50 protein-coding genes, 1 tRNA gene and 1 pseudogene (1 of these 52 running past the window's edge) are annotated in these 53227 nt (G+C 71.8%); 28 read left to right on the top strand and 24 right to left on the bottom strand.

The features are described from left to right. A pseudogene (locus tag ABGB05_RS16590) lies at positions 1–118 on the top strand (IS5/IS1182 family transposase); the annotation flags it as partial. A gap of 138 nt (positions 119–256) precedes the next feature. Here ABGB05_RS16590 and ABGB05_RS16585 read toward each other — a convergent pair. Both ABGB05_RS16585 and ABGB05_RS16580 read right to left on the bottom strand, forming a co-directional pair. After that, the gene (locus tag ABGB05_RS16585; protein WP_347654294.1) at positions 257–2332 is read right to left on the bottom strand and encodes a hypothetical protein; all 2076 of its coding nucleotides are present in this window, start codon (positions 2330–2332) and stop codon (positions 257–259) included. Continuing rightward, on the bottom strand, positions 2332–3450 hold the full coding sequence (locus ABGB05_RS16580) for a hypothetical protein (protein WP_347654293.1): 1119 nt from the start codon (positions 3448–3450) through the stop codon (positions 2332–2334). The genes ABGB05_RS16585 and ABGB05_RS16580 overlap by 1 nt, the downstream gene beginning before the upstream one ends. Positions 3451–3825: 375 nt before the next feature. Here ABGB05_RS16580 and ABGB05_RS16575 point away from each other — a divergent pair, with 375 nt between their 5' ends. Continuing rightward, the gene (locus tag ABGB05_RS16575) at positions 3826–4785 is read left to right on the top strand and encodes an FAD-dependent oxidoreductase (protein ID WP_347654292.1); all 960 of its coding nucleotides are present in this window, start codon (positions 3826–3828) and stop codon (positions 4783–4785) included. A 73-nt stretch (positions 4786–4858) separates the two neighbouring features. Here ABGB05_RS16575 and ABGB05_RS16570 read toward each other — a convergent pair whose 3' ends face one another. The 3 genes from ABGB05_RS16570 to ABGB05_RS16560 all read right to left on the bottom strand — a co-directional run bounded on the left by ABGB05_RS16570 (position 4859) and on the right by ABGB05_RS16560 (position 6441). Continuing rightward, positions 4859–5323, bottom strand: a complete 465-nt coding sequence (locus ABGB05_RS16570; RefSeq protein ID WP_347654291.1) for a SitI3 family protein — start codon at positions 5321–5323, stop codon at positions 4859–4861. A 3-nt stretch (positions 5324–5326) separates the two neighbouring features. Continuing rightward, complete coding sequence (locus ABGB05_RS16565; protein WP_331215302.1) at positions 5327–5749, bottom strand: hypothetical protein; 423 nt, start codon at positions 5747–5749, stop codon at positions 5327–5329. 164 nt (positions 5750–5913) lie between these two features. Continuing rightward, positions 5914–6441, bottom strand: coding sequence for a DUF6244 family protein (locus tag ABGB05_RS16560; RefSeq protein WP_347654290.1), 528 nt, complete (start codon positions 6439–6441; stop codon positions 5914–5916). Positions 6442–6957: 516 nt separating this feature from the next. Here ABGB05_RS16560 and ABGB05_RS16555 point away from each other — a divergent pair. Then, positions 6958–7030: transfer RNA gene (locus ABGB05_RS16555), tRNA-Arg, on the top strand. 325 nt (positions 7031–7355) lie between these two features. Here ABGB05_RS16555 and ABGB05_RS16550 read toward each other — a convergent pair. Both ABGB05_RS16550 and ABGB05_RS16545 read right to left on the bottom strand, forming a co-directional pair. Then, positions 7356–8009 carry a response regulator transcription factor gene (locus ABGB05_RS16550; protein ID WP_347654289.1) on the bottom strand — a complete coding sequence of 218 codons (654 nt, stop codon included), beginning with the start codon at positions 8007–8009 and terminating at the stop codon, positions 7356–7358. Continuing rightward, a complete protein-coding gene (locus ABGB05_RS16545; protein ID WP_347654288.1) occupies positions 8006–9250 on the bottom strand; it encodes a histidine kinase in 1245 nt (414 codons plus the stop codon). Before ABGB05_RS16545 ends, ABGB05_RS16550 begins: the two co-directional genes overlap by 4 nt. Positions 9251–9426: 176 nt before the next feature. Between ABGB05_RS16545 and ABGB05_RS16540 the strand changes: the two genes are divergently transcribed. Together ABGB05_RS16540 and ABGB05_RS16535 are read left to right on the top strand one after the other, a co-directional pair. Continuing rightward, the gene (locus tag ABGB05_RS16540; protein WP_347654287.1) at positions 9427–11403 is read left to right on the top strand and encodes a serine hydrolase domain-containing protein; all 1977 of its coding nucleotides are present in this window, start codon (positions 9427–9429) and stop codon (positions 11401–11403) included. 125 nt (positions 11404–11528) lie between these two features. Further along, positions 11529–14873, top strand: coding sequence for a S8 family serine peptidase (locus ABGB05_RS16535; protein ID WP_347654286.1), 3345 nt, complete (start codon positions 11529–11531; stop codon positions 14871–14873). Positions 14874–14967: 94 nt separating this feature from the next. Here ABGB05_RS16535 and ABGB05_RS16530 read toward each other — a convergent pair whose 3' ends face one another. Further along, the gene (locus ABGB05_RS16530; protein WP_347654285.1) at positions 14968–15576 is read right to left on the bottom strand and encodes a GNAT family N-acetyltransferase; all 609 of its coding nucleotides are present in this window, start codon (positions 15574–15576) and stop codon (positions 14968–14970) included. Between the two features lie 216 nt (positions 15577–15792). Beyond that, positions 15793–16575 carry a hypothetical protein gene (locus ABGB05_RS16525; RefSeq protein WP_347654284.1) on the bottom strand — a complete coding sequence of 261 codons (783 nt, stop codon included), beginning with the start codon at positions 16573–16575 and terminating at the stop codon, positions 15793–15795. Between the two features lie 208 nt (positions 16576–16783). On the opposite strand from ABGB05_RS16525, the gene ABGB05_RS16520 reads away from it, so the two are divergent. The 3 genes from ABGB05_RS16520 to ABGB05_RS16510 are packed head-to-tail and all read left to right on the top strand — an operon-like array spanning position 16784 to position 19535. Continuing rightward, positions 16784–17713, top strand: coding sequence for a type II CAAX endopeptidase family protein (locus ABGB05_RS16520; protein WP_347654283.1), 930 nt, complete (start codon positions 16784–16786; stop codon positions 17711–17713). Continuing rightward, positions 17710–18864 carry a histidine kinase gene (locus tag ABGB05_RS16515; protein WP_347654282.1) on the top strand — a complete coding sequence of 385 codons (1155 nt, stop codon included), beginning with the start codon at positions 17710–17712 and terminating at the stop codon, positions 18862–18864. Before ABGB05_RS16520 ends, ABGB05_RS16515 begins: the two co-directional genes overlap by 4 nt. Beyond that, the gene (locus ABGB05_RS16510) at positions 18861–19535 is read left to right on the top strand and encodes a response regulator transcription factor (RefSeq protein ID WP_347654281.1); all 675 of its coding nucleotides are present in this window, start codon (positions 18861–18863) and stop codon (positions 19533–19535) included. The genes ABGB05_RS16515 and ABGB05_RS16510 overlap by 4 nt, the downstream gene beginning before the upstream one ends. Here the strand turns inward: ABGB05_RS16510 and ABGB05_RS16505 are convergent. Beyond that, positions 19511–20080: a helix-turn-helix domain-containing protein gene (locus ABGB05_RS16505; RefSeq protein WP_347654280.1), complete on the bottom strand. Its 570-nt coding sequence runs from the start codon at positions 20078–20080 to the stop codon at positions 19511–19513. The two genes, ABGB05_RS16510 and ABGB05_RS16505, sit on opposite strands and share 25 nt — an antisense overlap. After that, positions 20077–21432 carry an MmgE/PrpD family protein gene (locus tag ABGB05_RS16500; protein ID WP_347654279.1) on the bottom strand — a complete coding sequence of 452 codons (1356 nt, stop codon included), beginning with the start codon at positions 21430–21432 and terminating at the stop codon, positions 20077–20079. The genes ABGB05_RS16505 and ABGB05_RS16500 overlap by 4 nt, the downstream gene beginning before the upstream one ends. Before the next feature lie 295 nt (positions 21433–21727). Between ABGB05_RS16500 and ABGB05_RS16495 the strand changes: the two genes are divergently transcribed. From ABGB05_RS16495 to ABGB05_RS16475, 5 genes are all read left to right on the top strand, one after another. Beyond that, positions 21728–22387, top strand: coding sequence for a response regulator transcription factor (locus ABGB05_RS16495; protein WP_347654303.1), 660 nt, complete (start codon positions 21728–21730; stop codon positions 22385–22387). Between the two features lie 3 nt (positions 22388–22390). Further along, on the top strand, positions 22391–23458 hold the full coding sequence (locus tag ABGB05_RS16490; RefSeq protein ID WP_347654278.1) for a HAMP domain-containing sensor histidine kinase: 1068 nt from the start codon (positions 22391–22393) through the stop codon (positions 23456–23458). 113 nt (positions 23459–23571) lie between these two features. Continuing rightward, positions 23572–25782 (top strand): pyridoxal-phosphate dependent enzyme, encoded by a 2211-nt coding sequence (locus ABGB05_RS16485; protein ID WP_347654277.1) that lies wholly within the window; start codon positions 23572–23574, stop codon positions 25780–25782. Further along, positions 25779–26438: a M15 family metallopeptidase gene (locus ABGB05_RS16480; RefSeq protein WP_347654276.1), complete on the top strand. Its 660-nt coding sequence runs from the start codon at positions 25779–25781 to the stop codon at positions 26436–26438. The genes ABGB05_RS16485 and ABGB05_RS16480 overlap by 4 nt, the downstream gene beginning before the upstream one ends. A gap of 52 nt (positions 26439–26490) precedes the next feature. Then, entirely contained in the window at positions 26491–27477 is a 987-nt protein-coding gene (locus ABGB05_RS16475; RefSeq protein WP_347654275.1) for an ADP-ribosylglycohydrolase family protein, read from the top strand. Positions 27478–27539: 62 nt separating this feature from the next. Here ABGB05_RS16475 and ABGB05_RS16470 read toward each other — a convergent pair whose 3' ends face one another. After that, positions 27540–28187: a LysE family translocator gene (locus ABGB05_RS16470; RefSeq protein ID WP_347654274.1), complete on the bottom strand. Its 648-nt coding sequence runs from the start codon at positions 28185–28187 to the stop codon at positions 27540–27542. Beyond that, positions 28187–28966: a metallophosphoesterase gene (locus ABGB05_RS16465; protein WP_347654273.1), complete on the bottom strand. Its 780-nt coding sequence runs from the start codon at positions 28964–28966 to the stop codon at positions 28187–28189. Before ABGB05_RS16465 ends, ABGB05_RS16470 begins: the two co-directional genes overlap by 1 nt. A gap of 64 nt (positions 28967–29030) precedes the next feature. Between ABGB05_RS16465 and ABGB05_RS16460 the strand changes: the two genes are divergently transcribed. Next, positions 29031–29672, top strand: a complete 642-nt coding sequence (locus tag ABGB05_RS16460; protein WP_347654272.1) for an ABATE domain-containing protein — start codon at positions 29031–29033, stop codon at positions 29670–29672. A 16-nt stretch (positions 29673–29688) separates the two neighbouring features. Here ABGB05_RS16460 and ABGB05_RS16455 read toward each other — a convergent pair whose 3' ends face one another. Further along, positions 29689–30414, bottom strand: coding sequence for a helix-turn-helix domain-containing protein (locus tag ABGB05_RS16455; RefSeq protein WP_347654271.1), 726 nt, complete (start codon positions 30412–30414; stop codon positions 29689–29691). A gap of 66 nt (positions 30415–30480) precedes the next feature. Between ABGB05_RS16455 and ABGB05_RS16450 the strand changes: the two genes are divergently transcribed. Continuing rightward, positions 30481–30711 carry a hypothetical protein gene (locus ABGB05_RS16450; RefSeq protein WP_347654305.1) on the top strand — a complete coding sequence of 77 codons (231 nt, stop codon included), beginning with the start codon at positions 30481–30483 and terminating at the stop codon, positions 30709–30711. Between the two features lie 330 nt (positions 30712–31041). On the opposite strand, the gene ABGB05_RS16445 is transcribed toward ABGB05_RS16450, so the two are convergent. Further along, on the bottom strand, positions 31042–31260 hold the full coding sequence (locus ABGB05_RS16445; protein ID WP_347654270.1) for a hypothetical protein: 219 nt from the start codon (positions 31258–31260) through the stop codon (positions 31042–31044). Continuing rightward, a complete protein-coding gene (locus tag ABGB05_RS16440) occupies positions 31257–31514 on the bottom strand; it encodes a DivIVA domain-containing protein (RefSeq protein ID WP_347654269.1) in 258 nt (85 codons plus the stop codon). The genes ABGB05_RS16445 and ABGB05_RS16440 overlap by 4 nt, the downstream gene beginning before the upstream one ends. A gap of 250 nt (positions 31515–31764) precedes the next feature. Between ABGB05_RS16440 and ABGB05_RS16435 the strand changes: the two genes are divergently transcribed. Then, a complete protein-coding gene (locus ABGB05_RS16435; RefSeq protein ID WP_347654268.1) occupies positions 31765–33048 on the top strand; it encodes a helix-turn-helix transcriptional regulator in 1284 nt (427 codons plus the stop codon). A 130-nt stretch (positions 33049–33178) separates the two neighbouring features. Here ABGB05_RS16435 and ABGB05_RS16430 read toward each other — a convergent pair whose 3' ends face one another. Beyond that, the gene (locus ABGB05_RS16430) at positions 33179–33550 is read right to left on the bottom strand and encodes a peptidase inhibitor family I36 protein (RefSeq protein WP_347654267.1); all 372 of its coding nucleotides are present in this window, start codon (positions 33548–33550) and stop codon (positions 33179–33181) included. A 278-nt stretch (positions 33551–33828) separates the two neighbouring features. Here ABGB05_RS16430 and ABGB05_RS16425 point away from each other — a divergent pair, with 278 nt between their 5' ends. Beyond that, complete coding sequence (locus ABGB05_RS16425) at positions 33829–34197, top strand: metalloregulator ArsR/SmtB family transcription factor (RefSeq protein ID WP_347654266.1); 369 nt, start codon at positions 33829–33831, stop codon at positions 34195–34197. 20 nt (positions 34198–34217) lie between these two features. Further along, a complete protein-coding gene (locus ABGB05_RS16420) occupies positions 34218–34871 on the top strand; it encodes an SRPBCC family protein (protein ID WP_347654265.1) in 654 nt (217 codons plus the stop codon). A 203-nt stretch (positions 34872–35074) separates the two neighbouring features. Here ABGB05_RS16420 and ABGB05_RS16415 read toward each other — a convergent pair whose 3' ends face one another. Continuing rightward, entirely contained in the window at positions 35075–35566 is a 492-nt protein-coding gene (locus ABGB05_RS16415; protein ID WP_347654264.1) for an Hsp20/alpha crystallin family protein, read from the bottom strand. A gap of 754 nt (positions 35567–36320) precedes the next feature. On the opposite strand from ABGB05_RS16415, the gene ABGB05_RS16410 reads away from it, so the two are divergent. From ABGB05_RS16410 to ABGB05_RS16385, 6 genes are read left to right on the top strand one after another with little or no spacing between them, the layout of a single operon-like run. After that, a complete protein-coding gene (locus ABGB05_RS16410; RefSeq protein WP_347654263.1) occupies positions 36321–37682 on the top strand; it encodes a cellulase family glycosylhydrolase in 1362 nt (453 codons plus the stop codon). 5 nt (positions 37683–37687) lie between these two features. Further along, positions 37688–40003, top strand: a complete 2316-nt coding sequence (locus ABGB05_RS16405; protein ID WP_347654262.1) for an ROK family protein — start codon at positions 37688–37690, stop codon at positions 40001–40003. Further along, complete coding sequence (locus tag ABGB05_RS16400) at positions 40000–41598, top strand: hypothetical protein (RefSeq protein WP_347654261.1); 1599 nt, start codon at positions 40000–40002, stop codon at positions 41596–41598. Before ABGB05_RS16405 ends, ABGB05_RS16400 begins: the two co-directional genes overlap by 4 nt. Continuing rightward, positions 41595–42605 carry a Gfo/Idh/MocA family oxidoreductase gene (locus ABGB05_RS16395; RefSeq protein ID WP_347654260.1) on the top strand — a complete coding sequence of 337 codons (1011 nt, stop codon included), beginning with the start codon at positions 41595–41597 and terminating at the stop codon, positions 42603–42605. The genes ABGB05_RS16400 and ABGB05_RS16395 overlap by 4 nt, the downstream gene beginning before the upstream one ends. Continuing rightward, complete coding sequence (locus ABGB05_RS16390) at positions 42602–43555, top strand: sugar phosphate isomerase/epimerase family protein (protein ID WP_347654259.1); 954 nt, start codon at positions 42602–42604, stop codon at positions 43553–43555. The genes ABGB05_RS16395 and ABGB05_RS16390 overlap by 4 nt, the downstream gene beginning before the upstream one ends. Further along, on the top strand, positions 43552–44571 hold the full coding sequence (locus tag ABGB05_RS16385; RefSeq protein ID WP_347654258.1) for a Gfo/Idh/MocA family oxidoreductase: 1020 nt from the start codon (positions 43552–43554) through the stop codon (positions 44569–44571). Before ABGB05_RS16390 ends, ABGB05_RS16385 begins: the two co-directional genes overlap by 4 nt. A gap of 58 nt (positions 44572–44629) precedes the next feature. Here ABGB05_RS16385 and ABGB05_RS16380 read toward each other — a convergent pair whose 3' ends face one another. The 5 genes from ABGB05_RS16380 to ABGB05_RS16360 form a co-directional block, all read right to left on the bottom strand. Then, entirely contained in the window at positions 44630–45616 is a 987-nt protein-coding gene (locus ABGB05_RS16380) for an amidohydrolase family protein (protein ID WP_347654257.1), read from the bottom strand. Between the two features lie 201 nt (positions 45617–45817). Continuing rightward, positions 45818–46864 (bottom strand): hypothetical protein, encoded by a 1047-nt coding sequence (locus ABGB05_RS16375; RefSeq protein ID WP_347654256.1) that lies wholly within the window; start codon positions 46862–46864, stop codon positions 45818–45820. 84 nt (positions 46865–46948) lie between these two features. Further along, positions 46949–47869 (bottom strand): glycosyltransferase family A protein, encoded by a 921-nt coding sequence (locus tag ABGB05_RS16370; protein ID WP_347654255.1) that lies wholly within the window; start codon positions 47867–47869, stop codon positions 46949–46951. Continuing rightward, positions 47866–48633: a DUF6071 family protein gene (locus tag ABGB05_RS16365; protein WP_347654254.1), complete on the bottom strand. Its 768-nt coding sequence runs from the start codon at positions 48631–48633 to the stop codon at positions 47866–47868. Before ABGB05_RS16365 ends, ABGB05_RS16370 begins: the two co-directional genes overlap by 4 nt. Before the next feature lie 144 nt (positions 48634–48777). Next, complete coding sequence (locus tag ABGB05_RS16360; RefSeq protein WP_347654253.1) at positions 48778–49572, bottom strand: TetR/AcrR family transcriptional regulator; 795 nt, start codon at positions 49570–49572, stop codon at positions 48778–48780. A gap of 97 nt (positions 49573–49669) precedes the next feature. Here ABGB05_RS16360 and ABGB05_RS16355 point away from each other — a divergent pair, with 97 nt between their 5' ends. The 3 genes from ABGB05_RS16355 to ABGB05_RS16345 all read left to right on the top strand — a co-directional run bounded on the left by ABGB05_RS16355 (position 49670) and on the right by ABGB05_RS16345 (position 52571). Then, complete coding sequence (locus tag ABGB05_RS16355; protein WP_347654252.1) at positions 49670–50776, top strand: ATP-binding cassette domain-containing protein; 1107 nt, start codon at positions 49670–49672, stop codon at positions 50774–50776. Then, positions 50773–51600, top strand: a complete 828-nt coding sequence (locus ABGB05_RS16350) for an ABC transporter permease (protein ID WP_347654251.1) — start codon at positions 50773–50775, stop codon at positions 51598–51600. The genes ABGB05_RS16355 and ABGB05_RS16350 overlap by 4 nt, the downstream gene beginning before the upstream one ends. A 125-nt stretch (positions 51601–51725) precedes the next feature. Then, on the top strand, positions 51726–52571 hold the full coding sequence (locus tag ABGB05_RS16345) for an alpha/beta hydrolase (protein ID WP_347654250.1): 846 nt from the start codon (positions 51726–51728) through the stop codon (positions 52569–52571). A gap of 16 nt (positions 52572–52587) precedes the next feature. Here ABGB05_RS16345 and ABGB05_RS16340 read toward each other — a convergent pair whose 3' ends face one another. Next, positions 52588–52866, bottom strand: a complete 279-nt coding sequence (locus ABGB05_RS16340; protein WP_347654249.1) for a YciI family protein — start codon at positions 52864–52866, stop codon at positions 52588–52590. 121 nt (positions 52867–52987) lie between these two features. On the opposite strand from ABGB05_RS16340, the gene ABGB05_RS16335 reads away from it, so the two are divergent. Beyond that, positions 52988–53227 carry the 5' end (the start) of a Crp/Fnr family transcriptional regulator gene (locus tag ABGB05_RS16335; RefSeq protein ID WP_347654248.1) on the top strand. 438 nt of this gene lie beyond the right edge of the window, so only the first 240 of its 678 coding nucleotides appear in the window; it begins with the start codon at positions 52988–52990; its stop codon lies beyond the right edge, outside the window.

Genomic DNA, 53227 nt, shown 5'->3' with positions numbered 1-53227 from the left:
CACCCTCAAGACCTGGAAGGTCCTGGCCAAGCTGCGCTGCTGCCCGCGCCGCGCCACCGCGATCGTGCAGGCCATCCTCGTCCTGCACCACGTCGAAGCGAACCGCTACGCAGGATGAAAATCGCTCCTTGGAGTTCAGGTCCGGTCGAGGGCCAGGTCAACCGCATCAAGACGATCAAGCGACAGATGTATGGCCGGGCGAACCTCGACCTCCTCCGCAAGCGCGTCCTGACCAACACGTGAGCCGCCGCCAAGATCAATCACAGAATTTGTGCCAGAGCCAATTTTCGTCCGCCGTTGACAGTAGGCGTTCCGCCGCCGCGGATAGTCCGGCCACGTCCATTCCGGCGGTCTCCGCCAGTTGGCGCTGGGACATTGGCCCAGCCGGTTCACACCACCCAATCACCGTCACCGGTCGGCGCAGCCGGCCCTCGATCAGACCCCAAACTGCCGCACGGTGGCCGAGCGTTGCGATGACAAGTGGCGCGGTAGCACCGAAGTAGTGCCGAATCTCGGCAGCCGACAGCCCGGACGGCCAGATTGCCGGGTCTCCGAGGGTGGTCAAGTCCTGTACGCCGACGACCCGGACCCTGAGGCCCCGGCGTTGCCTGAGGGCGAGTGCCGCGGGGCGGGCGATCGTTGCGGGCAGGTCACCAGCGGCGAGAATAACAAGGTCCGGCTCGCCATCGTCGCTTGTGTGCGGCCAGACCGCCAGGCCACGGGCGCACTCCTGCTCGGCGGTTTCCAGCGGTTGCTCGTCGGTGGGGTGCTTGCCCGCGAGAATGACGTTCACCTGACCGACCGAGTTGAGCGCGCGGTCGAGCACCACTGCGAGCCGACTCGGATCTGCGGGGGTCAGCACCCGGACTGCCGGGTCTTGTGTCGCCAGCAGGGCCGTCGTCAACGACGGGTCGCCGTGGGTGTAGGTGTTGTGCCACCCGTACGAGGTGAGCAACAGGTTCAGGCTCGGCCTCTTCTCCGACGCCGCCGTGACCCGGTACTGCTTGAGCAGTTGGACGAGCCCGGTCAGCAGCAGTGGAGCGAAAGCTTCGTACGAGACGAGCAGGCCGCGGCGGCCTGTGGCAGTCCAGCCAGCGAGCCAGCTCAGCAGGACTTCCTCCGCGAGCACCTCGGTAGCCCAGGGCTCCTGGGCAAGGTCGCCCAGTCGGTTCGATGCCAGTTCGTCGGGACTGAACAGATGGAAGTCTCCGTCGCCGGCGTGCTTCCGGAGTACAGCGGTCACCGCGCTGGCGAAGCTGCCGTATCGGACAGGTGGCGGAGGCTCACCGGCTGAGGCGTGTCGCGCCGTACGGCGTGGTCGCACACGACCCTGCACGACCCGGACGGCCTCGGCCAGTGCGCCCGTCGCGGTCCCGTTGGCGGTGAAGAGCTCCGCCGGGCGGTACGAGGCAAGCCACTGCCGAAGCGTGGCCAGCTGATCCGGGTGTCGCCGGGGGTCCGTGAGAGGCGTCTTGTGGGTGAGTGGGGTGCCCAGGAGCGGGCGCGCCGCCAGTTCCGCCGGGCCGCTCCACCCCTTGGTGCACCGGAGGAATATCGCTGTCGGAAGCTGCTCCCGGATCGCGGTTACCGCTGCGACGAGCGCCGCGCGAAAGCTCTGGTGTTCCCCGAGACCCGCTGCGTCGAGGTGGACGACGCTCGACCGCCAACCCAGCCCGGTGGCGTATCCCCGCAGCGCGTCATCGTCCATCGCTCCGAGGAGCGACCGGCTCCCCATGCGGAAGCCGTTGACCTGGATGATGGGCAACACCCGGGTACGGTCGGCCAGCGCGCGGCCGGTCAGCCATGCTGCCGCCGTTGCCGGCGTCTCGCACTCGCCGTCGCCGAGCACCGGCACCAGAATCCGATCGGGGGCGTCGAGCGCCGCGCCCTGAGCGAAGGCGAGCGCGCCGCCGATTTGCCCGCCGAGGTACCAGCCGCCTGGTAACGACGGTGACACCTCGGCACCGAGTCCGTCGAGATCGGGAAATGCGGCGACGAGCCGGGAAAGACCCTCGGCGTCCGCGCCGAAGCGGGGCCGTACCCTGGCAAGATCGCCGGTGAGCCAGGCCATCGCGACCTGGGCGACGCCAGCGTGGCCAGCACCGATTATTGGCACGAGTTCGTCATCGATGCTCGCTCCTGCCAACATCACGTGGCTCAGGACGAACGCGACGCCCGGCACCGTTCCCCAGTGCCCCGACGGACGGTTCTTGACCTGTTCGGGGACCAGCGGTTCGGTCAGCAACGGGTTCGACTCCAGGTGGAGTTGCGCCACGCTTACATATGTGACAGCGCGCCAGAGAGCGTCGGCCAGCTGCGCGAAATCCGTCATCACGCCGCTCCCGGAGCCGAGGAGTCGGGTAGCGCCTCGCCGTCGAAGGTGAAGTACCACAGCGGCCGGTAGCACTCCCACGCCGCCGGTCGGAGACCTGTCGGCCCGATGACTGCCTCTATGGCACGCCGCGCCTCCAGATAAAACTCCAGGTCGGTCGCTCCCGGCGACCGCAAACCGGCCATGATCGAGTTATGTGCCTGGTACACCTGGAAGTTCGGAAAGTCCGTGATGTGCCGGCCGAGTTCGGTGATCCCAGCGACCAGGTCGGTCAGCGGATCGAGCCCGACGATATAGGTGTACGACGCATCCAAGCCGGCCTGGCGCGCGCGGACGAGCACGCCAGGCATCTCGGCCCTGGACACTTCGGCCTTGCTCGCCTTGAGCAGCAGATCCCGTCGGGTGAAGCACTCCGCCGTCAGCCGAAGCACGAATGGCGCCACGCCAGCGGCCAACTCCTGGAAGGCATCAAGGCTGCGGATGACCGACGTCAAGAACCCGATCCGAGCCGAGATTCCGTGTCGGGCAAGCGCAGCCCGCAGTCCGAGCAGATGGTGCACTGCGGATGATTCACGTTCGAAGCAGCCGGTCGAAACCGTCACCTCCCGTAGCTCCGTGAGGTCTCGACGGGGGTGCTGCTCGACCAGTGCAGCGAGTAGTTCGTCCAACCCTCGGTCCTCGGTCAGTCGGGGATCGGCGGCCGCCTCCAAGGTGTTGGGGCAGAACGCGCACCCGGTGCAGCGACTACGGGCGTTCGGGTTCAGGGTCGCGGCGCGCCCACCCCGGCGGAAGTAACCGCCCACCGCCTCGTCGGCGTCAATCCGCTCGACCTGGGCAACGAGCTTTCCCTGGAGCGTGAGGTGCCCGTCGTGCAGCTTGAACGGCGAAACGTCGGCGTTGAGCGGCACGATCACCTGCCACGACACCTGCGGTTGCCTCGTGAGCCGGACGGTGAGCCGAGCGCGACGCCGGTCCTGGTCGGACGAGATCCCGTACAGGTTGACGGCTATCAGGAGTGCGTCCTCGACGGGTACGGAGTGTCGTATCGCGCATCGTTCGAGCTGTCCAACAGTGATGGGTGCGCTATTGGCCAGTGTGGCGTTGGGGGTGACCGACACGATCGCTCCTTTGTCCGCACGTTGAGCCCGGAGGTCCCTGCGGCTGTCTTGGAGCAGCACAGGTCCATCAATTCACTCGGACCACGGCACCACGCACAACGCTTCGCATGCGGACAGCTACCTTGTCCGCATGCCATGAACGGCGCGGACTCGATTGCAGGCAGCTCCGCTCGGCGACGCCGACGACGGACTCTGCCTCGGCGAGGCCGCCCGCCGGCTTGCGGAACGCTCACCCGCGAGCGTCCACGCCTCCGTGCTGTCCCGCCTCGCGTACGCCTACGCCGCCGCCGTAAGCGCCCCCCGGCCGTCGCCGACCTGCTGCCCGAGCTGGAGAACGCGCTCGCGCGGCAGCGGGCCTGACACTACGGTCGATCGATGAGCCGCAGCGACGTCGACGTCTTGGTGATCGGCGCTGGTGTGTCTGGCCTGACCAGTGCCGTCTGCCTCGCCGAAGCCGGGCTCCGGGTCACGGTCTGGGCAGCCGAGCCACCCGAGCGAACCACGTCGTACGCCGCCGGGGCGATGTGGGGTCCGTACCACGTCGAACCCGTCGACCGGGTACGTCTCTGGAGTGCCCAGACCCTTGAGGTTCTGCGGAAACTCGCCACCGACGCGAGGACTGGGGTGCGCCTTGTCCCCGGTGTTGAGGCTTCCCGCAAGCCGGTTGATCCGCCGGAGTGGGGGAATCAGCTCGACGGATTCCGGATGTGTGAGGCCAGCGAACTACCGGACGGCTTCGGCATCGGGTGGCGGTACGCGGCGCCGATCGTCGCCATGCCGGTCTACCTCGGCTACCTGCGAGGGCGGCTGGAGGCAGTCGGCGGCAACGTCGAGATTCGCCGGATCGACTCGCTCGACCAGGCCCTTGGGGTTGCGCCTGTCGTTGTGAACTGCGCCGGCATGGGGGCGCGGGACCTCGTGCCCGACCCTGACCTGACACCGATCCGCGGACAGCTCGTCGTGGTCGAGAACCCCGGGATCAGCGAGTTCTTTTCCGAGGACACCGGCCTTTCGCCCGATCTGCTGCACTTCTATCCACAGGGCGAGACCGTCGTCCTCGGCGGTACCGCCCAGCCCGGCGAGTGGAGCCGGGAACCAGATCCGGACACCGCCGCCGCGATCGTCACCCGCTGCGCCGAGGTCGACCCACGCCTCCGAGGCGCCCAGGTCATCGAGCACCGAGTCGGTCTACGTCCGACAGGGCCCTACGTCCGGCTCGAGGAGCAGGAGTTCGATGGCGCACGGATGATCCATAACTATGGCCACGGCGGTGCGGGAGTATCCCTTTCCTTCGGGTGCGCGGCAGAGGTCCACCGAAGAATTCTCCAAGGTTAGCGGGTATCGATTGATCGCTTATGATTAAGCAGGATCGCGGCCAGCGGCTCTGCGGTGGCGGCAACAGATTAGTTCATTCGCCTGGGACGAGGACGTTGTCGGTGAAGCCGTAGTGGTCCCACCACAACGCCCGACGGTGCTTCCGGAGAACCCCGTCAAACCGGGTCAACAGCAGCACGTCGCCGTTGAGGATTAGCGCGGCGTCCTCTCGTCGACAGGTGAGTACGCGGGATACCACGGCCAGCATGTTGGAAATGCCCTTCTCGACAGGGCTCTCCTTGGCCATTCGGAATGTGACGTTGACGTAGCTGTCCGGCTCCCATGCCCAAGTCGTCGCGTCGTCGTCCTCGGCCTCGTAGTACCCGTTCTGGCCGGGCCGCACGATGAGGGTGAACCCCTGCTGATCGTGCAGGTCGGCGGTGAGTAGCCCTGGCGTCTCGGTCGGCGTCGGCCGCTCGGCCGGGTCTGGCACTGCACACTCGACCAACTGATCGAGAGGGATCTTCCCGGCAAGCGTCAACCGGTATTCGATAGCCATCTGTCAGCCTTTCGCGTCGGGGTGCGCCACGATTTTCACGAGCTTACCGGTTGGCGTTAGCGCCACCAGTTCCTTGAGGTTGTCCACGGGCCAGTCGTCGAACTGCTTCCGCAAGGCATCGAGGTCGCCCCGCCAGTCACCGAGATTGAGTACGACACGCTCGGTCTGCCCGTCCTCGACCTTGTCCCGCACGCCGCTCCAGACACCTCGTACCGACTTCGTCTCTCCCGGCGCGTAGCAGTCGAAAACGTGTCCCTCGACCAGATAGTCTGGGTCCTTTCCCGGATTTCCGCGATCGCCGGTCTGTGCCCGTGCCTCGGCCACCTCGCGACGGCTCGGATTTTGGTGGACGTGGTAGCCACGGTCGGCCAGCACGTCCGCGCACTCATTCTCCCGTTCCAACGAACGGCGCCCACTGGCGTCCAAGCGTTCACCGATCCTGGTCCGTGAGCCCGTCGGTGATCCGCCGGGTCGGCCGGTGGGCTGCCTGTTCCAGGCGAGATCGGCGCTGTTCGCCGCCCTGGTCGGCCCGGCGGAGGCATCAGGTGAGACCGGCGTCGGGCTGGTCGGCGAGTTGCCGCCAGCCCGGCCTAGTTTCCCGAGTTGCCCGTCCGGCGCGCGTCGGTGACGGCCGAGGCGAGTGACTGCTTGACGGCGCTGCCTTGTTGAGCCACCAGCGACAGGATCTCCTTGATGGTTCCGAGCATGGAGAGCAGCGGCCCGGGATCACCACCCTGCAGCACCCGGACGACGAGTGTCCGGGCCTCCTCAACGTCGCCGATAGAGGAACCAACTCCGTCGTGCGCTGTACCCACCCTGTCCGCCGCGCGGTTCAGCGCCTCGACCACCTCGGCAGGTGAGGCTTCTCTGGGTACCGCCACGACAGAGGTGGAAGCCTGATCGATGGCCCCGTCGATGTTGCCCAAGCCAGCTTGGATGTTTCCGATCGCCACCCGTACCTGGGACATGCCGGCGGCGATCCCGTTGAATCCTGCGGCTGCGGCCCTCGTCGCCACCTGCTCTGCCTCTTGGGCGGTGGCGGAAGCGGTCGACCTGGCTCGGTCCACACCCGCGCGCATCGACCGCAGTTCGCCGCTGATGGCGTCGGTTCGCGACATGTTCGCAGAGTCCTCCGTCGAAGGGCAGGAGATCAGCAAGCCGGTCTGCTCCCGGCAACGTGGTCGGGGGGACGACCGCCGTAGAGCGAAGTCCGCTGTCAATCGTACGAATCCCCGCAGACCTCCAAGCCGTCTCCGCCGGTCTGTCGGGCGTCCGATGGTCACCACCACCACTGTCACCACTGCGGGTGCCGGCAACTGGCGTTGGCGCCGGCGGCGCTCAGGTCGGGTGGCCTGCACGCTGCCGACACCGCTCCGCTCCAAGATCCACGTCGCCTAAGGGTGCCGTTCCGGCCGCCATCGATGATCTTCGTGCGTGTGTGCGATGTGTGCTCCGGTGCGATGATCGACGCTGAGTGGCGATGCGCGATCGTGCTCGCCGCTGGTGGTCGGTCGGGCGAAAGCCTGATCGCGTGCGGTCGGTGTGCGGTCCGCTGGTGGCGGTGCCAGCGTTGACCGCCGCCGGGGCTCCCTGCGGTACGCTGACAGCCGCCGCTAGGTAGTGTGGATCACCAGGCCCTCGTAGCTCAGGGGATAGAGCATCGGTTTCCTAAACCGTGTGTCGCAGGTTCGAATCCTGCCGGGGGCACCCAGTTCGAGAGGTCGCGGTAGATGGTCTCTGTGCCTCTGGACGGCCGCGCGCACAGAGCCGGGCCTTCCATCGGTGCCGTAGATGGTTGCCGGCGGAGTGGAACGGGTGCCGCTACCCCGCCAGTGGCCAGGAACTCCGGACAGTTCCCGGCAGCCGGATACGAATTTCCAACCTGACGGCGGCCCCGATCAGGCCCGCGTTGGCCCGGCCGGCGGTGCTTCCGGATTACCAGACTTCGGCGACCATTGTCACGATTCCTGGGGCCGTACAGGGGCTGCGGATGTGGTCCGATCGCCACCGGCAGGGCTGAGGCGCCGCGGTGCTACTCGACCAGACCTGCCCGGAATGCGGCGATCGCCAGCTGTACGCGGTTCGTGGCGCCCAGTTTCTCGAACAAATGGGTCACGTGGCTTTTCACGGTTGCCTCGCTCATGTGCAGGATCCGGGCGATCTCTGCGTTCGCGTGGCCCAAACCGATTTCGACGAGTACCGCACGTTCCCGTTCGGTGAGGCGGTGGAGCCGCTGTTGCGCCTCGGCGCGGCGCCGGGACCGGTCTTCGAGGGTGAAACGGTGGATGACCCGACGGGTTACGCCGGGGGAGAGCATCGCGTCGCCGGCCGCGGCGAGGCGGACCGCGCGTAGCAGGTCCGCGGGTGGCGTGTCCTTGAGCAGGAATCCGGTCGCGCCCGCGTCGAGCGCCTGAAAGACGTCGTCGTCGGCGTCGAACGTGGTGAGCACGATGACAGCCGGTGGCCGTGGGCGGAGCCGGATCGCGGCGGTCGCCGCCAGGCCGTCGAGGTGTGGCATCCGGAGGTCCATCAGTACGACGTCCGGCCGGTGCCGGTCCACCGCGGCAATTGCTGCCCGGCCGTTCTCCGCCTCTCCGATGACGGTCAGGTCGTCGGCGGTCTCCAGGATCAGCCGCAGGCCGGCCCGCACCAGCGCCTCGTCGTCGGCCAGCAGAACCGAGATCATGACGTCCCCGCGTCTGCCGACCGTAGGCTGGTGGCCGCCGCCCCGGTATCGACCGCCGGCATGCCTCCGGGACTGGACTCGAGCCAGGGTACGACGGCGCGCAACTGCCAGCCCTCCTCGTTCGCGATCGGCCCGGCGTGCAGCGATCCGCCGACCAGCCGGATCCGCTCGGCCAGGCCGACCAGGCCGAGTCCCGAGCCGGGTAGCTCCAGTGGGGTGGCGCCGGGCTCGTTGTGCACGGTCACGGTCACGTTTCCATTGTCGGTGCGGCCGACCGTCACGGTGGTCAGCGCGTCGGGTGCGTGTTTGTGGGCATTGGTCAGCCCTTCCTGCACGACGCGGTACACGACCCGCGCGGTCGCGGCGGGCAGTGGTCCCGCTGATTCGTGCAGTTCGACCGGGTGGCCGGCATGCACGGACGCGTCGACGAGTGCGGTCAGATCGGCGAACCCGTGGTCCACCGGCTCGGCGCTCGCCGGGCTGTCCGGACCGGACGACCGATCTGCCGTGTTACGCAACACTCCCAGCACGTCGCGTAGTTCCGCCAGTGCCTTGCGGGCCGTCACCCGGATCAGCGCGGTGCCCTCCTGGAGGCGGCTGTCGGTGCCGGCGTGCAGTTCCAGCGCGCCGGCGTACAGAGCGATCAGCGACACCTTGTGCGCCAGCACGTCATGCATCTCTCGCGCGATCCGGGTGCGTTCGGCCGCCCGGGCCTGCTCTTCCCGCATCAGCCGTTCGGCCTCACCCCGGCGGGCCTGTTCCCGCAGCGCGTCGAAGAGCGCGTCGCGGGTCGCCAGGTAGATCCCGACCAGGACCACCAGGCCCACGCCCAACGGTGCGAAGACGAAGTCGTCCCACAGCAACCCGCTACGGTCCAGCCACGACCACCCGACGTACCCGGCACAGGCCGCGAGGCCGCACACCCACACCTGGCGACGCGGCGCGTACCGCGCCCCGGTGTACAGGCCGACAAGTATGGTGCCGGGGTTGCCGCCCAGCGCGAACCCGATCGAGCCCGCGACGGCGGCGACCACCGGAATGCGCCGGCGGGGCCACATCGCGGCGCTGGCGAGTACGCCGACGGCCGCGATGACCGGTCCCGGCAGGGGTGACCAGGGCGTCTTCACGGCGAAGCCGGTGAGCGCAAGGCAGACCACGACCACCGCGACGTCGACGACGCGGTTACTGGCAGGTCGGGTACCGGCGGTCAGGCGGCGCGACCAGATGGCTCGCTCCTGCATACCAGCAGCGTAGACATCCTGACCGCAGCGCTGATCCGACTTTTGTCGACCGTGTGCACCGGCCGGCTCCGACTTTGGGCGGGGACGGCCGCCGACCGCGCGGCGATGTGCCCGTCGGGTGGCCGCCGGCACGCTGATCGCCGGGGCAGTTCGGAGAGTCACCGTCTGGAGGAGCCATGACCGTTTCCGCCGCTCGACGCGTCGGACGTACGCTGCTGGTTTTCCTGGTCGGCTGCGCGGCCATACCGGGGGTCGTCACCGCTGGGGCGACGCAGGCCCGCGCGGCGCCGGGCGCCTGTGGCGGTGCCACCCCGGCGGCGCTGGGCGCGTTCTTCGACAGCCGCTTGCCGGAGCGGCTGCGGGAGAGCAAGGTGCCTGGCGCCGCGGTGTCGGTGGCGGCGGGTGGCACCACAGCCTTTGCCAGGGGGTACGGCGTCGCCGACCTCGAACGTGGCGTGCCGTTCGACGCGTCGCGTTCGCTGACCCGCATCGCCTCGATCTCGAAGCTGTTCACCTGGACCGCGGTGATGCAGCAGGTCGAGGCGGGCCGGCTCGACCTCGACGCCGACGTCAACCGGTACCTGACCGGGTTCAAGGTTCCCGCGACGTACCGGCAGCCGGTCACCCTGCGGCATCTGATGAGCCACACGGCGGGTTTCGAGGATGTGGGCGTCGGCATCGCGGCCCGCGACGTCGTCGACGTGGCACCCCTCGACCGCTACCTGGCAGCGCACATGCCCGCCCGGGTCCGGCTGCCCGGTGTGGTGTCCGCCTACTCGAACTACGGCGCCGCCCTCGCCGGTCACCTCGTCGCCCAGGTCAGCGGCGAACCCTACGACCGGTACGTCCAGCGGCACCTTTTCGACCCGCTCGGCATGACCCACAGCACGGCGGCGGAGCCGGTACCGCCGGGGCTCGCCGGAGATCTGGCCCGCAGCTACGACACGGAGAACGACCCTCCGCGAAGGTACCCGTTCATTTTCGATCGGATGCCGCCGGACGGGTCGGTGACCTCCACCGCCACCGACATGGCGAACTTCATGAACGCACACCTGCACGGTGGCCGCTTCGGTGAACGGCGGATCCTTTCCCCGGAGACGACCGGGCGGATGCACCAGCGGTCCTTTTCGGCCGATCCGCGTCTGGACGGCTACGCGCACGGCTTCAGGGAGCGCACCGTCAACGGGCATCGGGTCCTGATGCACGATGGTGGCTGGGAGGGGTTCCGTAGCATCCTCATGCTCGTGCCCGCGTGCGACCTGGGGCTGTTCGTGACGACCAACAGCCCGGGCGGCGGCGCGGAGGAGATGCAGGACCTGATTGACGAGTTCTTCGACACGTTCGCGCCCGCCGACGGCACCACGACCGGCGCCCGCGATGCGACCGGAGCGATGGTCAGCACGGCGCGGTCAGCCGCGCCGCTGGCCGGGTTCTACAAACCGACCCGGCACAACATGTCGTCGATCGAGAAGGTGACCACGCTGCTCGCCCCGGCCCGGCTCACCGTGGGCCGGTCCGGGGCCGTCCACTTCAGAGGACGAGAGTGGCTGCCGCAGGGTGACGGGCTGTACCGCGCGGAGGACGGTGAGCGGCTGGTGTTTCTTGCCGGTCCGGACGCGACGCGGTACGTGGCCACCGACACGTCGGCGGCGGAACTCATGCCGCCGGCCGAGACCCTTCCGGTGAATCTCGCGGCGCTGCTCGCCCTGCTGCTGCCGACCCTGGCTCTGCTCGCCCGGCCACTCGCCGCGCTGGTACGCCGGATCAGCAGACGTCCGGCAGGTGCCACCGGGAGCTGGCGTCTGGCGGACCGGCATCCGGCACGTGCCACCGGAAGTTGGCGTCTGGCGCGCGGGCTGGCCGCCGGTGCCGCCGTCCTGGCGGTGGTGTTCCTCGTCGGGCTGGCCGTGACCCTGTTCGGCGATACGGGCGATTTCCTCTACCACGTGCCCCTCAGCTTCACACTGTTGCTGGCGGTACCCGTGGTCGCGCTCGTGGTCGGCCTGGCCGCGACGGTGCTGACGGTCCGCGCCTGGCGCGGCGCGGGCGCCGGTCTCGTCGCCCGCATCCATCAGGTGACGCTGCTCGCCGGCCTGACGGCCGTCACCTGGTTCTGCTGGCAGTGGAACCTGCTCGGCTGGCAGTTCCCGTAACCGCATCCCGCTACGGCCGCGTCGTCCGGCTGAGGATCGCACTGAGGGCTGGTTCCGTCCGGCAGGCAGCGTCCCGGTTGACCGTCGCGTTCTACTTCCGAACCGCACGTGTGGATCGGAGAAGTATGAGCAGATGGAAATCGGCGGCGCGCCGGGGCACGGCCCTCGTGTTGTGCCTGGCCCTGACGGCGGTCGACGTGAGCGTGGGGCCGGGTGCCGCCGCGGCACCCGCCGGCTCCAACAGACCCCTCGCCGCCAGCAAGACCCCCGTCGCCAGGAAGGTTGACGACCGGGTTCTCACCCTGGTGACCGGCGATCGGGTACGGGTCCACGACGGCGGGACCTACACGGTGGAGCCCGGTCCCGGGCGCCAGGGCATGGTCTTTCACCAGCAGCGGTCCCGGCACCAGGATCTTGTCGTCCCTGCCGACGCGCTCGGGCTGGTCGGTTCGGGCCGGGTCGACAGTCGCCTGTTCGACGTACCGACCCTGCTCCGGATGCGGTACGACGACGCGGCAACCCGGGACCTGCCCCTGATTGTCGCCGGCGACGAGTCCCGGGATGCCGTCCGGTCGTCCGAGGTGGGCGGGTCGACGGTGCGGGAGCTGCCGAGTCTCGGCGCGCGGGCGGTCCGGGTGCCGAAGTCGACCAGCGGCCGGTTCTGGGCGTCGGTCACGGCGGGCGCGAACCTGCGGTCGGCGCAGCCCGGAACCGAGTTGCCGAGGATCTGGCTGGACGGCCGGCGTACCCCGAGTCTGGACCGGAGTGTGGCGCAGGTCGGGGCACCGTCGGTGTGGCAGACCGGGCAGACCGGTCGGGGTGTGCGGGTCGCCGTACTCGACACCGGCATCGACGCGGGTCACCCCGACTTCGCCGGGCGGATCGCCGAGGTCCGCAACTTCACCGACGACCCGGACGCCGACGACGTCGACGGGCACGGTACGCACGTGGCGTCGATCGTGGCCGGGTCCGGTGCGGCGTCGCAGGGCCGGTACCGGGGTGTCGCCCCGGAGGCGACCCTGTTGGTCGGCAAGGTGTGCGGGACGGCCGGCTGCCCGGACTCCGCGATCATCGGCGGGATGGAGTGGGCGGCCACGCACGGGGCCACGGTGGTCAACCTCAGCCTGGGTGGTACGGACGGTTACGACCTGGATCCGCTGGAGGAGGCGGTGAACCGGCTGACCGCCGCGCACGGCACCCTGTTCGTGGCGGCGGCCGGCAACGACGGCCTGCCGGGTACGGTCAGCTCGCCGGCGAGCGCGGACGCGGCCCTCGCCGTCGGTGCGGTGGACCGGGACGACCGGCTCGCGGACTTCTCCAGCCAGGGGCCCCGGACCGGTGGTGGGGCGATCAAGCCCGAGATCACCGCCCCGGGGGTGGGCATTGTCGCCGCCCGGGCGGCCCGTTCCGAGCCGTTGGAGCCGGTCGACGAGTCGTACACCACGATTTCCGGCACGTCGCAGGCGACTCCGCACGTCGCCGGTGCGGCGGCGCTGCTGGCCGGCCAGCATCCGGACTGGCGGGCGGCCGAGTTGAAGGCGACGCTTGTCGGCGCGGCGGTACCGAACCCGGACCTGGGCTTCTACGCCCAGGGTGCCGGTCGGCTCGACGTCGCGGCCGCCGCGACGCGTCCGCTGCGGGTGGTGCCGGCGGTGGTGGACCTCGGCCGGCCGGCGTGGCCGCACACCGACGACGCCCCGACGACCCGTGAGCTGACCTACCACAACAGCGGCGCGGAGCCCTTGACCCTGTCCCTGACGGTCCAGGCCGACGGTCCGGGCGGCGTCCCGGCTCCGGCCGGCATGTTCGAGGTCAGCCCGAGCCGGCTCACCGTTCCGGCGGGTGGCTCGGCCACCGCCACCCTCAGCGCGGACACCCGCCGATCGGCCCCGGACGGGGTGTACGTCGGCAGGGTCGTGGCCGCCGGCGCCGGGCAGACGCTGCGGACCCTGGTCACCGTCGAGCGGGAGCCGGAGAGCTACAACCTCACGCTGAGCCATCTGGACCGGGCCGGCGACGTCCCGGTCGACTTCATGTCCACTCTGGACGGGGTGGACGTGCCGACGTCGACGATGCTCTACGACGCGGACGGCACGGTCACCGTACGACTCCCCCGGGGCCGTTACCACCTGACCAGCACCATCCGTACCGGCGGCGACGGCAGTGTCAGTCTGTTGACCCGTCCGGAGCTGGCGCTGACCTCCGACGCCACGCTGACCCTGGACGCCCGGGCGGCCCGGCCGGCGGCGAGTGTGACGGTGCCGAGGGAGGGGGCGCGACCGATGGGTTCGGTTGTCGGGTTCTTCCGTGAACTGTCGGACGGGACCGAGCTTTCCGCCTCGGTGAGCTCCTTCGCCGGCTTCACCGGGTTGTACACCGCCCACCTGGGCGCGGCGCTGCCGGCGGCCGAGATGCGGGGCCGGGTGCTGAGCTGGTGGGGGGAGAACGGTCCCGCCGGCGACCTGGGGGACGGGGCACGCCTCTACCACCTGGCCTGGTATCCGCCGGGGCGGCTGCCGAGCGGCTTCGAACGTCAGGTCCGGGAGTCCGACCTGGCGGTGGTCCAGGCCCGGCATGTCACCGAGTATCCCGGCACCCGGCTGGACAAAGTCATCAGCTCGTCGGTGCCGGGGTACGTCGACGCCTGGGCGCTCGGCACCTCCGTCGCGGTGCCGGCGGAACGGACCGAGTACTACAGCACCGAAACCGGGGTGCGGTGGTCGGCGTCCGTCTACGGCAACGACGATCCTGGGCAGGAGTCCGAGCCGACGGCGTACCCGGCCGGACCGATGGTGCAGCGGTGGCAGCAGGCGCCGTTCGGGCCCGGTTTCCCCGCCCCCGCCGGGCACGAGGACCTGTGGATGTCCCGGACCGGGAACCAGTTCTGGCTGGTCCCGCCGATCTTCAGCGACCAGGCGCCCGGGCACGCCGGTTTTGCCGACCTGGCCGCGCAGCGCCTGGTCCTGTTCCGGGACGGCCGGGAGGTCCTGCCGAACGCCTACGGCGACTACGACCTGCCGGCGGCGGCGGCGAACTACCGCTTCACGGTCGAGGCGGAACGCCCGGCGGCAGCCCAGCTCTCCACCCGGGTCAGTGCCAGCTGGACGTTCCGGTCCGGGCGGCCGGCCGACGGTGAGGTCCAGCACCTGCCGGTGCAGGCGGTGCGGTTCGCCCCCGACCTCGACGGGCGGAACGCCGCTCCGGCCGGCCGGGAGTTCCGGATCCCGGTCCGGGTGCAGCGTCAGGCCGGCGCGGATCCGGCCGGATGTGCCAGCCTGACCGTCGACGTCTCCTACGACGACGGTCGGTCCTGGCGGCCGGTGCGGCTGGTCGGCACCGGCGCGGAGCGGGTCGCGATCCTCACCCACCCGACCGGTGCCGGCTTCGTCTCGTTGCGGGCCGCCGCGGCCGACACCGCCGGCAACACCGTGCAGCAGACGATCATCCGGGCGTACCGCCTGGCGAACTGACCGTCGGCTCCGCCGGTGGGCGACGTTCGCGTCGCCCACCGGCGGTCGTCGCCCGTCAGAGCCGCGCTCTACCAGCTGTTGAGGGGGTACGCCGTCAGTCGTGCACGGCCGGGTGCCGGCCACACCGGTGCGATCGGCCAGCCGTGGAGCCGACGGCGGGCTGACGTACCCGGATACTCAACTGGACGCCGAGTTCGCGGAAGCCCAGCGTCCGCGCGACGCGGCGTGAGGGTTCCGGTCGGGCCCGCCACTGGGGCAGCATCCCGCCGGCCAGGCTGTGTGTGACGGCCGCGCTGGCGACGACCCGGGCGTGGCCGCGTCCCCGCTCGGACGGTGCCGTCAGTACGCACACGTGGGCCACGTTCCCGGGCCAGCGCTGGTAACCGGCCGCGGCCACGAGGCGGGCCCCGGCACGGACGACAAACGCGGGCGACGTGATGCCCGCCAGCCCGGACTCCTCGGCCTCGTCCACGGGGACCGAGGCGAGGAAAGCGGCGAGATCCCCGTGGACGGCGGGCAGTTCCGCGGTCACCTCCCGGGTGTCCGGTCGGAAGCCGTGCTCGTCGCAGTAGGCGAGGGTCGCCGGGCCCAGGACCCCGGCGAGCGGCAGTACGGCACCCAGCCGCGCGGGATCGGTCAACGCCGGGACAGGCAGCTGGGCAAAGGCTTCCCGTACGGACACCGCCAGATCGCCTGTCGGCACGGTGCCGATCGCTCCGTCGCCCAACCCGACGATTCCAATCCAACCCGGGGGAGACAGCAGTGATGCTGCCGAAACCACCACGGCCGACCCCTGGGACGGAAACTTCACGGGGGCGCCGGCCAGTTCGACCCAGATTCGGCGCGCCCGGGTCAGCAGGGGATCAGCCGCCACGAAGGCATTGTTGCGGAGACGTACGGCAACCGGGGTAACCGGCGCTCAGACACAGTCCCAGAAGAACCGGCCCTCGCGGCGGTCGGGGCTGAGGAGGGCGTAGCCGGTGCCGCCGCCGAAGTTGAGCGCGTACGGGTCGTCGGGGCCCTGCCCCTCGCCGCCGTCCAACTGGAAGAAGAACCGCCAGTCGCCGGCAAGCTGCGGGAGGTGCGGCTGCCACAGGTGCATCCTGCCGCCCAGATAGCTGTACGGGGGGATCGGGTCGGTCGCCGACCCGTCGAGATCCGACAGGTCGTCGAGGAGATCCCCGTCTTCGGCCTGTCGGCGGTCGATCTCCGCGTCGAGCACCGCCTCGGCAGCCGGGTCCATCGGCGTGAGGTCCACGGCCAGTTGGACGGGGACCCGATCCTGCCAGGTCGCACCGCGCCGCCACAGTGACGGGCCGGTGGCCGCGTCGGTGACGGTGACGAAGTCCGGGACGACGCCACCGGGTTGGACCAGCAGGGCGTTCTCCCCGGCCTCGGGCTCGAACGTCTCGACCATCCCGTTGTCGTCGTCGGCCACGAACAGGTAGGCGATCCGTGATTCCGGCCCGGGTACGGGAAACTGCCCGACGAACCTCATCGGTGAGTTGAGCGCGCGCGACAGCGGCCAGGTGGGTGTCGCCAACCAGGCTGGCTGGCCGCCGAGCCGGGCCACCGGCGGATCAGCCGCTGTCGACACCGGTCGGAACCGCATCTGCAGGCGCGGCAGCAGCCAGGCATCGACCGGCCCGGCGCAGCCGGTTTGTACGCGCGGGCTGGCCGGTGCCGGCGAATCCGAGGTCATCACCCTGATCCTAGGGATCGGCCGCTCCGCACCGGAAGGTCTTCAGCAGGACGTGAGTCCGCAGTTGGACACCCGATGGACGCCTCCTGTCCCCCGGGCGAGCTACCCGCGAATGTCCTCTCTGTGGTGACGATTCCCGGCCGCCGGATCCATAACGTTCGACGTGGTCGCGGCACCCCGCCGCCGACCTGCTCGAAGGAGTCGTTCGATGCGTTTGGTGAAGCAGTTCCTGGCCGTCGCGGCGGTCGCCCTCGTCGGCGGTCAGGCCGCCGCCACGATGCGGGGAAACCCCTGGCTGACGCTGGCTGTCGGGGCCGTGACCGCCGTACTCGCGGTCCTCGTCTACCGGTGGGTGGTACGGCGTACCGAACGTCGCGCCGTCACCGAACTGGCCCGGGCCGGTGCCGCCGGACGGGTCGTCCGGGGGACGCTGATCGGGGTCGGGATGTTCGGGGCGGTCATCCTCAACATCGCCTTCCTCGGCGGCTACCGGGTCCACGGCCTGGGCTCGGTGACCGGCGCGGTGGCGATATTCGGCTTCATGGCCGCCGCCGCGACCACCGAGGAACTGCTCTTCCGTGGCGTCCTGTTCCGGATCGTCGAGGAACGTACCGGCACCTGGCTCGCCCTGCTGCTCAGCGGTGTGGTGTTCGGCCTGATGCACCTCTTCAACCCGGGCGCCACCCTGTGGGGTGCGACCGCCATCGCACTCTCCGCCGGCCTGATGCTCGCCGCCTGCTACGCCGCCACCCGCAACCTCTGGGTGCCGATCGGTCTGCACTTCGGCTGGAACTTCGCCGCCGGCGGCATCTTCAGCGCCGTGGTCTCCGGCAACCGCGAGTCGACGGGTCTGCTGGAGTCCTCCACCTCGGGGCCGGCCCTGCTCACCGGCGGTGACTTCGGACCGGAGGGCAGCCTGTACACGGTGGGCGCCGGCCTGGCGCTGACCCTGGTGTTCCTGTGGCTGGCGCACCGCCGGGGCCACCTCGTCCCGCGTCGCCGCCGCGTGGCCGGCGCCCCGGCGACCGGCGCCGAGTCAAACGCCGACGAGTCGACCGGCGTCCCGGCGACCGTCGCCGACGAGTCGGCCGGCGTCCCGCCGACCGGCGGCGGGTCGACCGCTACAGTCCTCCGGTGATCGACGTTCGGGGATTTCCGGACCTGTGGCGGCGCTGCGACGTCACGGTCCGGGATCTCCCGCTCGCACTGTTCCTTGTCGTCGTCTCGCTGGTGCCAGCCCTGCACAACCGGGGTACGCAGCTCGGCGACCTGCCGACCCGGCCGATGGACAGGCTGACCGTCGTGGTGCTCGCCCTGGAGTGTCTGCCGCTGGTCGTACGCCGTCGGTGGCCGGCGGTCTGTCTCGCACTGGTTTCGCTCGGCTTCGCCGTCGACCAGCTTCGTGCCTACCACACGGTCGCGGGCACCGCGCTCTTCTTCGCGCTGCTGAGCGCGGGCGCCCACCTGGACCACCACCGGCGTACGACAGTGGTCCTGCTCTCCGCCGCGTACCTGCCACTGGCCTTCACACTCCACCGGCAGGGGTCGACCGAGGGCCTGCTCGGGTTCGGGACCTTCTACCTGATGCTGGCCGTCGCCTGGGGCGTCGGGGCCTGGCTGCGGCTGACCCGGCAGGCCGAGGCGGAGCGCCGACAGCGGGTCGCGGAGACCACCCGGACCGCCGAACGTACCCGGATCGCCCGGGAGCTGCACGACGTCGTGACGCACCACGTGACGGCGATGGTGGTGCAGGCCGAGGCGGCACGGTACCTGACCGCCGCCCCCGACCGCCTCGACTCGACCCTGACCGCGATCACCGACACCGGCCGGCGGGCCATCACCGACCTGCGGCACCTGCTCGACCTGCTCAACCCCGACCACGGCACCGAGCCGCGTACGCCGGCTGTCGGCGAACTGGACGCGTTGGTGGAGCAGACCCGGCGGGCGGGGCAGCCGGTGGAGTTCACCGAGGAGGGCACGCCGGCGCAGGTCACCGGCAGTGCCGAGGTCACGGCGTACCGGGTGGTGCAGGAGGCGCTGACGAACGCCCTCAAGTATGCCCACGGCAGCCGTACCCGGGTGCACGTGCGACACGGCGAGAAGGAGACGACAGTGGAGGTCAGCACCGACGGCACCGGTACGCGCAGCGCGTCCCCCGGCGGCAGCGGGCGGGGGTTGGCCGGGCTCCGGGAACGGGTCGACGTGCTCGGCGGCGAGTTCAGCGCGGCCCGGGAGGTCGGCGGCGACTTTGTCGTGCGCGCCCGCATCCCCACCGGGAGCCGACCGTGAGCGAGCCGACCGGGACGGAGCCGATCCGGGTGCTGGTCTGTGACGACCAGGCGTTGATCCGTACCGGATTCACCACGATCATCGACGCGCAGCCGGACCTGGCGGTGGTGGGCGAGTGCGGCGACGGCCGCGCCGCGGTCGACCTCGCCGCCCGGCTGCGTCCGGATGTGGTGGTGATGGACGTCCGGATGCCGGTGCTCGACGGCATCGAGGCGACCCGCCGGCTGGCCGGTGTCGGGGTCGCCCAGCCGGTCAAGGTGCTCGTGGTGACGACGTTCAACCTCGACGAGTACGTCTACGAGGCGTTGCGGGCCGGGGCGAGCGGCTTTCTGCTCAAGGACGCCCCACCGGCGCAACTGTTGCACGGCATCCGCACCGTCGCGTCCGGTGCCGCGCTGTTGGCGCCCGAGGTGACCCGGCAGCTCGTCGGCCGGTACGCGGCGCGGATCCGGCCCGCCGACACCGGTCGGGACGACGTGGCGTTGACTCCCCGCGAACTGGAGGTGCTGCGCCTGATCGCCAATGGTCTGTCCAACGGCGAGATCGCCGCGACCCTGGTGATCAGCCACGAGACGGTGAAGACGTACGTGTCGCGGATCCTCACCAAGCTCGACCTGCGCGACCGGGTGCAGGCGGTGGTCTACGCCTACCGCCGGGGCCTGGTCACCTGAGCCGGAGCAACCCGGAAGCCAGCCAGGACGTACGTCAGGTGCCGACGCCAGACGTCGGGCGCGGCCTGTTCGCCGGCGTGGATGATGCCGCGCAATGCCCAGACCACGGCCGCGATGTCGTCGACGGTGACCTGCTCGTTGATGCCACCGCCGTGCTTGGCGCGGTCCAGCAGCTGTGCGGTCCGGGTTCTGAGGTCCGCGATGAGTTCGGCCGGTGCCAGGTCGCCCCACATGCCGTGCATGAAGCCGCGTCTGGCGGCCAGTTCGTAGCCGACCGTCTCCAGGTAACGGTCGAGGCATCGGTCCGGGGGTTCGGCGAGCGCCTCATCGGCCAGTTCCACCAGCCGGCCGAAGAAGGCGTCCAGCACCTGCCGTACCAGCGTCTGTTTGTTGCCGAAGCGCCGGTAGAGGGTGGCGGGGCCGATGCCTGCGGCGCGGGCGACGTCTTCCAGGCTGGCGTCGACGCCACGTTGCGAGAAGACCCGCTCGGCTGCTTCCAGCAACCGGGCGCGGTTGGCCTCGGCGTCCCTACGCAATCCGGTCACCGGCGAAGCTGCCTGGTCAGGGGGGCGACGTCGGTCAGACTGTCGAGTGCTGCCACGGCCGCCATGACGGCCTGGGCGTTCTCCGTGCCGAGGACGGCGGTCACGTTGGTGTGGAACTTCTCCTCGATGTCCGCCCTGGTGGCCGGACGTGTGGGGTGCCCCCGGAAACCGGCCTGGTAGTGGCCGAGACGTGTGCCGTCGTGGAGTTCGACGTCGACCCGGGCGCTGAAGATCGGATCTCCGGCCGGGATGGGCATCGCGTACGGCTCGACCAGGTCACCGACCGCGAGGATCCGGGGATCGTTCCACCGGGCCGGGTCGAAGTAGTCGGCGGGTGCGTTGCCGCCGGTGACGAACTGCAGCCCGACCCCGAAGGCGAGACTGAACTGCGCGGAGATCGCGTCGGTCGGACGGGTGATGGCGGCACCGTGGCCGACCGCGAAGTCGACGAGCCCGATCCGGATCCGACGGATCTGTGTGGTGTCGACGGCGTGGGTTTCCCGCAGGTGCCGGACGGCGTCGAGCGGGGCGTGCACCGTGCCCACCATCGGGTAGAAGCGGAAGATCGTGTCGAGGATCTGCCAGTGGTCCCAGGCGGCCTCCGGCACCGGGCCCTCGGCCTGGGCGAAGAGCCGGAACACGCCGCGATGTCCCTCGAAGATGGTGGCCGGCCCGGTCAGCCCGAGCCGGGCCAGCTGCGCCGCCTCGACACCGGCTCGGGCCGCCGACCCGGCGTGCAGCCGTTTCACCTCGCCGCCGCTGCGGTCGTACTCCATGGTTCCGGAGGCGTCACTGCCGGCGATGCCAAACGCCTCGGTGAGCTCGGCCGGGGACAGGCCGAGGATCCGGCCGGCGGCCGCGGCGGCGCCGAATACGCCCAGCACCTTGGACCCGTGCCAGCCGGCGGCGACCATGCCGCCGGTGGTCACCGCGCCGAGCACGCCCATCACCTGGACACCCGCGGCGACAGCGGTGATCACTTCGCGGCCGTCCACGCCCTCGCGTTCGGCGAGTGCGAGGGCGGCGGTCACCACCGTGGAGCTGGTGTGCCAGGCGGCCGCGTGGGCGTCGTCGTACTCACAGCTGTGGCCGAGCGCGCCGTTGACGTAGGCGGCCTGCGCGGCGTCCGTCAGGCCGCCGCCGGTCACCGTGCTCTGCCCTGGCCCGGGGACGGCGGCGGCCGCGCGCCGGATCGGCTGCATGTTGGGCAGCGTCGTGCCCAACACCTGGACGCCGATCTGGTCGAGGATCAGCAGCTTGGTGTGTTCGACCACCTCGGCGGGCAGGTCGTCGAACCGCAGCCCGGTCACCCGGTGGGCGAGCCGAGCCGCGACGGTTGTGTCATGGCGCATAACTGGGAGTATGCCCTCTCAAATGAGAGTTATTACTATCATTTGAATCACAGACGCAGTTGTTCGCGTGCGAAGTTTTCCTTTATGTCCCTTTCCGTAGTTGTCCGTTGCTGGCTGGGCGTGACCGACTGCACACAACGGGCAGGTCACCGCAGATGCGGCCACACTGGGTGGCTGACGTCCGGGCAACCGGCCGGCACGGTGGCTCCGGCCCGGTCGTACGCCCTTACGCAACCCTTAGGCCCGGGCTGGCACGGTGGCGGGACACAGGGACGGGACGGTGAAGGGGGAGGCAGTGCGGGTGCTGGTCGCCGACGACGAGCGGCTCCTGGCGGACATGGTCGCCCAGGGGCTGCGTCGGCTCGCGATGGCGGTCGACGTCTGCTACGACGGCGACGCCGCGTGGGAGCGGGTCACCGTCAACCGGTACGACGTCGCCGTTCTCGACCGGGACATGCCGGGTCGGACCGGTGACGACGTCTGCCGGGCGATCGCCGGCTCCGACGCCGGGACCCGGGTGCTGATGTTGACCGCGGCGGCCGGGATCCGGGATCGGGTCGAGGGGCTCGGCCTCGGTGCCGACGACTACCTGACCAAGCCGTTCGCCTTCGCCGAACTGGTCGCCCGGGTGCAGGCGCTGGGCCGCCGGTCGGCGCCGGCGGTACCGCCGGTGCTGGAACAGCACGGCATCCGGCTGGACGAGGCCCGGCACGAGGTGACCCGGGACGGCCGGCCGGTGCAGCTCAGCCCGAAGGAGTTCGCCGTACTGCACGTGCTGATGCGGGCCGGCGGCCGGGTGGTCAGCGCGGAGGACCTGCTGGAGCAGGCCTGGGACGAGTTCGCCGACCCGTTCACCAACGTGGTCCGGGTGACCGTGATGACGCTGCGCAAGAAGCTCGGTCCGCCACAGGTGATCCAGACCGTGCCCCGGGCCGGCTACCGGATGGGGGTCTGACGGGTGCGCTGGCTCTCGGCCCCACGGTGGCGGATCGTGCTGCTCTGCACGGCGGCGCTGTTCGTCGGTTACCACCTGCCCCTGTTGATCAAGTGGGCGTTCGGTTGGCTGTGGCCGCTGCGCGGGATCTGCGACGTGGAGGTCACCGGGGTACAGCCGGTCTGCCGCCAGCTGGCGGACAACTTCTACGTCGTGGGGACCGGGCTCATGGTCGGGGTGGTCCTGCTCGTGCTGCTGGTCGCCGCGTTCGCGGCCCGGTGGGCGCTGCGCCCGGTCCGGGTACTCACCGAGTCGATCTCGCACGTCGGCCCGCAGAACCTCGGCTACCGGGTGCGGGCGACCGGCCGGGACGAGCTGGGGCAGCTCTCCGGCGCCATCGACCAGATGATGGAGCGGATCGCCGCCGGGTACGAGGGACAGCGCCGGTTCGCCGCGAACGCCTCGCACGAACTGCGTACCCCGTTGGCGGTGCAGCGTACGTTGATCGAGGTCGGCATGGCACAGCCACTGACCAACGACCAGGTGGAGCTGCTCACCGCCCAGCTGCTCCAGACCAACGAGCGCAACGAGCGGCTGATCGAGGGGCTGCTCGCACTGAGCGAGAGTGACCAGGGCCTGCGGGCCCGCAATCCGGAACGGCTCGACGAGATCGCCGCCGAGGTGATCGCCGCGTACCAGGAACGGGCCCGGGTTGCCGAGGTGACCCTCACCGGCCAGCTGGTGCCCCGGGTGGTCGTCGGGGAGCGGGTGCTGCTGGAGCGGCTGGTGACGAACCTGGTGGAGAACGCCATCAAGTACAACCGGCCGGGCGGGACGGTCCACGTCACGGTCGCCGCGGCGCCGGCGCTGACCGTGGTCAACACCGGTCCGCCGGTGCCGGCCGAGGCGGTGGCCGGACTCTTCGAGCCGTTCCGCCGGCTCAGCGGGGACCGGCTCGCCCACGGTGGCGGTGCCGGGCTCGGGCTCACCATCGCCCGGTCGATCACCCAGGCACACGACGGGGTCATCTCGGCGGTCCCCGCCGGCCCGGAGGGGCTGCGGGTGGAGGTCCGGCTACCGAATCCGACCTGACGGCCGACCCGACGTCGTAGCCGGTACGGACGACGACCGACCGACCGGCCCGATCCCGCACCCGAACTGACTGATCTGGCACACCGCGCGCTCTTCTGGGGAGAATTGTGACTTTGATCCACACTCGTCCTGCGGCCGTTCCGCACGGCGCCGACCGTGGCGGCACCGACGCCACGGCGGCACCGGCGGCCGGGCAGCGCGCCGAGTGGGCGGACGTGGCCAAGGGCGTCTGCATCATCCTGGTGGTGCTCTGGCACGTCGTGGTCAAGCACTACCTGCAGGTCGACTGGCATCTCGGCGTACCGCTGCCGGGGGTCTGGGGCACCTTCGGGGAGCAGCTCCTGCCGTTGCGGATGCCGCTCTTCTTCACCATCTCCGGCGTCTTCGCGGCGAACGCCCTGACCCGGCCGTGGCGGGTCGCCGCCCGCTCCCGGATCGCCGGCTTCCTCTACCTGTACGCGATCTGGCTGCTGATCCACACCACGGTCTTCGCCGCCGCGCCGGGCCTGCCGACCGAGCGGGCGACCTCCCCGCTCGGGCTGCTGGAGCAGTTGACCATCACCCCGTCCAACCTGTGGTACCTGTACGCCCTCGCGCTCTACTTCGCGTTCGCGAAGGCCGTACGCCGGATTCCGTGGCCGGCGGTGCTGGCCGCCGCCGCGCTCCTCTCGATGGTCACCGCCGCCGGACTGCTGGACACCCCAGGCAACCGGGGCGGCTTCTACCAGAACCTGGTCTTCTTCCTCGGCGGCCTCTACCTCAAGCCGTACGTCCAGCGGTGGGCGGCCACCGCGACGGACCGCCGGCTGCGGTGGACCTTCGCCGGGTACGCCGGTGCGGCTGCCGGGATGGCGGTGGCGGGTGCGCAGCGGTGGTTCGGGGTCTGGCTCGTGGTGTCGGTCCTGGCGGTGGCCTTCGGGATCACCGCCGCCGTCCGGGTGACCCGGTGGCCGAGGATCTCCGGGCCGCTGAGCGCGCTCGGCCGGCAGACCCTGCCGATCTATCTCATCCACATGCCGCTGCTGGCCGTGGTGCACCACCTTCTCGTCGGGCCACTTTCCGAGCTCAGCCCGGCAGGTCAGGTCGTGGTGGCGATCGAGTATCCGATCGTGCTGACCGTGGTGCTGCTGGCGGCCTGTCTGGCCGTACACCGAGGGCTGACCGCGGCCCGCGCGGGCTGGCTCTTCGCGCTGCCGCGCCGCCGGAAGGCGACGGCGGAGCGCCGGGCCGGGGCCGGGGCCGGAACCGGGCAGCAGATTGACGACAACAACAGGAACAGGAACGGGGGAGAACGGATGACACCGGAGACCGGTGCGGCGTACACCGCGCCCACCGCCGCCGACGTCGAGGCGGCGACCCGCCGGCTGTCCGGGCAGGTGGTCCGGACCCCGGTGCTGCACTCGCCGGAACTCGACCGGCTGGTCGGGGCCCGGGTGCTGGTGAAGGCGGAGAACCTGCAGGAAGGCGGCTCGTACAAGCTCCGGGGCGCGCTGCTGGCGGTCGGCCGGATCGCGGCGGCCGGCGGACACACCGGGGTGATCGCGCAGAGCACCGGGAACCACGCGGTGGCGGTGGCGATCGCCGCCCGGCGGCACGGGCTCGCCGCCACCGTGGTGCTGCCGGTGGACGCGGCCCCCGGCAAGATCTCCCGGGCCGAGCAGGCCGGCGCCCGGGTGGTCCTGGTCGGCACCACCGTCGACCAGCGGATCGCGGTGGCCCGCCGGATCAGCGACGCGACCGGACACCCGGTGATCGACGCGTACGACCACCCGGACGTCATCGCCGGTCAGGGCAGTGCGAGCCGGGAACTGATCGAGGAGGCCGAACGCCTCGGCACCCCGCTGGACGCGCTGGTCCTGCCGGTCGGCGGGGGTGGCGGCGCGGCCGGCGCCTGCCTGGCCGCCGCCGGTCACCCGATCGAGGTGTACGGCGTCGAGCCGGTCGGCAACGACTCGCTGGCGCAGAGCCTGGCGGCCGGTCGACGGGTGCCTGTCACCCCGGAACCGACCATCGCCGACGGCCTGCGTCCGTCCTGTGTCGGCGAACTGCCCTTCGACATCCTGCGGACCGGGCTCACCGAGGTGGTACGGGTCGACGACGAGGCGATCGGCGAGGCGTTCCGGCTTGTCCTGCGGCACCTGAAGGTGCTGGCCGAGCCGTCCGGGGCGGCCTCGCTCGCCGGTGCGCTGCGGATCGGCGCCAGCGGCGCGCACCGGACCATCGGCATCGTGCTGACCGGCGGCAACGCCGAGCCGGACGTGGTCGCCCGGTTGACCGCCGAGGGGCTGCGCGAGGTCGAGTACGCGGGCGGGAGGGCGGCATGATCCTGCTCTCCGATCCCCGGATCGCGGCCATACCGTCCACCGACGACGGGGACCCGCTGGTCGACCTGCGGACCGTGGCCGGGCTGCGGCTGGACAGCCGGGCGGCCGACCCGGCCGGCGCGTACGCCCGGGTGCGGCGGGCGGTCGCGGACCGGCTGCTGGCCGCCCAGGCGACCCTGCCGGACGGGTTGCGGCTGCTGGTGGTCGAGGGCTACCGGCCGTACGCCGCCCAGCTCGGCATCTTCACCGGCTACCGGGACGAGTTGCGGCGGCTGCACCCGTCCTGGTCGGATGAGCGGCTGCACCGGGAGACCAGCAAGTTCGTCTCGCCGGTCGAGGTGGCGCCGCACAGCACCGGCGGTGCCGTGGATCTGACACTGTGCACCTCGGACGGTGTCGAGCTGGACATGGGTACCGAGATCGACGCGACGCCGGAGGCGAGTGGCAACGCCTGCTTCACCGCCGCCGACACGATCCCGGACCGGGCCCGGCGGAACCGGCAGATCATGGTGGACGTGCTGACCGGGGCCGGTTTGGTGAACTATCCGACCGAGTGGTGGCACTGGTCGTACGGCGACCGCTACTGGGCGTTGGTGACCGGTGCCCCGTCCACCCGGTACGGCCCGCTGCGCGAGGTCACCCCGGCGGCCGGCTGAGTGACGGTTGCCGGGGCAGCGGGCGACGTGCGTGGTTCGGCATGATGGCCGGATGGGCGAATACTCGACGGCAACCGAGGACCTGGGGCTGCGGCGGCGATGGGACCGGATCGCCGGGGGACTGCTCGGGGTGCACGCCGGTGACTCGCTCGGCGCGACCGCCGAGTTCTTGTCCTGGGCCGAGATCCGGGAGCGGTATCCGGACGGCATCCGGGAGATCGTCGGCGGCGGCAAGCTGAACTGGCCGGCCGGGCATGCCACCGACGACACGGACCTGATGCGGGCGGTGGTGCTGGCGTACCTCGACCCGGGCGACGACGTGGTGCGGGCGGCGGCCGACCAGATGGTGAAGTGGTGGGTGGGCGAGTGGCCGGGCCGGGAGCCGGGCAGCCGTCCGCGCGACTTCGGCGGGGCCACCTTCACCGGGCTGCGCCGCTACCAGCAGCTGGAGGATCCGCGGCGGGCCGGCGCCGGGGAGGGGCAGGCCGGCAACGGTTCGCTGATGCGGTGCCTGCCGACCGCGCTGGTGGTGCCCGACCAGGAGCGGCGGATCCGGGAGTCGATGGAGATCTCCGCGATCACCCACGACGACTCGCGGTGCACCATCTCGTGTGCGGCGTACAACGAGATCGCCGCCGCGCTGCTCGGCGACGCCACCCCGGAGGAGGCCGTCGCGGTGGGGCACGAGGTCGCCGTCCGGCTCGGCGGCAACGACGTGGCGGACGCGATCGCGTACGGGCGGCAGTTGAAGCCCGACAAGGCGGTGCTCACCGGGGAGACGTACCTGGCCAACGCGGGCCGGGGTTACGTCCTCGACTCGCTCAGTCTGGGGGTGGCGGCCGTGCTCGATTTCCGGCCACTGCCGGACGTGGTGATCGACATCGCGCACCTCGGCGGCGACACCGACACCAACGCCGCGATCGCCGGCGGGCTGCTCGGCATCCGGGAAGGCGTCTCCGCGATTCCGGAGCGGTGGCGTTCGAAGCTCCAGTTCGCCGACGAGTTCCTGGCGGCGGCGGACACCTTCAGCGGCCGATAGTACCAGCCGACCCGTCCGGCGCCCGGGCCACCCCGCACGGCGGCCCGGGCGCGACGCCAGGGTCAGCGGGCGACGGCGGCCCGGATGCCGAGGGCGACGAGGACCGCGCCGGTGACCCGGCGGCTGGCCCGTACGAAGCCGCGCGAGCGGACCACGCGGCCGGCCCGGACGAGCAGTACGGTCCAGCCGAGCAGCCAGGCGGTGATGAGCAGCACCTGGGCGGTGGCGAGGACGAGGATCTGGGTCACCACCGGTCCCCGGGGGTCGACGAACTGCGGCACCAGGGTGAGGAAGATCGACGCCGCCTTCGGGTTCAGCACGTTGCCGAGCAGCGCCTGCCCGTACGCCGAGCGCCCGGCCCGGCTCGACGGCCGGCGGGTCCGGGCATGCCGGTGCCGCGTACCGGCGGCGCCGCTGTCGTCCCGGGCGGTACGCCAGGTCCAGAGCCCGAGGATGACCAGGTAAGCCGCGCCGGCGAGCCGGACGGCGGTGAACGCCTCACTGGAGTGCATCACCAGGGCGGAGAGTCCGGCGGCGGCGAGTCCGGCGTGGACGTACAGGCCGGTGGCGGTGCCGAGGATGACCGGCAGCCCGCCGGCCGGTCCGTTTGGCAGCACCTGGTTGGTGAGCAGGGTGAGACTGGCGCCGGGGGTGGCGATCAGCGGCAGGATCGCCACCAGGAACCCGGCGATGGCGTGGGCCGGCGGCATCAGGCCACGACGCGGAAGTGGGTGGTGAGCTGGCCCTCGTCGTCGAGAACGTGGTACGCGAGTGCGGGCGGGGCGTCCCGGTCGGCGGCGCTGTCGCCCTCCCAGGGCATCCGGAGGGTCCAGGTGATCGCCGGGCCGACCACCAGGGGACGCCCGGCGAACCAGGTGCTGGCCGCGGTGTGCGCGTGCCCGGTGAGGACCGCGACCACGTTCGGCCGGTCGGCGAGCAGGGCGGCGAACTCGTCGTGGTTGCGCAGCCGGTGCTGGTCGGGCAGCGGGTGGTGCAGGGTCACCGGCGGCTGGTGGAAGGCGATCAGCGTCGGCATCTGCCGGACCTCGTCGAGCGTACGGCCGAGCCAGCTGACCGTCTCGGGGTCGAGCAGGCCCTCGTCCTGGCCGGGGATGGTGGCGTCGCACATCAGGATCGCGGTGTCGCCGACGGTGTGCAGTCGGTTGATCGGCCCGGTGCCGGTGGTGTTGCTGTCGGCGTGGTCGCCCCCGCCGTCGTTTCCGCCGCTCTCGCCGAGCAGCACCTTCCGGTAGGCGGCCCGCTCGTCGTGGTTGCCCGGGCAGGTCAGCACCGGGAACGGGAGGTCGAGCAGCGCGGCGGCCTCCTCGTACTCGGCCGGGGCGCCGTGGTCGGCGATGTCGCCGGTGACCAGGAGCGCGTCGACCGGGCGGGGCAGGGCACGCAGGTGGTCCACCACCCGACGGGCCCGGGTGGAGGCGCGTTCCGTGCCGTCGAGGTGCAGGTCGCTGATCTGGGCCAGGAGCAGCATGTATTCCCCGTTCTAACGCTAAAATGAATGGCAAGCGTTAGGACGCTAACGTAAGCTCTGGCCTGTGCACAAGGACCTGGGACTGGCGCTGGCGAGCACGATCCGGCACGACGGCCACGGCGGGGTCGCCGACGACCTGGCCGAGATCGACGGGCTGACCAGCTGGGTCCACGACCACGCCGACCTGCTCGACCGGGCCACGCCGACAGCCGGCGCGTCGCTCCACGGCAGGTGGGCGGCCGGCTTCACCGCCGACGAGGCGGCCTGGTCGGAGGTGGTCGCGTTGCGCCAGGCGGTCCGGGCCCTCTTTGCGTACGCGGTCCGCCCCGGCCCGCCGAGTCCGGCCGACGCACACCGGCTGCTCCCGCTCGACCAGGCCCTTGACCGACTCAACGCGGCGGCGGCCCGGGCCCCGGTCACCCCCCGGCTCGACTGGCCGAGCGGCGGCGAGCCTCTGGTCGACAACCCCTCCACCGTGACCGACGCGGCCGCCCGGCTGGTCGCCGCCGTCGCCCGGGACACCATGAACCTGCTGTCCGGTCCGCGCCGCCCGGACCTGCGGGCCTGTACCGCACCCCGATGCGTGCGCTACTTCCTCAAGGAGCACGGACGCCAGGAGTTCTGCAAGACGTCCTGCGCCAACCGGGCCCGGGCGGCCCGACACTACGAGCGGCACCGGGCCAACCCGGCGGAGCCGGTCGGCTGACGGGCCGAGCCGTGGGTCAGCGTGCCGGAGTGAGCACCTCGTCGGGCAGGGCCAGTTGCTCCCGGAACGCGCGCTGGCCCGCCGCCGTGACCGCGACCGCCCGTCCGGTGCCGATCCGGCCGATCCAGCCCGCCTCGAAGGCGTGCCGGCAGAGGGCGGCGCCCACCGCGCCACCGAGATGCGGACGACGCTCGGTCCAGTCGAGGCAGGACCGGACCAGGACCCGCCGGGCGCGTTCCGCCTCGATCCCGAGCCCGGCCAGCCAGCTCGTACCCCGGTCGGTCAGGCTCAACCCGCGTTCCCACGCCAGGTAGCCGTACCCGGTCATCGCGTCGGTGATCGCCACCCCGAGCGTTCCGGCGAGGTGGTCGTAGCAGGTTCGGGCGTGCGCGAGCGCCCGGCGCCGGCTGGCAGCGGCCAGCGACCGGACCGGCGCCGCCCCGACCGGTACGGCGGCGGTCAGCGTCTCGATCAGTTCCGCGGTGTCCGGGCCGGCCAGCCGGACGTACCGGTGGCGTCCCTGGCGTTCCTCGACCAGCAGTCCGCCGTCGACGAGCTGGTGCAGGTGACCGGTTGCGGTCGGCGGCGCGACCCCGGCGTGCCGGGCCAGCTCGGTGGCGGTCCAGGCCCGACCGTCCAGCAGCGCCAGGCAGAACGCTGCCCGGGTGCGGTCGGCGAGCAGGCCGGCCAGTGCGGCCAGCCCGGTCGCGCCCTCGGGAACCTGACGGTCGAAGCTGCTCATCGTGGCCATGGTGCCCGCCGGACACTTCGGCCGGCAACAAAACGTCCGGTGGCTACGGTCCCCGGCATGACCCTGGTGACCTGCGAGGATCCGGTACCCGAGCCGTCGGGAACCCACCTGACCATCCGACCCCGGATCTGGTACTTCGGCACCCCCGTGGTGCTGGTGAGCACCGAGAACGCCGACGGCACCGCCAACCTCGCCCCGATCTCCTCGGCCTGGGCACTCGGGTCCGGGGCGCCGACGAGTTTTGTGAGCTGGTCGGGGGTCTGCTCGTCGTGGTCGGCGACGCGGTGAGGGTGACCGCGCCGAGCACTCCGACGACCGCCGCCGCGACCGTGGCCACCACCCGGGCCCGTCGGGACCGCCACCAGGCGCTCCGGGATGCCTGACCGGTGCCCTGCTTCGCAGTTCCCGGTCCGGTGGTGGCCGGGTCGCCGGCTGACGCTCCGGTGCCGGCCGGTGGGGTGGCGACCGCTCCGGTGCCGGCCGGTGGGGTGGCGACCGCGGCGGTTGTCGGGATGGTACGTCCCGGAGTCGATGCCGAGTCGCATGCCCACTCCACTCGCGACCGTCACGGTACGGGAGCCGTACCTGCCGCTGTGGTGGTTGATCGTCCGCCTTCTGTCATCGGTTCTGCGGCGGTCGCAGGTCGCCGTGCCGGCCGGCGAGGACCAGCCGCTCGTACGCCCACCGCCACTCGGCGCACCGGCTCTCGCCGCAGCGTACGCAGACTCCGGTCTCCGGGTCGTTGGCGTGCGTCACGAGGGTTTCCCGGAAGTGTGCCGCCATCTCGTCGGTGACCTCGACCGCCGCGCTGACGCCGCGTCGCGGGGTGTCGGTCATCGCCGGCCGCCCCGCCACCGGTTGTCGACCGCCCGGGCGTTACGGGTCTGCCAGTTACGCAGCGCGTTCTTCACCCGGTCGGCGTCGTCGCGGGCGACCCGGATGTCCCGGCGCAGCAACTCGACCTCGTCGGCCATCCTGGCCAGGAAGGCGTACACCTCGTCCGGGTCGAGTCCGCGTCGCCAGGATCGGCGGCTGAACCGGACCGACCGGATCCGGTTCGGGTCGAGCCTCGGATACAGCGCCCCCACCACCGCACACCTCCTGTTGCTGTCACTGGATCGGCGCCGGGGTGGGCGGGGGCGTCCTCCCGCCACGCCGGCATGGCGGGAGACCGGTGACCACGGCACCCACCCCGGGCCGTGCTCACCAGCCTCGCGGTTTCGCGCGGGCCCAGACAGCGCCGCCGTGACGGACCGTGGTGGTGATGCTGTTGCATTGATCTTCATGAACTGCTAACTGTGTAGAGCCGATTCATCACCACCAGCGACGAGGGGGCGCCGGGTGGCCTTGAAACGAATCCGGTTCGTCCAGCGGCGGAAGGCGCTCGGCTACACCCAGGAGTCTCTGGCCGAGACTCTCGGGGTGGACCGGACCACGATCGTCCGCTGGGAGCGCGGGGACAGTCAGCCGTTGCCGTGGGTACGCAAAACGCTGGCCGCCGCCCTCGACGTCTCGCTGGCCGAACTGGACGAACTGATCTGCGAAATCGTCCCGGCCACCCTGGACAACACCCCACCCGGCGGGGCTACCGTGGCGACAGGTGTCGATGAGGGAGGTGATCCCACGGACCGCCGGACTTTCACGATCGGCGCGGCGCTGACCGCGCTCGGCATCGTCGGGCCGGCCCGGGAGGCGCTCGCCGCCACCGAGGTCCCCCGGTCGATCGGCCTGGAGCAGGTGCAACTCGCCGCCTCCCTGGTCGAACGGCTCCGCGCGGCGGACGCGGTGGTCGGGGCCAACCAGCTCTGCGACGTCGCGATCGGCGTTCACCAGCGGCTGTCGACGCTTGCCGACCATTCCTCGTACGGCCGGGAGGTCGCCGAGGCCCTGCAGACCGCCCTTGCCGACCTGGCGAACGAGATCGGCTGGTTGACGATCGACGCGGACCGCCGGGCCGAGTCCCGGCGCTACCTGCACGAGGCGATCAGCCGGGCCCGAGTGGTCGACGACCCCCGACGAGAGGTCCACGCTCTCGCCTGCCTGGCGTTGTTCACCTGGATGAAGGCGCCGAAGGAGTCGTTGCAGTGCGCCGAGGCCGCCCAGCGGGTCTCGGCCGGCTGGGCCACGCCCCGACTGCGCACCCTGCTGCACCTGCGGTCCGCGCGGGCGTACGCCCAGCAGCGCGACGAGGTCGCCTTCGGCCGGGAGCTGAGCAAGGCGCTTACCCAGTTCGACCGGGGCAGCCACGACGACGACCTGCCCTTCCTCGGTTTTGTCACCGAGCGCGAGGTGGGCTGCCTACAGGGGTTGTCCTATCTGGCCCTCGGGCGTCCCGACCGGGCCACCGCCCTCTTCCAGGGCATCGTCAGTGCCCCGACCACCCCCGGCTACGAGCGGAACACCGTCTACGACCGGGTGCTGCTCGCCGAGGCGACCTGGCGGCAGGGCAACGTGGTCGAGGCGGCCGAGATCGCGCACGCCGCGTTGCCGGACGTTGCCGGGCTCCAGTCCCGGCGTACCGCCGCCCGGCTCGGTCAGGTGCGGACCGGACTGGGTCGGGAGCGTACCCGCAGCCCCAAGGTCCGCGCCTTCGTCGAGGAGTACGACCAGGCCGCCGCCGGCTGACAGGGGCGTGCCAATCTCTTCTCCCGAAGCTCTTCAATACGCCTGCCATGCTGCTCGTTGGTGGTGGGCCTTTCCCAGCAAAGGCCCACCACCGGCAGCGACATCGACGTCGACGGGCGCCGTTGGGTTCTTAGTTGACCTGGACGCAGCTTGCCTCGTTGTCGAACGAGTTGTTGGTGAAGTCGCGGTCCTCGCTCTCCGCCAAAGCCGTGTAGCTGTCTCCGGCGCAGGTGCTCGCGTCGGACCGCAACGAGACGGAGACACTCTTGTTGTTGATCATCGAGCTGGCGCCGTTGTGGACCGGACGGTTGGTGCCTCCCCAGTAGTTGTTCCGAAGATCCGAGTCGTCGCCGTTGAAGACAGCCCGCCCGCCACCGAAGTTGTCATGCTCGAACAGGCAGAATCGGTCTGCCGGGCAGGCCGGGTTGTCGGCTTGTGCGGGGCTGGCGACAGCCAGCACGGCGGTGATACCGAGCAGAACGCTGGAGACGACGGCGGTCATGCGCCTCATGGTGATTTTCCTCCTCTGCGTGCGCCGGCCGCTGGTTCCGTTCTGAGGGACCAGCGGATCTTTTCGGCGATGGGCTTCTTGCTCGCCAGCCTGCCGGCGTATCGGGTAGGTGTCGTTGGCGCCGCCTACACATCTGCTTGACAATGCGTCTACAGCAGAGAGGGCGCCGGGTTGGTGCCCCGGCCGACGTGGACGCCCGGCGTCGGGGCGCCGGTTGACCCGCTTATTCAGCCTTGACTTAATTAAGTCGGGCCTGAAATAATCTGTGGGTGCACGCGTTCGACATCCTCGGCGACCCGGTGCGACGCCGAATCCTGGAGCTGCTCGCCGACGGAGAGCAGACCGCCGGTGCGGTCAGCGAGGTCATCCGGGCAGAGTTCGGCATCTCGCCACCTGCCGTGTCGCAGCACCTGCGAGTGCTGAGGGAGTCGGGTTTTGTCACCGTCCGTCCGGACGGTACGCGGCGCCTCTACGCGGTGGAGGCGGCACCTCTGCAGGAGGTCGACATCTGGCTGGAGCGCTTCCGGGGGTTCTGGAACCAACGTCTGGACGCCCTCGCCACCGAACTCGCCCGTGGCAGACGCCACCGCCGCGAACAGCGCGACGACCGCGGGCCGGACCGTCGCCAGGAGACCTAGCCCGTCTGTGAGGAGAAAACGTGATCGACATCGTCAGCCAGATCAACGCCACCCACCGGGAGATCGGCAACCAGCCGCTGACCACCGGTGAAGGGCGGTCGCTGCGGCTGCGCCGGGTCTACGACGCCGCGATCGAGGACGTCTGGAGCGCCTGCACCGACCCGGAACGGCTCGGCCGATGGCTGGGCCAGGTCGAGGGCGACCTGCGGGTCGGCGGTACGTTCCAGCTCAAGGACAACGCCGGTGGCGAGATCCTGCGCTGCGAGGAACCTCATCTGCTCAAGGTGACCTGGGTTCTCGGCGAGGGCATGCCCACCGAGGTCGAGGTACGCCTGACCTCCGACGACAACGGCCGTACCGTCTTCGAGCTGGAACACGCCTCACCCGCCCAGATCGTCGACGAGCTGGTACGCACCTACGGTCCCGGTGGCACGATCGGCATCGGGTGTGGCTGGGACCTCGCGCTGCTCGGCCTCGATTTCTTCCTGCGCGGCGTGGAGTTCGACCCCGCCGCCTGGGAGGACACGCCCGAGGCAAAGGAATTCGCCGTCCGTAGCTGCCATGCCTGGGGAGCCGCGATCCAGACCGCCTGGGGAACCAGCGACGACAACATCGCCGCGGCCATCGCGTTCGCGGTGCAGCACTACGCCCCCGAGAGCGGCGGCGAAAGCTGACGTACCCGGCGCTTGGTCTTCGCCGAAGGCCCGCTCGCGAACCTGGTTCGGCGTGACCGCCGACGGTTGGCGGGGTGCGCCAGCCTGCACAGGAGAAAGGGGCGCGGGCCCGACCGAGGGGGGAAGCGGCCGGGCCCGCGGGCTCAGTGGTGTCGGTTGGTGTCTGATGGACTCCGGACCTCAGGCGGCCGGGCTCTCCGACCTCAGGCGGAGGGCTTCTCCTCGCCCGCCGCCAGTTCGGGGGCGGTCGGGGCGCCGGAGCTGACGGCGATCCGTCGGGCCTCGCTGCCCGCGTACGCGCCGGTCACCCGGACCTGCAGCACACCCGCGTCGTACGTCGCGCTGACCGCGTCCGCCGTGACGTGGGTCGGCAGGGCGAACGAGCGCTGGAAGGTGCCGTACCGGACCTCGCGCAGGCTGCGGCCGTCCCGCTCCTCGGCGCGTTCGTCGCGGCGCTCGCCCCGGACGACCAGCCGACCACGGTCGACCTCGACCGTCACGTCGTTCTCGACGTCGAGTCCGGGCAGTTCGAGCCGGACCAGGGCGTCGTCGCCGTCCCGGACGACCTCGGCCGCCGGGGTGAAGCCGGTGAGCCGGGCGGTCGGTCGGGTCGCGGCCGCGCCGGAGGCATCCCGGATCAGCGCGTCGAACTCCGCGAACGGGTCCCGTCGGGTCCACAGCGACAGAGTGCTCATGATGCGTCTCCTCAGTTGCCATCCCGCCGGCCTGTCTCGACCGGCATCCATAACAACTTGAGTCGACCCGACTCAATTCCCAGCTGTGACGCCGGTGACGATTCCGGACATCTTGGCTGCTCGGAGCCGGTCCACAGGGGTCACATGGTGAGGACGATCCGCCGCGAGGGCCTCGCCGCCGGCGAGATGACGGAGGTGGGGAAGCCGGGGCCACCCGGACGCGCCGCCTCCGGTCGTCGACGCCGCCGTCGGGCGGTGCAGATGTCGACCCGACGGTCACTTGTAGAGAAAAGGATCGCGACGGTTGCCTCGTCGTAGTCGCCAGAGCAGGCGGCGTACGGCGGACAGAACTGATCTGAACGGGCGCGACGAAACCATTTCCACCCCGCATGCTCGGGTTCGGGGATTGTGGGCCGGTGCTACCGAGTACCGGGATCGTCTCGCCAAGATATCGATGTTCGTCGCCACCGGCAACTATCGTCTTGTTGCCTCTACCTGTCATGGGAGCGCATCCATCTGATCTTGTTCGACCCCTTGACGGTCGTCAGCAAATCGTATTGAGTCAATGTCTGTCCGTACGGGCATTGCACCCGGCGAGGGGAAGGCAGGGGTTGGCGTGTCCGTGTCCCGGTTTGCTGTGCCATGCCCCGGAGGATTTCTCCGGATCAATGGCGACCAGATAGTCGACGACGCCGGCCAGTCGGTTATCTGGCGCGGTATCGGTCTCGCCGGCTGGCTCAACCTCGAGAACTGGATGACCGGATTCCCCGCCTACGAGCAGGGGATGCGGGACGCGGTCCGGGACGTACTCGGCGCCGAGCGGGCCCACTTCTTCCACGACCGGTTCCTGGAACACTTCTTCACCGCCGACGACGCCCGGTTCATCGGCGAACTCGGCTGCACCGTGGTCCGGATCCCGGTCAACTACCGGCACCTGGAGGACGACCAGCGGCCGTTCGAGATCGTCGAGTCCGGCTTCCACCACCTGGACCGGGCCATCGACCTGCTCGCCCGCAACGGCGTACGGACCATCATCGACCTGCACGCCCTGCCCGGCTGGCAGAACCAGGACTGGCACAGCGACAACCCGACCCACGTCGCGCAGTTCTGGCGGCACCCGCACTTCCAGGACCGGGTCGTGCACCTGTGGCGGCAGATCGCCGCCCGCTACCGGGACGAGCCGTGGGTGGCGGCGTACAACCCGGTGAACGAGCCGGCCGACCCGAGCGGCGAGGTGGTCGGGCCGTACTCGCGGCGGCTGGTCGAGGCGATCCGGGACGTCGACCCCCGGCACATCGTGATCCTGGAGGGCAACCGCTACTCCAACGACTTCGACGTGTACGGCGACGAGCCGCTGCCGAACGTCGTCTACTCCCACCACGACTACGCCCCGCCCGGGTACGTCCCGGACGGCCGCTATCCCGGAACCGCCCACCTCACCCACGTCTGGGAGTCCCCGGACGGGGTCTCCTACCAGCACGGCATCCTGCTGCCCGAGGAGTCCCGGGACCAGTACTTCGACGCCGACGTGCTGGAACGGACCTTCCTCAAACGCAGCGAGTACATGCACCGCACCGGCACCCCGGTCTACGTCGGCGAGTTCAACGTGGTCTTCACCGGCGACCCGGAGACCGACCGGATGCGGCTGCACCTGCTCGCCGACCAGTTCGAGATCTACACGAGGCACCGGGCCAACTGGGCGTTCTGGCCGTACAAGGACATCGGGGTTGCGGCGCCGCTCACCGTCGACCCGGACAGCCCGTGGCTGCGCCGGGTCCGGCCGGTGCTGGAGAAGAAGGCCCGGCTCGGCGTCGACCTGTGGGGCGGTCGCCACGACCAGATCCAGGACGTCATGCGGCCGTTGACGGAACTCTTCGCCCGGGAGTTCCCGGACTACCTGCCGTTCCCGTTCGGCAGCGAGTTCCTGATCGGACGGCTGGTGCCGCAGATCCTCTTCGCCGAGGCGCTGCTGCCGGAGTTCGGCGAGCTGTTCCGGGGCATGGACGAGGAGGAGATCGACAACCTGATGACCTCGTTCCGGTTCGACCGGTGCCGGCCCCGCCAGCCCCTGGTCGACCTGCTGCGCCGGGCCTGCGCCCAGCCGACCCGGGCGTGACAGCGATGCCGGCCCCACCAGACGTCACCGCTGCCGGGCCGGGGATCGTGGTCGACGTCGGCGGCACCCGGACCCGGCTCGCGCTGGCCGAGCAGGGGCGGCTGGTCGGCGAGGTGGTCCGGTTCGACACGCCCAGCCGGCGCGACCACCCCGGAGTCGGCCTCGACCAGGTCCGGGCCGACCTGCTCGACCGGATCGCCGCCGAGGCGGAGCGGCTGCACCGGGCCGCCGGGGCGCAGCCGTACCGGGACCTCGGGGTCGGCTTCGGCGCGGTGGTCACCGTCGACGGGATCGTCCGGGACGCGAGCGTGCTCTGGCAGGCGCAGTCGGCAGGCTTCGACGTACCGGCCGGGTTGGCGCGACGACTGCCCTGGGCCCGGGTCACCGTACTCAACGACGTCGCCGCGGCCGCCTGGCACTACCGGCGGCTCGGCCGGTTCGCCCTGGTCACGGTGAGCACCGGAGTCGCGGTCAAGGTCTTCGACAACAGCCTGCCCGACACCGCCAAGGTCCTGGTCGACCCGGCCGGGCTGGGCGGCGAGATCGGCCACGTACCGGTCGAACCGGGCCGGCTCGACGCGATGCCGGGTGGCCCGGTCGGCGCCGCCGGGCTGGGTCGGGCCGCCGCCGCCGGGGACCGGGCCGCCCGGCAGGAACTGGACCGCCTCGACCTGCCGTGGTGCGACTGCGGAGCCGTCGCCGACCTCTGCGCGTACGCCTCCGGCCCGGCGGTACGGCGGGCCGCGATCCGGCGGGCGCGGCGACCGGAGCACGGCTTCGCCGGCTCGGTGCTGCACCGCCTGGTCGGCGGCGAACCGGACCGGGTCACCACCCGGACGCTCGCCGAGGCCGCCCGGCACAACGACCCGTTCACCCTCGACCTGCTGCGCACCGCCACCCGACCCCTCGCCGCCGTACTGCTGCAGGTCTGCGCCCAGCTCGGACTCCGGACCGTGGTGGTGGTCGGCGGCTTCGCGCACGGCGTCGGCGGACCGTGGTTCGCCGCGCTGCGCGGCTGGCTCGCCGAACTCGCGGTCGACGCCGGCTGGTTCCAGGGCTGGACCACGGCCGAGCGCACCGGCCTGCTGCACGTCCCGGACGACGCCGAGTCGGCCACCCTGGCCGGGATGGCCGGCTACCTCGCCCACCGCCGGGACCAGGCCCGGGAGGTGGTCAAGCCGGTCGGCGAGGCACGGCTGCTGCTGCGGGTCGGCCGTCGGCCCCGGTGCGGACGCGAGCAACTGCTGCTCCGCCCCCGGTACGCCGGACTCTGCGGCACCGACCTGCAGATCCTCCGGGGCGACCGGGGTCTGGAACCGGGGGTGCCCGGCCACGAGTGCGTCGCCGAGGTGGTCGAGGTCGGCTCCGACCTACCGGACGGGCCACGCCCCGGCGAACTGGTGACGATCAACCCGAACCATCCGACCGACGACTACCTGAAACTCGGGCACAACATCCCGGGCGTCTTCCGGGACGTGGTTGTCGTCGACCGGGGCACCCTCGCCCAGGGGCAGGTGGTCGGCGGCCTGCCCGACGACTGCGGCCCGGAGTGGGTGCTGGTCGAGCCGCTGGCGGCGGTGCTCCGGGCCCAGCGGTTGATGGCCGGCGAGTGGGCGGGACAGGACGTACTCGTGGTCGGCGGCGGCGTGTTGGCGCTGCTGCACCTCACCCTCGCCCGGCTCTGCGGTGCCCGGACCGTCACGGTGGCGGCCCGGAGCGACCGGCGGCTGCGGGCCGCACTCCGACGCGGCCTGCCGGTCCCGGACGCGGTACTGCCGCTGGACTCCGGTCTGGCCGGCGGAGTCCGTACCGTCACCGCCGGCCGGGGCGCCGCCCTGGCCGTGGTCGCGGTCGCCGGCGACGCCGGACCGGCGGCGGCCGAACTGACCTGGCCGGCCCTGGCCGACCGGTCCGTGCTGCATCTGTTCGGTGGCTTCCCCACCGGCCGACCACTGCCGGTGGGCGGTACGACGGTCGACCCCGGACCGCTGCGGGCCGGCGGCCGGTGCCAGCGGGTCGACAATCCGGCCGGCGGGTCCTGCACCCTGGTCGGCAGCCGAGGCGGCCGCAACGTCGACCTCGTCGCCGCCCGCGAGCTGCTCGTCGCCGCTCCCGGTCGGACCCCGCTCGACCTGACGCCGCTGGCCAGTCACCTCGTTTCGCTGCCGGCGCTGCCGGCCGTGGCGGCGGAACTCCTGACCGCCGGCACGGTGGCCGGGCAGCCGCCGCTGCGGGTGGTGGTCGACCTCCGGCTCGACGGGACCGTGGTCCACTCCATCGGCGGGCCCGACGACGCTCCGGACCCCGGCGGTACGTCGTGACCGGCGACCGGCGGCCCGGGCCGAGCGGCGCCGAACTCTGGACGTACGTCCGCGCGGCGGCCCGGGGCGAACGGCACGGGCCGGCCGGCACCGTCGCGGCGCTCGCCAGCCTGGACGGCGTACCCCGACTCGGCTGGGTGGAGGCGCCGCCCTGGTCACGGGTCGCCCGGGTGCTCGCCGCCCGCAGCGCCGCCGAACCGCTGCGCAGCTGTCGACGTCTGCTGTTCGTCGGCACCGGCGGCTGGGCGTTCGGGCTGCGGGCACTCTGCGCGGCGGTGCCCGACCAGTCCCGGGTACGGGTGCTGGACTCCCCGGACCCGGACGCGCTGCGCCGGGTGCTCGGCGAGCTGGCCGAGCCGGCCGGAACGGCGTGTGTGGTGGTCAGCGCCTCGGGGCGTACCCGGGAGACCCGGCTGCTCGCCGACACGCTGGCGCTGCTCTGGCACCGGACCGGCGGCGCCGCACCGCTGCGACTGTCCGATCACGACGGTGGGCTCTCGCTGGCCGGAGCCCGGGACCAGGTGGCCCTCTACGGCGTACCGCTGTCGGTGCCGGCACTGCTCGCCGCGCGGATGCTGAGCTGGCCCCGGTTCGTCGAGGTGTACCGGGCCTTCGCCGAGGCGCTGCCGGCGATCGGTGAGTGGGCCGGTGAGCAGTCCCGACGACTGCCGCCGCACGGTACGCCCCGGGTGGTGTTCCGGCTGCCGGCGGGAGCCGGTGCCGACCTGCGGCTCTGGACCCTGCAGGCCGCCCGGCAGGGCTGGGGCGGCAAGTCGGAGCGGTTCCGCCCCTGGCCGGACGCGGTGATCCCCGGTACGACGGAGCCGGGCGCCGGCCCACCGACGGCTCCCGGGGAGGTCGTGGTCGACGTCGCCGAGGCGCTGGCCGGGCTGCCCCGGCTCGACGGTGGAGCGGGGGCGGTGGCCGGGGCGATGGCCGCCAGCTACGCGGTCGCCGCCCTGGTCGCCTGCGTGGCGGTACGACACGGGCTGCGTTTCGCCACCCACGACGCCGTCGAGCACTACAAACGACTGCTGCCCGCCGTACCGTCCGCCGCGCACCGTCCGGCCGGCGGTCGACCGGTGACCGGTGTCGGCGAGTTGACCGGCGTACTGGCCGCCTGGCTGGCGACCCGACCGGACCTGACCACCCTGCACGTCGTCGGGTACGGGATACGACTCGGCGATCTGGTGGGCGGCGACCGTGGACTCACCGAACGGCTCGGCCGCCCGGTCGAGGTGCACGAGGGAAGCGCCTGGAACCACCACTCGTACCAGCTCGTCTGGCACACCCGCTCGGTCGGGGTCGCGGTGGTGCTCGCCCCGGACCGGCCGGTCGCCGCCGCCGGGCCGCTGTGCGGCCGTACCCTCGCCGCCCTGCGGTCCATGGTGGACGCACTGGCCGGCGCCACGTACCTCTCGCTCGCCCCGCGCTGCCTGCTGCTGCGCTGGTGTCCGGCCCCGCCGGGCGGGCCGATCCAGGGCGGACCGGTGAGGGGCGCACCGGTCGAGGGCGGGCCGGTGACGGGCGGGCCGGTGCGCGGTGGCTCGATGGCGGGCGGGTTGGTGGACAGCGGAGGGAGTGACGACCGGTGACCTTCCGGATCGGGATCGTGGGAGCCGGATTCCTGACCCAGCGGTCGCTGCTGCCGGCGATCGCCACCGCGGACGACCTCTGCCTGGCGGCGGTGCTGGACACCGACCCGGTGGCGCTGGGCGCGGTGGCGGCCCGATCCCCGGGGACCTGGTGCGGGGCCGACACCCGCTCCTTCCTCCGTGCCCCGCTCGACGCGGTGCACATCGCCACCCCGAACCGGCGGCACGCCGAGTTCGCCTGCCAGGCGCTGGCCCGGGGACTTCCGACGCTGGTCGAGAAGCCGTTGGCGGACACCGTCGACGCCGGGCAGTGGATCTTCCGGGCCGCGACGGCGTCCGGTGCGCCGGCGATGGTCGGCTACATGTCCCGGTACAACGCCTACAACCGGGCGGTGGTCGCCCTGCTCCGGTCCGGCGAACTCGGTGCGGTCCGGTCGATGACCGCCACCCACCTGGGCCACCGGGACGGCGACTGGCGCAACCGCCGGGCCGACAGCGGTCTCGGCTGCCTCGCCGACCTGGCCATCTATCCGCTGCTGACCGCGTCCGACGTCTTCGGCTCGGGCCCGACCGCCTGCCGGGCCACCGGCTATCCGAGCGGGGATCCGGACCGCACCGACATCCACGTCGAGGCGACCGTCTGGTACGGCGACGAACGGCAGTTGCAGTTGGAGGCCTCGTTCACCGAGGCGCCCGGCGTCGGCGTCTCGCGGTACACCGTCATCTGCGAGCGCGGACTGGTCGTCGTCCGCGACTCGTGGGCGATGGGCCCCGGCGGCTCCGTCCTGGTCTGCGACGAACGCGGCCGACGGTGGCTCTGGCCGGAGCCGGTGGATCCGTACCTGGCCCAGTACCGGGCGCTGGCCGCCTGCGTGGTCGGCGAACCGGTACCCACCGAGGTCAGCATCGCGCGCGGGCTGCGGGACCTGCGGGTGCTGCACGCACTTGACCGGAGTGTCGCCAACGGCGGAGTGCGGTTGGCGTTGAGCGGAGGGCATAACACATGAAGCTGGTCCTGCACAGCTACACCTTCCGCCGGTACCCCCTGCGACACGTCTTCGCGGTGGCCCGGCGGTTCGGCTGGGACGGCATCGAACTGGTCCACTTCCACTTCGACCCGGCCCGGGTGGAGGACGAGGTCGCCGCCGCGGTCGCGCTCGGCCGCCGGTACGGGGTCGGGGTGCACTGCGTCGGCTACACCGGGGACTTCGTCTCCGACGACCCGCAGAGCCGGGCCGCCTCGCTGGCCCTGGCCGAACGGACCGTCACCGCCGCCGCCCGCAACGACGTCGAGCTGGTCAACGGCTGGTCCGGCACCCTGGAACGGCATCCGGACGACTGGCGGCGCAACGGCAGCGCGGTCGCCGAGGAGCGGCACTACGCCCGGGCCGCCGAGGGCTACCGCCGGCTCGGTGACCACGCCGCCCGGCTCGGCGTACGGGTCGGGGTCGAGGTTTATCCCGGCTCGGTGCACGACACGGTCGCGAACACCGCCCGGCTGCTGGCCATGGTGGACCATCCGGCCGTGGTCGCCACCGCCGACCCCGGCAACGCGTACGTCGTCAGCGAGCCGGACCGGGACCCGGCGGTGCTCGACCAGCTCGCCGGCCGGCTCGGCTACTTCCACCTGAAGAACCTGCACCCGGACGGCGGCCGGGCCGACTTCAACGTCGACACCGCCGAGGGGGTGCTGGACAACTACGCCTGGATCACCCGGGCCGCCGCACTCGGCGTGCCGGCGATCTGTGTCGAGTACTGCGGCGACGGCGACCCGCACCCGCCGATCTCCCGGGCCGTCGGCTACGTCCGCGACTGTCTGGCGCTCCGCGACGACCTGGAACGGCGCCACGCGGCAGCCGAGGCACTACCGGTGCCGCAGCCGCAACCGGTGGCGGAGCCGGTGCCGGTGCCGGTGCCGGTGCCGGTCGGGGCGGCCGGGTCGGGCACCGGCCGGTGACCGGGCGTCCGATCCGCTGGGGCATCCTCGGCACCGGCTGGATGGCGGGACGGTTCGTCGAGGACCTGGCCACCCTGCCGGACGCCGAGGTGGTGGCGGTCGGGTCGCGGACCCCGGCCGGCGCCGACCGGTTCGCCACCCGGTACGCCGTCCCGTACGCCCACGAGAGCTGGGCGAACCTGGTCGCCGACGACCGGGTCGACGTCGTGTACGTCGCCACCCCGCACGCGACCCACCACGACGCGGTCCGGCTGGCGCTGGACGCCGGACGGGCGGTGCTCTGCGAGAAGCCGTTCACGCTCAACGCGGGGCAGGCCGTCGACCTGGTGAGCCGGGCCCGGGCCGACAACCTGTTCCTGATGGAGGCGATGTGGCTGCGCTGCGTACCGGCGATCCGCCGGCTGGTGGAGCTGGTCGGGGACGGGGCGATCGGCGTACCCCGGATGGTGCAGGCGGACTTCGGACTGGTCGGGCCGGTCGACCCGGCCCATCGGCTGCGTGACCCGGCGCTGGGCGGCGGCGCCCTGCTCGACCTCGGCGTCTATCCGGTCACCCTGGCCCACCTGCTGTTCGGCGAACCGACGTCGATCGGCACGCTCGGCACCCTGACCCCGTACGGCGTCGACGAGAGCACCGGAATGCTGCTCGGCTATCCGGACGGCGCCCTGGCCAGCCTGAACTGCTCGATCGTCGCCGACACCCCGTGGACGGCGGCGGTCTGCGGCAGCGCCGGACGGATCGAACTGGGTCGGGGCTTCTTTCGGCCGTCGACGTTCACGGTGCACCGCGACGGTGTCGTGGCACAGACCGTCGAGGTGCCGTACGCCGGGGAGGGCTTTGTCCACGAGGCGGTGGAGGTGATGCGCTGCCTGCGCGCGGGCCTGACCGAGAGTCCGCTGGTCACGCTCGCCGACACGGTGGCGGTGTTACGGATCCTGGACGCGGTCCGGTCCCGGATCGGGGTCCGGTATCCGGCCGACGACCGGTGGCAGGACGAGCAGCCGTGGCCGGGCTGACCCGCTGACCCGCACCTCCGGCTCCCGCAGCAGTTTGTCGGCGGCGCCGTGGAACCGGTCATCCGCGCACCGGGTGGCCGGCGCGGTACACGGCGAGCGGGCGGCGCAGTGCGGTGATGTCGCTCGTCGGGTCGCCGTCCACGACCAGCAGGTCGGCGTCGAATCCGGGGCGGACGCGGCCCCTGCGCCGCCCCAGGCCACACACCTCGGCGCCGACCGAGGTGGCCGCGGCGAGGGCGGCGGTGGCGGGGATGCCGCAGGCGACGTACTCGACGACCGTCTCCGGCAGGACCCCGTGCGGCTTCGCCGGGCCGAGGCCCGCGTCCGACCCGGCCACCAGGCGGACTCCGGCCCGGTGCAGGGTGGCGACGCCGTCGCGCAGCGCGGCCTCGCTGAGCCCGGCCGCCGCCGCCATCGCCACCACCTCCGGCGGGGTGACCACGCCCGGGTCGGTGCCGAGCGTGGCACAGACCGCCACCCCGGACGCGGCGAGGCGGTCCGCGAGCCGGTCGGGGACGTGGGCGCCGGTCGCGGTCACGCACGTGCAGTGTTCGATGCCGTCGACACCGACGTGCAGCGCCTGCTCGACCGCGTTGAGCGCGTGCGCGTGGGCGGTCACCGGCAGGCCCAGTTCGTGCGCCCGGTTCACCGCGGCGGCAAGTTCCCGGTCGGTGAACTGCGGTCGGGTGGTGTCGGTGCCGGGGGTGAAGACTCCGCCGCTGGCCATGACCTTGATCAGGTCGGCGTCGGCCGCCGCCCGCAGCCGTACGGCCTCGCGGATCCCGTCGACGCCACTCGCCTCGCCCCCCCAGCGACCAGCAGTGTCCGCCGACGCTGGTGACCGGTGCGCCCGCCCCCAGCACCGTCGGCAGGTCGTCGCGTTTGGTCCGGTCCCGCCACCGGAGTACGGCGCCGCGCCGGTCGCCCAGGTCCCGGACGGTGGTGACGCCGGCCGCCAGGTGTGCGTGCAGCGACTCCTCGACGACCGCGTCGAGGTCCGACTCGGGACGTTCGGTGAGCCGGCCGAGCGCGTCGGGCCCGGCATCGGCGCACAGGTGCACGTGCGCGTCGACCAGGCCGGGCAGCACGGTGCCGTCCGGTTCGTCGCGGACCGGCCAGCCCTCCGGCGCCTCGGCCCGGCCCTGGTGCACGTCGGCGATGCGCCCGTCGTCCAGCAGGACCAGCACCCCGCCGCTCACCAGCCGTTCGCCGTCGAACATCCGTGCCGCCCGGACAGCATGCCTCGTCATCGGCTCTCCTCCATTGAGCTCGACCGTCCCGGTCGGACGTCCGTGCTGACCGCGTTCCGCGGACACGGGGCTCTGGTCAGTGCGAAGTACGACGCGGACGCCACCAGCAGTCCGACGCCCCAGAGCGTGTAGCCCCCCATCTCCAACAGCAACGGCAGGAACGGGCCACCGAACTCACCGCGGATCCAGGCGGTCATGCCGGCGATGCCGAAGTACGCGGTCAGGCTAGCCCCGACGAACAGTCCGACGCCGAGTACCAGCCACCGGGGCACCGGACGCCCGCGCAGCGGGCCCAGCCACGCCGGCCAGAGCCGGCCCCAGCGGTGCACCAGGGCGAGCGGCAGCACCGTGCCGGCCAGGCTCATCAGCGCGAGGAAGACCACCATCGCGGTCCAGGAGAGTCCGTTCGCCCGGCTCGCCGCCGACGGCCACTGGCCGGTGACCGTGTCGTACGTCCACACGCCCATCCGGGCCAGGAACCCGCCGACGGCCAGATAGGCGCCGACGTAGGCCCAGCGGGGGGACAACTCGTCCCGACGCTCCGGCGACCTGCCGTGGACCCGCCCGCAGGACTCGCAGGGCCGCACCGCTAGGCGCCGTTCGCGCGCGGCGATGACCAGACAGAAGACGCCGCCGGCGGCGCCGCTGCCGGTGGCCAGCAGGCTGACCACCGTGTCGGTGCCACCGCCCTCGAACAGCAGTGACACGACGACGACCGGGAACAGGAACGAGTAGACGCACAGGGCGACGCCGGCGGCGGCGTTGAGACCGGCGAGCAGGTGGTGACGGCGGTCGCTCCACTGTCGACGAGCGCCCGCCACGGCGGCCGCGCAGCCGAGCAGGGCGACCGCGGCGATGACCACCGGAACCCAGCCGCCGGGGAAGTAGGACTCCCGGCCCGCCAGGAAGCGCGGCGCACCGTCGACGGCCCACCACAGGTGGACCAGCACGTAGGCGGCCAGCCAGACCACCGCGAAGAGCCCGAACCCGCGCACCGATCCGCCGACGGCACCGGTGGGCCGGCCCAGCACATCGGCGCTCATGACAGCGTCACCATGGCAAGATCCTCCCGGCCCCACCTTTGACAGCGCTGAGAGAACCTGAGACAACGCTCAGGACCGGTGGGTTCAGGGGAAGACGACCCGGTTGCGGAGACTGCCGACCAGCCGCCCACAGCGCATCGCGCACCGGGTCACCCAGACCGCCCGGGACTTCCGCGACCGGACCAGGTCGGGCAGGTGCCACAGCAGCCAACCCCACTCCCGGGCCGCCGCCCGGATCGAGCAGGGCAGCCCGGCGGCGGCGAAGTCCCGGTAGAGCCGGGGATGGCTGAGGCCGTACGCGTAGTACTGCCGGGCCATCGACCGCAGGTCGCGGCGCAGCCGGTAGTGCACGACGGCGTCGGGCAGTGCGCCGAGGCGGTGGCCGGCGAGTTGCAGCCGCCAGAAGAAGCTCACCTCGTCGGAGCCGTACCGGTAGTCGGGGTCGAAGCCGCCGAGTTCCTGGTAGACGGTGCGCCGTACCCCGCAGTTCGCGCCGAGGGCGTACGGCAGGAAGTCGAAGCCGCCCTGCAGTGAACCGGGTGGCTTCTCGGGGCGGGTGGCCAGGGAGACCTCGTCGTTGAGCAGGTGCCGCTCGACGTGTCCGCCGACGGCGGCGAAGACCGCGAGTCCGCGTACCATCTCGGCCACCCAGTCCGGGCCGACGACGTCGTCCTGGTCGCAGAAGAGCAGCAGCTGCCCCCGGCTGACCCGGCAGCCCTCGTTGCGGGCGTAGCTGGTGCCGGCCCGCGCGGTGGCCCGGTGCAGGCGCAGGTCCGGCAGCCGGTCGCGGAAGCCGGCGACCACCTCGACGGTCCGGTCGGTGGAGCCGTTGTCCACGACGATGACCTCCCACCGCCCCGGGTACGTCTGCCGGCCCAGCGCCGCCAGCTGGGCGCCGATCGTCGCCGCGCCGTTACGGGTCGGGATGACCACCGACACGAGTTCCGGCCCGGTGGCTGGCCGGGTCCGGGGCGCGGTGGCCGGGCGGTGGGTCACGGTGGTCATGCCGAGGCCGTCCCGACCGCGCGGGGAAAGTGGAGCCGTTCGTCCGTACGCAGCCAGCGCAGCAGCGCGTCGGCGAAATGCCGGTGTCCCTCGCGCAGTGGGTGGTCCCAGTGTCCGAACGGGACCCGGCCGACGACCATCTCCCGGAAGGTGTCCTGTGGTCGCGGCGGCAGTTGGCCGAAGACCAGGTCGGCGCGGAGGGCGCGCATCACCGGTACCGCCTCGGCCGGGATCGGGTCGGGCAGGACCTCCCAGGCGAACGCGTACCGGCTGGGCACGCCGAGCTGGGTGAGATGGTGTTCCAGCAGCAGCCAGTCCACGAAGAAGTTGACGGTCCCGCCGGTGGTGCTGAACAGGTGCTTCAGGTACGCCCGGGACGGCCGGTCCCCCTCGGCGGCCTTCCAGTCGGCGACCCGCTGCCAGTGCGGCTCCTCCGGCAGGTCGGGGCGGACCCCGAGGTCGGGCCGGACCGGGCCGTCCTCGATCCGGCTGTCGTAGTACTCGTCGCGGCAGAGCGCGGTCCACATGCCGAAGAAGAGGATCTGGTCGTACGTCACCCGGTGCGCCCGCCGGACGACATCCAGGTGGGCGACGGTACTGCGGACGACCCGCCGGTTGGATCCGCCGTCACAGCCGAGGTTGGCGACCCGGAGGCCGAGGTCGGCGCCGAGCAGGGCGGGCCAGGCGTCCCGCTCCGGTGCGGCGAGTTCGGCGCCCCGGGCGAAGCTGCACCCGTTCGCCACCAACAGCCGGATCGTGCTCATGCAGGTCGACCCTCTCCGCCACGTCCGAGGGGACGAGTGCCTGTGGGAACGCTCCCATCTGATGATGGAAGTGAATATATCCAGGCTCGGGTGGGAGAGGCAACGTCGTCGGTTCCGCGACCCGACGGGGCCGGAGCCTACGGGTCAGGTCCGGTCCGCCGACCCGACCCGGGTCTGGATGAGCACTCCGATTCCGTCCAGGACCCGCTGCAGGCCGAACTCGAAGGACCGGGCCGGGTCGGTTGCGGCCTGGTACTCCTCGCCCGTCGTCTGGCCGACCCGGGCCGCGACCGGGAACCGTTCGGCGTCGAAGACCTGCTCCAGCAGGGGTGCGTACGAGCGCCACCACTGCTCGTCGGTCATCCCGGTCCGCTGCTCGGCCTGGGCCGCCTCGACCGCGCCGCGTACCGCGCCGTGTACGTAGTCGGCGAGCAGGGTGATCACCAGGTCCATCTCGACGTCGGTGAGGTCGAGTCCTTCGACCGCGACGAGTTCCTGGTTCCAGCGGGCCATCAGGTTCGGGCCGAGGACCGGGCGGCTGGACGCCACCTGCAGCAACCAGGGATGGCGCCGGTAGCGTTCGTAGTTCTGCCGGGTCAGCCGTTCGAGCCTGGCCCGCCAGTCGGCGGCGCCCCCGGCGACCGGGGGCGTGTCCGGGTCGACGTCCTCGCCGTACACCGTGTCGAGCATGACGTCGAGCAGTTCACCCTTGCCGGGGACGTAGGTGTAGAGGGACATCGCGGTGACCCCGAGCTGGTCGGCGACCCGGCGCATGGAGAGTCCGGCCAGGCCGTCCGCGTCCGCGATCTCGATCGCCGCCCCGACGATCCGCGCCACGGTCAGCTTCGGCTTCGGCCCGCGCCGGGGTCGGTCCGGTACGCCCCAGAGCAGTTCCATGCTCCGCTTCGGGTCGCCGGTGCCGCTGTACTCCGTGGTCACCCCGCCATTCTCCCGGTTCGCGGACAGGCTTGAACTCTTTACGGCGTACGCTATATTTGCCGAATAACTCTTTACGACGTACGGGATTAGGGGTGTGATGACCGAGGCGCGGGCGATCCGGGCAGACGGACTGCGCAAGCGGTACGGCGACCGGCTCGCACTCGACGGATTCGACCTTGCCGTGCCCACCGGTACGGTGCACGGCCTGCTCGGGCGCAACGGTGCGGGCAAGACCACGGTGGTGCGGATCCTCACCACCCTGCTGCGCGGCGACGGCGGACGGGCCGAGGTGGCCGGTTTCGACGTGGCCCGCCAGGCCGACCAGGTCCGCCACCGGATCGGGTTGGTCGGGCAGCACGCGGCCCTGGACGAGGTGCTCTCCGGCCGGCGGAACCTGGCGATGTTCGGCCGGCTCCACCACCTGCCCGGCCGGGTGGCCGACCAGCGGGCGGACGAGCTGCTGGCCAGGTTCGGGCTCACCGACAGCGGTGACCGGCCGGTCCAGACCTATTCGGGCGGGATGCGGCGCCGGCTCGACCTGGCCGCCAGTCTCATCCTGACGCCACCGGTGCTCTTCCTCGACGAGCCGACCACCGGGCTCGACCCGCACGGACGAAACGAGGTCTGGGCAGCCGTCCGTGCCCTGGTCGGCGCCGGTACGACGGTCCTGCTCACCACCCAGTACCTCGACGAGGCCGACCAGCTCGCCGACCGGATCTGTGTGGTCGACGCCGGCCGGGTCATCGCCGACGACACCCCGGAGCGGCTCAAGGCCCTGCGGGGCGGCGACCGGCTCGACGTCGTGGTGCGCGAGGCCGACGACCTGCCGGCCGCCGCCGCCCTGCTCGGCCGGCTCGGCGCCGGCGACGTCAGCGTCGACCGGGAGAACCGTCGGGCCGGCGTCGCCGTCCGGGACCGCATCCACGCCCTCACCGAGCTGGTCCGCGCCCTCGACGAGCAGGGTGTCGTGGTCGAGGACATCGCGCTGCGCCGACCCACCCTGGACGAGGTGTTCCTGCACCTCACCGCAGGTGCCGGCAGTGCCTCCGGCGCCGGCACCGCCGCCCGTGCCGACACTGCCGCCCGTGTCGGCACTGCGTCCGGTGCCGACAGCGTCGACAGCGCCTCCGGTACGACCGCCGCCGGGGAACGGGTCGCACCCGACCCGGCGAACCGGTGGCGCGCGCCGGAGGGGGCCCGATGAGCCTCGTGATCCCGGCCCCGCCGCGTACCGGCCCACAGCGACTGCGCTGGGCGCTGCAGGACGGGTGGACGATCACCCGGCGGGACCTGGCGCACCGGGCGCGCCAGCCGCTGCAGGTCGCCATCGAACTGTTCTTTCCGATCATGGTCGTGCTGATGTTCGGCTACCTGTTCGGCGGCGGGATGCTGATCACCGGCGGCGGGAACTACCGGGAGTTCCTGATGCCCGGCATGTTCGCGATGACGATGCTGTTCGGCATAGAGGCCACCTACACCGCGATCGCCACCGACGCGGCCCGGGGCGTCACGGACCGGTTCCGGGCGATGCCGATGGCCTCCTCGGCGGTGGTGCTCGGCCGCAGCATGGCCGACATGCTCAACTCGGTGCTCGGACTGCTGGTGATGATCGGTTGCGGACTGGCGGTCGGCTGGCGCTGGCACGCCGGCGCCGGCGCCGCGCTGGCCGGATTCGGGCTGCTGCTCATGCTGCGTTTCGCCCTGCTCTGGGTCGGTATCTACCTCGCACTGCTGCTCCGGCAGCCCGAGTCGGTGGTCGCCCTCCAGATCCTGGTCTGGCCGGTGCTTTTCCTCTCCAACGCCGTGGTGTCACCCGAGACGATGCCGGGCTGGCTCGGCGTACTCGCCGAGGCGAACCCGTTGTCCGCGACGATCGCCGCGGTACGGGAGCTGTTCGGCAATCCCGGCTGGGGTGGGAACTCCTGGCTCGCCCGCAACGCGCTGCCCCTGGCGACCGGCTGGCCCGTGCTGCTGACCGCGATTTTCCTGCCCCTCTCGGTACGCCGCTACCGGCGACTCGACCGGTAGCCCGGACCGGGCCGGACCGTCTCCGCCGGACCGGATTGGGGCGGCCGGGCCCGGGTATCCGGGGCGGGCGACCGTTGTCACCTCGGCACGCCCGTTCGGGCCGCGACCGTTCGGAAGAGGACACCATGCCCCTCATCCCTGCCGTACCCACCACACCCGACAGCATCGTGCTGATCCACGGCATGTGGTTGACCCCGCTCAGCTGGGAGCAGTGGGCGGACCGCTACCGGGCCGCCGGCTACCGGGTGCTGACGCCCGCCTGGCCGGGCATGGAGGAGACCGTCGAGGAGATCCGCCGGGACCCGGCCGCCCTCGCCGACCAGAGCGTGGCGCAGATCGTCGACCACTACGAGGGGATCATCCGGAGCCTGGACCGGGCGCCGATCCTGATCGGTCACTGCTTCGGCGGGGCGTTCACCCAGATGCTGCTGGACCGGGGGCTCGGCGCGGCCGGGGTGGCGATCGACTCGGCGCCGGTCAAGGGGGTGCTCCGGTTGCCGGTGTCGACCGTGAAGGCGGGCCTGCCGGTACTGCGTAACCCGACGAACCGGCACCGGGCCGTACCGCTGACCCTCGACCAGTTCCACCAGACCCTGACCAACACCATGTCCCGGGCCGAGGCGGAGCGGCTCTACCAGCGGTACGCGGTACCGGCGGCCGGAAACCTGCTGTTCGAGGCGGCGGTGGCGAACGTCAACCCCCGTACGGCGCTGCGGGTCGACTTCGGCAACGAACGGCGGGCGCCCCTGCTGCTGATCGCCGACGGGGCCGACCGGGTCGCCCCGCCGACGGTCAGCCAGGCGACGGCGGGGTGCTACCGGAAGTCGACCGCGATCACCGGCTACAAGGAGTTCCCGGGTCGGCCGCACTACAGCCTCGGCCAGCCCGGCTGGGAGGAGGTCGCCGACTACGCCCTGAACTGGGCGGTCGAGGCGGCGAAGTCCCGCCGCCCGCTCTCCACCAACAGGTGACGCGTTCGGTCGGGAGTCAGTTGACCGACGCCGGGCCGCCGACCACCGGATGCCACTCCCGGACCTGGTGCACGGTCACGCCCGGGGTCCGGTAGTAGGGGTCCTCCGTCATCCGCTGCCGGACCGTCGCCTCATCCGCGTCGAAGAGCAGCAACGCTCCCGATTCGTCCGGCCAGGGCCCGGCGGCCACCACAAACCCCTCGGCGTGCCACTGGGCCAGCAGGTCACGGTGTGCCGGACGGGCCGCCAACCGCTCCGCCGCGTCCGAGGAGAAGCGCAGTTCCACAACGATCATGTCGGGATCGTACGGCCACCGATCCGGTCCGGGCTGTATCAGCCGATACAGCCCGGCCAGGGAACATCAGCCGGCAACCGGCAGAAGCGACCAGGGCCGGGCCGGGCGGCACAATTGCCGGATGGAGGCAACGGAGCTGAGCCGACTGGCCGCCGTACCGCTGTTCGCCGGGCTCGACCCGGAGCGGCTCCACCACCTGCTCGACCGGTCACCGCCCCGGGTCGTACCCGCCGGCACGGTCCTCGCCGTCCGGGGTGAGCCGGCGGGACACCTGCTGGTGCTGGAGGCCGGAGCGCTGACCGCCGTACACGAGACGGCCGACGGCCGGCGGCTGCGACTCGGCGAGTTCACCGGGCCCTGC

Source organism: Plantactinospora sp. B5E13, assembly GCF_039871775.1.
Lineage (GTDB): Bacteria > Actinomycetota > Actinomycetes > Mycobacteriales > Micromonosporaceae > Plantactinospora.
The sequence above is the reverse complement of the archived record's forward strand: the minus strand, read 5'-3'. Positions and strand labels throughout refer to the sequence as shown.

What these genes read in the sequence shown, in the direction of transcription:
- ABGB05_RS16380 (WP_347654257.1), bottom strand. Translation starts at nt 45,616, where the DNA reads ATGCCGGGCCCGACGCGCTCGGCCGGCTCACCGAACGTCCCGAGTCGG.
- ABGB05_RS16560 (WP_347654290.1), bottom strand. Translation starts at nt 6,441, where the DNA reads ATGTCGCGAACCGACGCCATCAGCGGCGAACTGCGGTCGATGCGCGCG.
- ABGB05_RS16365 (WP_347654254.1), bottom strand. Translation starts at nt 48,633, where the DNA reads ATGAGCACGATCCGGCTGTTGGTGGCGAACGGGTGCAGCTTCGCCCGG.
- ABGB05_RS16585 (WP_347654294.1), bottom strand. Translation starts at nt 2,332, where the DNA reads ATGACGGATTTCGCGCAGCTGGCCGACGCTCTCTGGCGCGCTGTCACA.
- ABGB05_RS16500 (WP_347654279.1), bottom strand. Translation starts at nt 21,432, where the DNA reads ATGCGCCATGACACAACCGTCGCGGCTCGGCTCGCCCACCGGGTGACC.
- ABGB05_RS16575 (WP_347654292.1), top strand. Translation starts at nt 3,826, where the DNA reads ATGAGCCGCAGCGACGTCGACGTCTTGGTGATCGGCGCTGGTGTGTCT.
- ABGB05_RS16535 (WP_347654286.1), top strand. Translation starts at nt 11,529, where the DNA reads ATGAGCAGATGGAAATCGGCGGCGCGCCGGGGCACGGCCCTCGTGTTG.
- ABGB05_RS16410 (WP_347654263.1), top strand. Translation starts at nt 36,321, where the DNA reads ATGACCGGATTCCCCGCCTACGAGCAGGGGATGCGGGACGCGGTCCGG.
- ABGB05_RS16550 (WP_347654289.1), bottom strand. Translation starts at nt 8,009, where the DNA reads ATGATCTCGGTTCTGCTGGCCGACGACGAGGCGCTGGTGCGGGCCGGC.
- ABGB05_RS16340 (WP_347654249.1), bottom strand. Translation starts at nt 52,866, where the DNA reads ATGATCGTTGTGGAACTGCGCTTCTCCTCGGACGCGGCGGAGCGGTTG.
- ABGB05_RS16355 (WP_347654252.1), top strand. Translation starts at nt 49,670, where the DNA reads ATGACCGAGGCGCGGGCGATCCGGGCAGACGGACTGCGCAAGCGGTAC.
- ABGB05_RS16390 (WP_347654259.1), top strand. Translation starts at nt 42,602, where the DNA reads ATGAAGCTGGTCCTGCACAGCTACACCTTCCGCCGGTACCCCCTGCGA.
- ABGB05_RS16430 (WP_347654267.1), bottom strand. Translation starts at nt 33,550, where the DNA reads ATGACCGCCGTCGTCTCCAGCGTTCTGCTCGGTATCACCGCCGTGCTG.
- ABGB05_RS16525 (WP_347654284.1), bottom strand. Translation starts at nt 16,575, where the DNA reads ATGACCTCGGATTCGCCGGCACCGGCCAGCCCGCGCGTACAAACCGGC.
- ABGB05_RS16480 (WP_347654276.1), top strand. Translation starts at nt 25,779, where the DNA reads ATGATCCTGCTCTCCGATCCCCGGATCGCGGCCATACCGTCCACCGAC.
- ABGB05_RS16465 (WP_347654273.1), bottom strand. Translation starts at nt 28,966, where the DNA reads ATGCTGCTCCTGGCCCAGATCAGCGACCTGCACCTCGACGGCACGGAA.
- ABGB05_RS16545 (WP_347654288.1), bottom strand. Translation starts at nt 9,250, where the DNA reads ATGCAGGAGCGAGCCATCTGGTCGCGCCGCCTGACCGCCGGTACCCGA.
- ABGB05_RS16345 (WP_347654250.1), top strand. Translation starts at nt 51,726, where the DNA reads ATGCCCCTCATCCCTGCCGTACCCACCACACCCGACAGCATCGTGCTG.
- ABGB05_RS16450 (WP_347654305.1), top strand. Translation starts at nt 30,481, where the DNA reads ATGACCCTGGTGACCTGCGAGGATCCGGTACCCGAGCCGTCGGGAACC.
- ABGB05_RS16520 (WP_347654283.1), top strand. Translation starts at nt 16,784, where the DNA reads ATGCGTTTGGTGAAGCAGTTCCTGGCCGTCGCGGCGGTCGCCCTCGTC.
- ABGB05_RS16415 (WP_347654264.1), bottom strand. Translation starts at nt 35,566, where the DNA reads ATGAGCACTCTGTCGCTGTGGACCCGACGGGACCCGTTCGCGGAGTTC.
- ABGB05_RS16370 (WP_347654255.1), bottom strand. Translation starts at nt 47,869, where the DNA reads ATGACCACCGTGACCCACCGCCCGGCCACCGCGCCCCGGACCCGGCCA.
- ABGB05_RS16470 (WP_347654274.1), bottom strand. Translation starts at nt 28,187, where the DNA reads ATGCCGCCGGCCCACGCCATCGCCGGGTTCCTGGTGGCGATCCTGCCG.
- ABGB05_RS16405 (WP_347654262.1), top strand. Translation starts at nt 37,688, where the DNA reads ATGCCGGCCCCACCAGACGTCACCGCTGCCGGGCCGGGGATCGTGGTC.
- ABGB05_RS16570 (WP_347654291.1), bottom strand. Translation starts at nt 5,323, where the DNA reads ATGGCTATCGAATACCGGTTGACGCTTGCCGGGAAGATCCCTCTCGAT.
- ABGB05_RS16445 (WP_347654270.1), bottom strand. Translation starts at nt 31,260, where the DNA reads ATGACCGACACCCCGCGACGCGGCGTCAGCGCGGCGGTCGAGGTCACC.
- ABGB05_RS16455 (WP_347654271.1), bottom strand. Translation starts at nt 30,414, where the DNA reads ATGAGCAGCTTCGACCGTCAGGTTCCCGAGGGCGCGACCGGGCTGGCC.
- ABGB05_RS16475 (WP_347654275.1), top strand. Translation starts at nt 26,491, where the DNA reads ATGGGCGAATACTCGACGGCAACCGAGGACCTGGGGCTGCGGCGGCGA.
- ABGB05_RS16350 (WP_347654251.1), top strand. Translation starts at nt 50,773, where the DNA reads ATGAGCCTCGTGATCCCGGCCCCGCCGCGTACCGGCCCACAGCGACTG.
- ABGB05_RS16375 (WP_347654256.1), bottom strand. Translation starts at nt 46,864, where the DNA reads ATGAGCGCCGATGTGCTGGGCCGGCCCACCGGTGCCGTCGGCGGATCG.
- ABGB05_RS16540 (WP_347654287.1), top strand. Translation starts at nt 9,427, where the DNA reads ATGACCGTTTCCGCCGCTCGACGCGTCGGACGTACGCTGCTGGTTTTC.